We start from the raw sequence: 56746 nt of genomic DNA, 5'->3' as shown, positions 1-56746 counted from the left end.
AGCGGCCGGGTCAGAAGACCACCCGGGTGGTCGGCGTCCGACCCGAGATCGCCTGCCGGAGCCGTTCGGTGAGCGTCCCCGTCAGGATCTCCAGATGGTCGGAGCCGTAGGTCTCCGTCCAGGTCTCGGCCTCGATCTCGTACATGACGCCGACGACGACGGTGCCGCTTCTGACCACGGAGTGGACCTCCTTGGCCGCTTCGCCGTCCTGTTCGTAGGCATGGCTCTCGTCCCCCAGGGCGGGCAGCGCCACGGAGGGCGGCTTGCTCTCCTTCATCTCCCGGTAGAACGACCGGGCGGCGGCGAGATCGGGGAAGCCGATGACGTGGAAGGACGCCACGTTGTCCGTCTTCGGTATCAGGTAGCTGACGGTGCCGCAGACCGACATCCGGGTCGCGACCGGCGGGCAGCCGGTCCCCTGGGCCACTTCGGCGGCGGACTCCACGGTCCAGCCGCCCGGGACGGCGTCGAGACCGGGGAGGATCGACGCCACCAGGTCCCGGTCCTTCAGCACCGCGCGGGGGCGGGCGTCGAACGGCCCGTCCGCGCCGCCGGGCCGGGCCGCCGTGCCGCCGCCCCGGCCGTTGCCGTCGGCCGCGTCGTCCCCGTCGAGGGCCTTCGCGCCGCCGTAGACGGCGAGCACCACGAGTCCCAGTACGCAGACGACCATCGTGAGCAGGGCGCCCGCGCCGCCCCGGGTGGTCGCGATCGTCAGCGGGCCGAGGGAGATCTTTCCGGTCGCGTCACCGGGGACGGTTCCGCCGTGGGTTCCGCCGTGGACGGTTCCAGCGGGGGCCGGTGGCGGGCCGGGCGGCGCGGTGGGCGGCGGCGGTGCCGTCAGCAGGCCGGCCAGCTGCCGTCCGAAGTCCGGCTCCGAGTCGATGACGTCCCGCAGCGCCGTGCGCAGCCGGTCCGCCGCCGCCGGGTCCCGGGGTGATCCGCCGAGGCCGGTGAGGGCGGCCCGGCCGGACTCCGACTGCCCGAGCCGCTCCCGTACCAGCCGGACGACGGGCGGTACCGTCCCCGCGCCGGTCGCGGACCCGGTACCAGTACTTGCGCCGGTCTCCGCGTCCGTACCCGTGCCCGTGCTCGCGGCGACGACGATCGGTACCACCGCCGACAGTAAGCCCGCCGTATCCATCCGGCCCCCTCTTGACGAAGGCCAAGTATGGGGAGTGCCCGGCGCGAACTGAAGGCTCCGGACCCCGGCGGTATCACGGTGCCGTACAGACAACCGCCGCCCGCAGTTCCTGCGGTTGGCTGGAGGTGTTGATCGCGTATACGTCCCAGCCACTCGGCGTCAGACCGCCGGTCGAGACGTAGAGGAAGACCCCGTTGACGACCGCGTCGGCGGTCCCGCCACCGCTGGGCACCCGCCCGGCGGGGCAGATCGCGGAGGCCGAGCCGCGCTGCCCCGGCGGCAGGAGGCTGAACGAGGTGCCGATCGAGATGGAGTGCGGCTTGGTCGAGCAGATCGCGGTCGCGGTGATCCGTGAACCGTCGGTGTCGCGGTTGGTCGCGGCGACCCGCCAGCCGTCGGCCGACGGGGAGGAGTACTGGATGTACGCGGCCGGGCCGGACGACCCCGGCAGGGTCCCCAGACTCATCCCGCCGCCGGTGACCGCCTCGTCGGGCAGACAGGACGACGAGAGGACCCCGGCCACACCGGGATCGACGACGAGGGAAGGCCCGTCCCGCTGGACCACCGGATCGGCCGAGCACACGGCGTAGGCGGTGATGGTGTGGGCGTTGACGGGGTCGGTGTTGACGGCCTCGATCTCCCAGCCGTCGTGGGCGGTCGGGCTCCCGCCGCGCGCCGCCGGATGCGTCATCGTCAGCCGCAGGGCGCTCGCGCTCTCCGGGCTCCGGTTGCCGCCGCCGACGATGTGCGGCGCCGTCGCCGGGCACTGGGCGAAGGAGTGGGCGAAGCTCCCGGCCGGGATCGACACGGTCGGCCCCAGCACCTCGACGTGGAGTGCCGCCCGCGCCCCCGGCGGGCCGGTCTCGGCGGCGGTCGGGGCGGCGGGTGCGGCCGTGCCCAGGGTCAGGGTCAGCAGGGTCGCGGTGGCGATCAGCAGGGGAACGCGGGGCACTCTCATGAAGGCTCCTGGGCGGAGTGGCCGGACGCTACGGCGGCCCGGCACCGTGTCTTCGTACGCCCGGCCGCCGTCCGGTGCCCGCGAGGCGTACGAAGCGGGGCGGGGGCGTACGGACCGGGGGCGCACGGGGTGAGGATGACCGGTGCCGGGGGTGCCGTACCGCCGCCTCACCCGAACGCCCCGGCGGCGGGCCCGGCGCGACCCGAACGGCCCGCGTGGCGTTCAGCTACGGGACTCCGGACCCTCCTTTGTCAGGGATTCGACCGCGCGGGCCAGGCTGTGGCGGCCGTGCCCCTGAGCCACCTGGTCCTCGAAGAGCCGCTGGAGCGGGGCGATCAGCTCGGTGCCCAGACCCTGGGACTCGGTCGCCGTGAGGATGTTCCGCAGGCCCGACGCGTTCATCTCCAGGCTCGACGTCTCCGTCTCGTACGCCCCGGCGTCGATCTCCGCCGCGAACTCCGGCAGCGCGGCCTGGACACCCGTCAGCCAGCGGTTGAGATGACCGGTCAGGTCGACGGCCTTGATCCCCTCCGTACGGGCCAGGGCCATCGCCTGGAAGAAGCCGGAGAAGAGCCCGTACATCCCGCTGAGGATCGCCACGTCGTGGACGGAGGCCAGGCCGGGATCGGCGCCCACGAAGGTCCCCGCGCCCAGCGGTTCGAGCGCCGGGCGGAACTTCCCGTACGCCGCCTCGGTACCGCTGTAGAGGACGAACGCGTCGTCGGTGCCGATGGTCCGCGGTACGGCGTACACCGCGCCCACCAGATAGTCGGCGCCGTACTCCTCGACCACGGCGGCCAGTTCACGGGCCGGGCCGGGGGTCGCGGTCGTCAGATTCACCACCGTCCGGCCGGGGAGCGCCGGGGCGGCCGAGACCAGGAGGTCCCGCGCGGAGTCCTGGTCGAGTACGGCCACGACGACCAGTTCGGCCGAGGCGACGGCCTCCGCCGGGGAGTCGGCTCGTACGGCACCCCGGGCGACGAGCGCGTCCGCCTTCGCGGCGGTCCGGTTCCATACGGTCGTCGGATGCCCGGCGGCGAGAAAGGCCCCGGCGAGGGCCTGGCCGAGATTGCCTAGCCCGATGACGGAGACGGACACGGGGGCGGGAGCGGTGCCGGGGGCGGGCACGGTGGCGGGGGCGGCGGGGCGCTGCTGAGCGTCCATGGTTCGGATCCCTTCGAGGAGTTCGGTGTCGGCGTTACCGTCATCGTGTCCGGGGGCGCTGTCGGTTCACTGCCGGTCCGCTGCCGGTATCACGCGGCCCCGGTGTGGCGCGGGTCATGGCGCGGGACGCCGTGCCACTGATGGGGTGTCCCGATGCGCGCCGCCACCACCACGTCACCGGTCATCGCCGCCGTCCTCGCCGGGGCCGTGCTTCTCACCGCCTGCGAATCCGACGTCCGCGCGCGGCAGGGGGACGACTGCCGGACCGAAGCCACGCCGTCGACCGGAACCGGTACCGGTCCCGGGTCCGGGACGGGCACGGGGGGCGAGTCCGGGGCGCGGGTCGTCGCCACGACGGGCCTCGGCCCCGTCCCGGAGGAGTGCCGGGGCCGGGAGCGTACGGTCGAGTTCGAAGTCACCAACGCGAAGCCGGAGCCGTACACGTACACCGTCGTACTCGCCGTCGTCGACATCTCCTCCGGGCGGGAACTCGTCCGGGAGCCGGTGACCGTGGGCTCCGTCCAGGCGGGCGGGACCGTCCGCCGCACCTTCGACGCCGCCGCCGTCCCGGAGGCCGTACCGAACCGGACCCGGGCCGAGATCCGTACGGTCCGGTCCGTCCCCGCCGACGAGGTCGGCTCACCGCCCGGCGGCTGTCCCCCGTCCGGGGTCCGGATCGCCGCCGACCAGGGGAACGCGGCGATGGGCCTGCGGGACGTCGGCGTCACGCTCACCAACTGCGGCACCCGCCCCTACGCCCTGAACGGCCACCCCGGACTCACCCCGCTGGACGAGGACCACCGTCCGCTCGACGGCGTCCGGATCCTGCCGGGCGGCGGTGACATCGCCCTGGTCACCGGCTTCGACGCGGCGCCCGAGCCGCTGACGCTGAAGCCGGGCGAGTCCGCGACGACCGCTCTGATGTGGCGCAACACCCATACCGGTCACGGGGCGGCGGCGAACGCGCCGTACGTCCGGCTGGTCCCGAAGCCGGGCGCGCCCCCGGTGACCCTGATCCCCGAACTGGACCTGGGGACCACGGGCAAGCTCGGGGTCGGCGCGTGGAAACGGCGGCAGGAGAACCGATGACGCTCGATATCGCCCGGATACTGCCCGAGTTGGCGCCGCTGGCCCGCCGGACCACGGCCCTGCGCCCGAAGCGGGGCGCCCCGACACCGTACGACAGCTCCCTCGGCGGCCCGCCGCTGTGGCCCGGGGACACCCCGTGGCCCGTCTGCGACCGGCCGGACCACCACAACTGGGACGACTCCGTACCGCCGGGACCGGTCCCCATGGTCCCGGTGCTCCAGCTCTTCGCCCGGGACGTTCCCGGACTGCCCTTCCCGGACGGTACGGATGTCCTCCAGCTCCTCTGGTGCGCCCTGTTGCACCCCGACGAGCCGTCGGAGTCGGTGCGTCCCGTACTCCACTGGCGTACGGAGTCGGCGATCGCGCCGTCCGGGACCCCCGGGGATGTGCCGCGCCCGGCCGAAGGGGAGTACGATCCGGACTTCCTGCCCGACGCGTGCGTCCTCGCGCCGGTGGAGTGTGTCGACTATCCGCACCGGGATCTGCCGGAGGAGTTGGTTCCGCTGGTACTGCGGGCCGAGGAGGAGTTCGGCTTCTTCCTGTCGGAGTTCGGCGTACTGGAGTCCAAGGTCGGCGGCTACCCCGCGTGGACCCAGCCCCCGGACTGGCCGTACTGCGCCGCCGGACACCGGATGGATCATCTGCTGAGCGTCACGGGCGACGAGGAGCTGCGGATGGACATGGGGGACGCCGGGGGCGTCTATCTCTTCGTCTGTACCGAGTGTCCGGGGATGCCGTACGCGTCGCGGTACGACTGCCACTGAAGAGCGCCGCCGGGTCGCTGGCGTAAAACGCTTGTATGACCGGTGAGTTGACGGTTCGGCGGGCGGGCTCCCGGCGGGTGCGGCAACTACAGTGGAGGGGTGACCGCTTCCCCGGAAGACCTTCAGCGCCGGATCCGCGAAACCGACCGGGAGGCCGCCGTCCAGCGCCTCCAGGAGGCGTACGCCGAAGGGCAGCTCACCCACGAGGAGATGGACCAGCGGCTGGACGGGGTGCTGACGGCGACGACCCGGGGCGATCTCGACGCGGTGCTCGCGGTCCTCCCGCCGGAGGAGCCCGGCACGGTCGCCGAGATCGGCGCGGCGGGCGGCCGGATCCGCCGGACCGGCGCCTGGAATGTACCGAGGACGCTGAAGGTGTCATCGGCGTTCGGCCGGGTGCGGCTTGATCTCTCCCGGGCGGTCATCGATCACCCGGTGATCGACATCGAACTCCAGGTGGGCACCGGGCGGGCCCGGATCACGGTCCCGCGCGACGCGGTCGTGGAACTCGACGGACTCACCACGGGCTGGAAGGACGTCCGCTACAAGCCGCGCGCGACGAAGGGCAAGGGCCCCACGATCCGGATCACGGGCGCGATGGGCATGGGCCGTCTGAAGATCCGCCACGCGCTCCGCTGAGGGGCCCCGGGCGTCCTGACGGGCCCGTCAGCGGCCGGGTCACCTTGAACGGCCGGGTCCTCCGCGCCGGGGTTCAGTTGCCGCAGCCCCCGCAGCCGCTCCCGCAGGAGCCCCCGTCGTTGGCATCGGCCCAGCCGCTGAGGTCGCCGTCGTTCGGGCCGCCGTCCGCCGATTCCGGTTTCCGGCGGGGCGGGGTGGGCGGTACGGGCTTCGACGCCCCCTTGAGAAGTGCGAGGCGATGCGCGACCGGCACACCGGCCAGCGCCTCGTCCGCCCGAGCCCGGCAGTAGCGGTTGAAACCGCGCCAGCGACGGGAGTACTCACCGGGCCAGACCAGGAGGGCGGACCAGAGGAGCAGCGCCCAGATCGGCCAGATGGCCAGTAGCCATGTCGCGGAATCGTCGTTCAGGAAGGGAACGGGCTCATCGGTGACCAGGCCCTGGACGACCATCCCCACGCAGATGACGGCGACCGCGATGGTGATCACACCTTGGCAGGGTTCGGCGAACCAGCGGACCTGAGGCTTCCGTTCCTCGACCAGCTCACGGTAGGCCGCGAAACGCCGCTTCTTGCGAACCTGGTGGAGAGTGGCCCGTCCCGACTCTCGTTGCCTGAGTCCGGTCAGGAGCGCGGCGAGTACCGGATCCGACGGCTCGGGCGCCCCCGGTACGGCGGTGATCCCACCGTCGTCCGCGACGGTGATCGCCCCTTGGCGGACCAGCAGAAGCAGGGCTGTCATGGTGGCGGTGAACTCACCGTCCGCCTGCCGTGACGCCTCGACCGGTCCGATGCCCTCCCTTTTGACGCGCCGGATGACGGCACGGTCCGAGCGCCCTCGGAGCCAGCAGAACGGTCCGAGCGCGACATGGACCGCCGCGTACCCCAGCAGCCACCAGAGCACGAAGTGCCCATCGTCGATTCCCCACCCCATGGCCGCCCCCCGGCAGTCGTCTGGCGGCTATGTGCCCCCCGCGCGGCCCGGCCATGCCCGTGGAACCGGATGTCCCGGCCACGGGTCGGCCTAGGACCGGGTGGCGGTCGCGCAGTCGTCGCCGTCGCCGTTCGCGATCGGCCGGCTGCGGTCGTACGGATCTATTCGCTGCCCCCCGTCGGCGGGCCGGGCGTCAGCCGTGCCGAAGGGCGGTGTGAAGTAGCCGGTGGGTTCCCCGCAGCCGCCGTTGGTCATGTCCAGCGCGTACGAGACGAGGGACATCGTGCCCGGCTCGGTGGTGACCCGGGACGGATCGTCCCAGCTCATCACCAGCACCCGCCGGACGATGGTACGGATGACCTCGGCGTCGGGGTCGCCCTCGGCCGCCGCCGGGGTGACCGGATAGACGAAGGTGACATCGGCCGTCACCTCCACCGCGCCCCGCTTCCCCTCCCGGAAGTCGAGCCGGCCACGGGTCTTCACGGCATCGCCGACCAACTGGGCCTGTCCCGGACGGAAGCGGCTGAACAGGAGTAGCGGATCGGTTTCGGCGGTGGGCTTCGCGGCCGGGGACAGGGCCGTACGAAGGTACTGCTGGACGTCCTTCTGGTGCGGGTTCAGCAACGCGATCGCCCCGGCGGGCCGTTCGCCCCGCAGGACCCGGGAGTCGAGCCCGGAGGCGACCAGGAAGTCCCGGCTCTGCCGCAGGGCGCGGTCCACCCGCGCGGCGTCCATCCAGCCGGTCGCCCGGGCGGCCGGGACGGTGATCCCGGCGGCGCCGTCGGCCCAGCGGGCGGCGGGCGACCCCCGGAACGGGTCGTCGAGGGTGCCCCGGAGCCCGGACGCGGCGCCGGGCGCGCCGGTCGGAGCGCCCGACTCGGCGGCCAGCGGAGTCCGGTCGTCCTGCCCACCGCCCCCGCCGAACAGGTCGGTGACCTGCTGCGGGAAGATCGCCACAGCGAGCAGGGCGAGGGTGACCACGACCCCGATCACGTACCAGACGGTCCGCTTCCCGGCCCGCGGACCCGTCCGGGACCCGTCGCGGAACGCGGACGACCCGGCGGGGGAGTACGTACGCCAGCCCGGCGGGGGCTCCGGATTCTCCCGCAGCCGCCGGGTGACCTCACGGGCCCGGGCGGACGGCTCGACGGGGGCGTCGGCCGCCGTACCCTCCACGGACTCGCGGAGGAACCGGTCCCACTCGTCGTCGGAGACGGACGAACCGTCATGCCCTTCCCGTCCCCCCGCACCGCTCACGCCGCCGCACTCCCCGTTGTCGTCCGAACGCTCAAGATTCGTACGGATGATCCCATGAGGGTCCGACAGTCGCCGTATCGGCGGGAGGCGACCGGACGCCCCGGTGGCCGAATCGACAGGCCACCGCTCCGTACGTACGGACTCACGGCGCCCGTCCTCAGGGCCGGATCGTGAGCCCCTGGGCCGTGCCCTCCACGACTTCCACATAGGCCCGGGCCACATCGGCGGCGGGCGTACCGGCCGAACCGTCCATGCCCAGGCCCTCCAGGGTCTCCCGGATCCACCCAGGGGCGACGACATTGATCCGCAGCCCGCGCGGCAGTTCGGCGGCGGCGTTCCGGACGAAGCCCTCCAGACCGGCGTTGACCAGCGCGCCGAGGGACCCCTGGGCCAGCGGCGAGACGAACGTCCCCCCGGTCAGGGTGACGGACCCGCCGTCCCGCAGCCGCGCCACGGCCCGCCGGGCGAGAGCGGCCTGCCCGAACAACTTGGCCCGCGCGCCCGCCTCGAACTCCTCGTCGGTGACGCTCCCCAACTCCACGAGCGGCCCGCTCGCGGCACAGCACACCACGGCGTCCAGCGCGCCGACCGCGTCGAAGACGCCGTCCAGCGTGCCGGGATCGGCCAGGTCGGCCTTCAACTCCCCACCGCGCGAGGCCGCGACGACCTCGTGCCCGGCGGCGCCCAGGGCGGCGGCCACGGCCGCACCTATCGTTCCCGTCGCTCCGATCACCAGTACCTTCATACGGCGGATCATGTCAGCGCCGCCCCGGTACGCCGTTGAAGTTCCCGATATCCCGCTGTCTCGCTATCCCGCCTTCTCCCCGGCGGAACCCGACCGAAGGAGCCCCACTGTGCCGACGAACGTCGTGATCGCCCAGACCACCGTGGAGGACGAGACCCAGGCGACGGCCCTGGCCCGGGGCGCGGTCGAGTCCCGCCTCGCGGCCTGCGCCCATATCGATCCCCCGCTCCGGGCGGTCTACCGCTGGCTGGGCGAGCTCCAGGACGGACGCGAGTGGCGCGTCTCGTACAAGACGACCCGCGACCGCCTCCCGGCCCTCGCGGCCTGGGTCGCCGCCGAGCATCCGTACGACGTCCCGGAATGGATCGTCCTGCCGGTGGAGTCCGGCTCGGACGCGTATCTGGAGTGGGTCGCGGCGGAGGTTTTGCCGGAAGGGCAGTGACGCGTATCCGCGCCGCCGGAGCGCCTGTCCGCCTCAGCGCGCCGGGTTCGGCACGTTCGACGGCTGCCAATCCCGCCTGAGCAGCCCGTAGATCCAGGAGTCGGACACCACGCCGTTCACGACGCAGTCCTCCCGCAGCGTTCCTTCCCGGACGAAGCCGAGCTTCTCCAGCACCCGGCCGGACGCGGCGTTGCGGGTATCGGCCTCCGCCTGCACCCGGTTGAGGTCGAGCGCGTCGAACGCCCAGGTCAGCACGGCGTGGGCGGCTTCAGTCGCATAGCCGTGGCCCCACGCCGACTTGTCGAGGACGTATCCCAACGACGCGCTGCGGAACTCCGGGTTCCACGAGGTCAGCCCGCACCAGCCGACGAAGGCCCCGTCGGACACCCGGTCGATGGCCACCCGCGCGCCCGACCCTTCATCCTGGATCCTCCCGCACGTGGCGATGAAGCGGCCGGACCGAGCCGGGTCGGTCCACGGCGGGGAGTCCCAGTAGCGCATCACGTCGGTGTCGCTGTGCAGTGCGTACAGGTGGTCGGCGTCGGCGTCGGTGAAGGGGCGCAGCCGCAGGCGCGCGGTGTCGAGTGAGGGAGTGGCCAGAGTCATGTGGACCATCTTGCGTCCGGACGGGGCTGGTGGGACACCGGTTATCCGCCCCCGGCCGGCCCGGCGGTTACGGGTGGGTACGGACGATCCGGGGGACGCCCGGCGCCCCGCGCGGCTACCGTGACCGGAGGGCCCCGAGGGATGGAGCTGCGCCATGCTGGAAGAACCCGAGGAGATCGGCCGCCGCGTCCGGCGGGCCCGGCTGTGGCTGGGGATGCCCCAGGCCGACCTCGCCGCCGCGCTCGGGCGGACTCAGGGCTGGGTGTCCAAGGTCGAACGGGGCCAGATCGAACTGGACCGTGTCGGGCTGCTCAACCAGCTCGCCGCCGAACTCCACGTCCATCCGAACGATCTGATCGGACGGCCGTACAACAACTCGCCCGAGGAGAACCGCTGGCAGATCGCGGCCTCCGCGATCCTGCGGGAGCTGCGCCGCTACGATCTCGCGCCGGTCTTCGACGGCACACCCCGGTCCGCGCGGGAGCTGTGGCGGGAGGCCACGAGACTGCACCGGCTGCGGGACGCCGCGCAGAACGTGGCGATCCTGCGGGTGCTGCCGGATCTGTTCCGGGAGGCGAGGGCGCTGGCGGAGGTCTCCACGGGCCGCGAGCGCGAGGACGCGTACGCGATCTACGCGGTCTGCTGCAAGTTCGCCCATACCGCCGCTCACGCTCTGGGCCATCCCGAGCTGGTCGCCATGGCCTGCGATCGCGCGGCCTGGTCGGCTCGGCTGTCCGGTGACCGCGTACTGCCCGCCGTAGCGGACTGGATGCGGGTCTGGGACATGTGGGCCACCGCTGACTGGGACGACGCGCTCGCCCTCTCGGACCGGGCGCTCGACGGCATCCAGGACGCCTACGAAGGCGGGGAGCCACTGGCGGTACGGGCCTGGGGCTCGGTGCAACTACGCGCCGCCGTCTCGGCGGCCCGCGCCGGGCGGGCGGCCGAGGCCGGGGACCGGATCGAACTCGCCCGGGAGGCCGCCGACCGGCTGGGAACCGTACCCGTGCACGACCGCCATTCGCTCACCTTCTCGGCGGGCAACGTCCGGATCCACGCCATCAACGTCGCCCTGGAGCTGGGACACCACGGCCGGGCCCTGGCCATAGACCGCGACACCGCCCCCGACCTGCTCGCCGCCCTCCCCGGCTCCCGCCGAGGCCACCACCATATGGACCTGGCTCGTGCCTGGCTCTGGGACGGCAACCGCGACAAGGCCCTGGCGCAGTTGGAGACCGCCGAACGGCTCGCGCCCCAGCTCGTACGGAATCATCCCGTCGCCCGCTCGACGCTGCGCAGTCTCGTCTGCGCGGAGCGGATGTCGACCCGCGAGAAGCTGCGGTTGATGTCGAACCGGTTCCATCTCGACGCTTGAGGCGGTATTCCGCCCATTCATATCCGGCTGCCGTCCCGCTCCTAACGTCGGGAACATGACTCGACGAGCCTCTGCCCGGCCTCGGTCTCCCGGCAAGGAGATCAAGGCCGATGGCCTCTTCGCACCACGACTCGGCGACCTCGCCCTGGACATCGGGAAGGGCGGCCGGGTCGGTGTCGTGACCGCGTTACCCGGTGACAGCAGGAAGACGTACGAACTCTGTTCGCCCGACGGTGTCAGCACATGGTCGTCGTCGCGCGACGGGACATCGCTGCATCCCATCCCGCCCGCGACCGCCGAAACCGTGGCCCGGACGGTGGCCGCGCCCTCCTGCCGGATCTGCGGCACACCCGACGACACCCGGCGCGTCGCGTCCGTCCCCACCCCCTCCGGTGGGGACCGCCCCGTCTACGGATGCCCCGTGCACGCGGAGACGCTGCGGCAGGCCGTGGAGACGACGCTCCGCGCGGCGGAGGCGTTGACGCGGGTCATGCGCGGAGGCGCCTCGTGAGCACCCCGCCACCCAGGGTCGAGCAGTGTGTGTTGTGCGGGCGGGACGTGGAGGCCACCGAGGAGAACGAGGTCTTCGACGGGTTCTCCGCCTCCGGGTGCAGGCCGTCGCTGTACGCGCACCGGGACTGTGACGGGCCCGCTCCGGCTGCCGCGCCCCGAAGCGGCGGCGGCGGACGATGAGACCGGTCCCGGTCCGGTTGACCCCACGCCGGGCCGGGGCCCCTAACCCCGAAGGAGTTGACGCGACCGTGCGCCGACTGAGTGCCATGATCGCCCGGTGGCTGCCGGGCACCGGGCGGCATGCCCGGGTCCTGACCGCCGGGCCGCCGCCCGTCAGTCCGTGGGCGCTGTCCCTGCGCGGGCCCACTCAGGACGACGCGCGGGAGTTCTTCGCGCGGCAGGCCGCGAGCCCGGTGCCGACCCGGTTTCTGCATCACAAGCGGCGGACGCTCTACATCGCCGCCCACGGGCTCGACCTGCGGCGGCTGGGGCTGCTGCCCGAGCCGCCGCCCGCGCGGGCCGAGGTCTGCTGTGTCTGCGGGCGTACGACGGCCGTGCCCGTGGAGATACGTGACGTACGCGGCCCGGACGGCCGCCCGCACACCCTCTACGCCTGCCCCCACCACATCGACGCCCGGCTCACCGGACCCGGATCCGACGAGCATCCGTACGGACTGTCGGCCTAGTCCGTGTCTTCACGGCAGCAGCATCACCGCGTGCCGGTCCGCCTCCGGCCGGGGGTACGCCTCGCCGACCGTGCGGTAGCCCCAGGAACGGTAGGCGGCCAGGGCCGGGCCGTTGTCGGTGTGCACATTCAGCATCACCCGCTCGGAGGTGATCCCGTCGAGCAGCGCGTCGTGCAGCCGCCGTCCGGTGCCGCGCCCGCGCCAGGGGGCCCGTACCGCCAGCTCCATCAGGCCGAAGGTGCGCCGCCCGTCCTCGCGGCGGGTCGCGGCGTCGACGGGTTCGGTGAGCCGGTCCCACCAGTCCGTGTCCGGCGGTACGGGATGGCCGTACGCCATGCCCACGGGCTCCCCGGTCCCGGTGCGTGCCAGTGCCGCCCGGAAGCCCGGCCGCCGGGTCTGCTCGCCGAACCGGCGGAACGCGGCCCGGACGTCGTCGTCGGTCTCGTGGTACGGCGGTTCCGCGAACGCCTCGGCGTAGATCAGCCGGAACGCGTCCTCGGCCAGGGCCGCGGCCGGGCCGTCGAGCCGTACGACGGTGATGGTGTGCTCGGTCATTCCGTCCCCTCCCCATTTCCCCCCGTGCGGACATGATCGCCCGCCGTAGGCCCGGCGCTCCAGGGGCGACGACCTACGCTGGGCGTATGCGTTACGGGGTGCTGGGGCCGCTCGTCGTCCGGGGTGGGGACGGGGAGGCCGTCGCCGTGGCCGGGGCGCGGGTACGGATGTTGCTGGCGCGGCTGCTGGTGGAGCCGGGACGGGCGGTGGGTGAGGACCGGCTCGTGGCGGATCTGTGGGGCGACGACGAGCCGCCCGAGCATCCGCGCAACGCCCTCCAGGGGCAGGTGTCCCGGCTGCGGGCCGCCCTGGAGCGGGCCGTGGGGCCCGGGGGGCGGGGGCTGGTCGTCCGGGACGCCGCCGGGTACCGGCTGCTGGTCGCGGCGGGTGAGGCCGATACCGCGAACTTCCGCGAACTGCTGCGACGGGCCCGGGCCGAGAACGATCCGGGGGTACGGGAGCGGCTGCTGACCGACGCCTTGGAGCTGTGGCGCGGGGACGCCTTCGCCGGGTACGCGGACCAGCTCTGGGCCGTCGCCGCCGCGCGGCGGCTGGAGGAGGAGCGGCTGACGGCCGTGGAGGAGCGGCTGGCGCTCCGGGCCGATGCGGGCGGCGGGGTCGTCGCCGAGGTGGCGGCCCTGGTCGCCGCGCACCCCCTGCGGGAGGGGCTGCGCGTGCTCCAGTTGCGGGCCCTGTACCGGGCCGGGCGGCAGACCGACGCCCTCGCCGCGTACGAGGAGTACCGGCGGCGGCTGGACGAGGAGCTGGGGCTGCTGCCGGGGCCCGAACTCGACGCACTCCAGCGGGCGATCCTCCGGCACGATCCCGGGCTGGTGGCGGGAGGCGGACCGGTTGCCGGGGGCGGCGGTAAAGACGACGCCCTCACGGCCTCCGACGCCCCTGCGGTCTCCGCCGCCCTCGTCGGCGGGCTGCCCGCGCCCGTCGCCCGGCTCGTCGGCCGCGACGCGCTGGTCGCCGAGGTCACCGGACTGCTGGCGGATTCGCGGCTGGTGACCCTCACCGGGCCCGGCGGTGTCGGCAAGACCCGGCTCGCCCTGGAGGTGGGGCACGCCGTACGGGCCGGGTTCCCCGGCGGCGCCCGGCTCGTGGAGCTGGCGGGCGTCGGGGCCGGGGGCGGCGCCGACGCCGTCACCTCGGCCGTCACCCGGGCCCTCGGGCTGCGGGAGTCGACCGTCGACGGACTCTCCCACGCCCTGAGCGACCGCCGCGTCCTGCTCGTCCTCGACAACTGCGAGCACCTGGTGGAGCCGGTCGCCGTCGTCGTCGCCGCCCTGCTGCCCGCCGCACCCGGGCTGACCGTCCTCGCCACCAGCCAAGAAGCCCTCGGGGTCGCGGGCGAGGCGACCCGTACCGTCGAACCGCTGCCGGAGGCCGACGCCGTACGCCTCTTCCTGGCCCGGGCCGCCCTCCCCGCCCCCGACGCCGGGACGCTCACCGCCGTCGCCGCCCTCTGCCGGGGCCTCGACGGCATCCCCCTCGCCCTCGAACTCGCCGCAGCCCGCGCCCGTACCCTCGGCGTCCACGGGCTGCTGGCCCGGCTCGACGACCGGTTCACCGTACTGAGCGGACTGCGCGGACTGCCCGCCCGGCAGCGCACCCTGCGGGCCGTCGTGGACTGGAGCTGGGAGCTGCTGACCGACCCCGAACGGCGCGTCCTGCGACGGCTCTCCGGCCAGGCCGAAGGGCTCGGCCCGGACGCCGCGCGAGCCGTCTGCACCGGCCCCGGCGTGCCCCCGGAGGACGTACCCGAACTGCTGGAACGCCTGGTCGACCGGTCCCTCGTGGTCCTCGCGGACCGGGCTGACGGGCCCGTGTACCGGCTGCTGGAGTCCGTACGGCAGTACGCCCGCGAGCGGCTGTACGACGCCGGGGACGACGAGGCCGACGGCGTACGGCGACGGCATCTCGTCCACCACACGGACCTCGCGCTGCGCACTGCACCCCTGCTCCACGGCGCCGGGCAGCCCCGGGCCCTGGCGGTCCTGGACGGCGCGGACGCCGAACTCCGGCTCGCCCTGGAACACGTACTCGCCGACGGCGACACCGATCGCGCCCTGCGGACCGTCGACGCCCTCGCCTGGTACTGGGTGCTGCGGGGGCGGCCCGTGGAGGCGCGCGACCGGCTCGACCGGGCCCTCGCGCTGCCCGGCGGAAGCCCCGCCGGCCGCGCCAGGGCCCTGGTGTGGCGGACCGGGGTGGCCCTGATGGCGGGCGACGTCGACGGCGGCGCCGACCGGATCCGGGCCGCCCTCGCGCCCTATACGACGGGCGAGGCCGACGATCCCCACGGCCGGGCCCGCGCCCTGTGGTTCCTCGGCGCCGCCCAACTCGGCGCCGGGGACACCGGTACCGGGGAGGAACTCCTCGACCGGGCCGTGGCCGCGTACACCGCCCTGGGCGACGGCGATGGCGATGGCGACGGCGGTGACGGGTCCGCGGCGCGGTGGGGGACGGCCGCCGCGCTGAGCGTACGGGCCCGGCACGCCATCGCCCGGGGCGATCTGGCCGCCGCCCGCGCGGACGGGGAGCGCGCCGCCCGGATCTTCACCGACTCCGGCGACTCCTGGGGCCGGTTGCAGACCGTCTTCCCGCTCGCCACCCTCCACGAGATCGCCGGTGACTACGACCGCGCCGCCGCCCTCCACCACGACGGCCTCGCCCTCGCCGAACGGCTCGGCCTCGGCGTCGAGGCCGCCAAACGCCGGACCGGCCTCGGCCGGCTGGCCCTCCTCACCGGCGACCACGAAACCGCCCGCGACCACCACGCAAGCGCCCTGCGCATCGCCCGGGAGCAGAACTTCCGCTCCGGCGAGGCCGACGCCCGCCTCGGACTCGCCCTCGGGGCCCGCAGGACCGGGGAGTACGACACGGCCGAAACCCATCTGCGGGCACTGCTCACCTGGTTCGAGGACGCCGCCTACGGGCCCGGCCGCGCCCTGGTCCTGGCCGAGCTGGGGTTCGTCGCCGAGGAACGCGGCGACGCGGAGTCGGCGTACCTCCGCCATCGCGACGGGCTCACGGCCGCCCGCGAACTGGGCGACCCCCGGGCCGTGGCGCTGGCCCTCGAAGGGCTCGCGGGGGCGCACGGCCTGGGCGGCGATCCGGAGCGGGCCGCCGTGCTGCTGGGCGCCGCCGCCGCCGCGCGGGAGTCGGTGGGCGCCCCGCTGCCCGCCGCCGAACGCCGCGATGTGGACCGGGTGTCCGCCGCCGCCCGGACGGCCCTCGGGGAGTCCGCGTACACGGTCGCCTACGGGAGGGGCACGGCCCTGGTCGCGGCGGGGACGGACGGGCCGGGCGGGACGGACGAGGCATCCGGGATGGACCGGGCGGCGGCGTACGCGGTCGTCCGCACCGGTCGGGGTGGCGCGCCGGCTTCCGGGCTCACAGCCCCCGCTTCCGGGCTCACAGCTCCCGTTGGAACTCCAGCGACCGGTGAGTGAATCGGTAGCCCAGCCGATCGTTGACCCGGCGCATGGCGTGGTTCGTCCCGGCCGTGTCGGTGACCAGACCGGGCGTGCGGGGCGCCGCTGACCGGGCGTGGCGGATCGACGCCGCCTTCATCCACAGGGCAAGACCGCGTCCCCGGTGCTCGGGCAGAACGCCCGTACCGTAATGGATCCCGTCCCCTTGGTTGTTGTCACCCGGCAGGACGAGTTCGGTGAATCCGGCGATCGAACCGTCGGAGACGTCGATCGCGGCGACCGTGTGCAGCAGCTCGCCGCGATCCTCGATCCGCCGGGCCACCGTGCGGACCCGTTCCTCGTCCCAGACGAGGGTCCCGAGGTCGGCGTCCTCCGTCGGCATGTCGTCCATGGCGCGGCGGGCGGCCGTGAACGTGGCCGCCAGGGCGTCCGGGACAGTGCCGGACCACGACGTCAGCCGGTAGCCGGGGGGTGCTCCGGCGACGATTCGGGCGAGCGCCGCCGGGTCCGCGTCGGCGAGCGGCAGCCGGGAGTGGAGCAGGGTGAGGGCGGCCCGGAAGCCCCGGGCGGCCAGGAAGGCGGCGCCCGGCGAGCCCGCGTCCGCCCCGGCGAGTACGGAGCTGCGGCCGTCCGCGCGGGCGGCGGCCAGGGCGTGGTCCAGGAGGCGCGTACCGGTACCGCGTCGGCGGCCGGCGGGTTCGACCTCGATCCGGAGTTCGGCGATCCGGCGTCGGCCGGGGTCGGGGAAGAGCCGTAGGGACGCCGTACCGCGAGGGGTTCCGTCGGCGCCGGTGGCCACCAGGGTCAGCCGGTCGTCATCGGGGGCGCCGGTGTCCGGCGGGGCGATCCGAAGCGAGTCGGCGGCGGCGTACGGGGTGGGTGGGAACGACAAGGGGGCTCCGTCGAGTAGTGGAGGAGAGGGCGGCGGCAGGGGATTCGGGCGTGTTGCCCCACTGAGTGTTCGTACGCATCTGCCGTACACCTCCTCGTCGACGGAACCGGCCCGGTGGAAGGACGCCCGGGCGGCGTGGGGACGGTACCGCCCGAGGGGCGGGCGCGCATCGGGATTTATCGGCGGCGCCCCAGGGCCGGGGCGGAGCGGGGCGGCGGCAAAATCGTTGGTGGAGAGCCGGGCCGGATCGGCACGGTGGAGTCCATGTCATCCGAACCCGCCGCACCCGGCGACACATCCCGGATATCCGCCCTGTCCCGACGGGCCGCCCCGCCTGCGACCGCCGGGCCGCCGTCCGGGACCGCCGGGCCGCCCGTCGCGGCGGGGGCGCCGCCCGGGACCGCCGGGGCGCCGCCCGGGCTCTGGCGGGACCGTGACTTCCGGGCGTTCTTCACCTCCGTCACCCTCAGTCTGCTCTCCACCAATGTCAGCTATATCGCGCTGCCCCTGATCGCGGTCCTCGCCCTCGACGCCGGACCGGGCCAGGTCGGGCTGCTGGCCACCCTCGGCACGGTCGCGTTCCTGCTGATCGGACTGCCCGCGGGCGCCTGGCTCGACCGGCTCGACCATCGCCTGGTGATGGTCTGCGCCGAGCTGACCCGGGCCGCGGTCTTCCTCTCCGTACCACTGGCCTGGGCGCTGGACGCGCTCACCCTCTGGCAGCTGTACGCGGTGGCGCTGATCGGCGGTTGCGCGATGGTCTTCTTCGACGTGGGGACGCAGAGCGTACTGCCGGGTCTGGTGGGGCCCGAGCGGCTGATCCGGGCCAATACGGCGGTGGTCACCCTTCACGCGGCAGGACAGGTCACGGGCCGGGGCGCGGGCGGTCTGGCGATCTCGGCCATTTCGGCCCCGCTCGCGGCCCTGGCCACGGGGTTTCTCCATCTGGCGTCGGCGCTGCGGCTCGTCACCCTCAAGAACTTGTCCGGTGGGAAGAAGTCCGGGGCTCCTTCGGGGACGCGGTCCGGGAAGCGGTCCGGCGGTGGGCCGTCCGGTGCCGACTCCGCCGGTACGGCGCCGGGCGCGGCCCGCGATACGGCGCCGGGCGCCCCGGCACCGAAGCGGCCGGGGCTCGCGGCCGAGATCGGGGAGGGGCTGCGGCACGTCCTGGGCCGCCCCGAACTGCGGGCGCTGGTCGTCATCGGGATGCTGACCAATCTCGGCGCGCAGCTGGTGATGGCCCTGATGCCGGTGCTGTTCACCCAGGAGTTGGGGATGTCGGCCGGGGTGCTGGGGCTGTTCTGGTCGGTGGCCGGGATCGGGGTCCTCCTCGGCGCCCGGCTGGCCCGGCCGCTGGGGGAGCGGTTCGGCTACGGGCGGACGATCGCCTGGTCCGGTCTGGTGTGCTCCCCGGCGGCCCTGCTGATCCCGCTGATCGACCGGGGCTGGTGGCTGGGTCTGGCGGCCTTCGGCTTGATGGTGGAGTGCGTCCGGGCCGGAATCTTCAATGTCCTCGGGGTCACCCTGCGGCAGAGCATGACCCCCGATCAGCTGCTCGGCCGGATGAACGCCACGTTCCGGTTCCTCTTCTTCGGGGCGCTGGCGGTGGGCGCGGGCCTGGCGGGGCTGATCGGACAGCTCGTGGACGTTCGCGCGGCGCTGTGGGCGGGTGCCGTGAGTGTGACGCTGGTCGCCCTGCCGGCGTTCATCGGGCTGCGGCGCGGCGCGTGGTGGCGGGGCGGCCCGCCGGTGAGCCGTACGGAACCGGCCGGACCGGCCGCCCCGACGGCCTCCGCCGACCGCGCGGGACCCGTCGCCGTGGCCGACCGCGCGGAACCGGCCGACCGCGCCGAACCGGTCGAACCGTCCCGACCGGCCGCCCCGGCCGACCGCGCCGAATCGGCCGAACCGTCCGGCCCGGCGGTATCACGGGATTAAACCCCGGTCGCACATGTTGTCGACTACATGCCCACTTCACAGCCACCCATCGGAGAGCCCGCCCCGCGCTCGTATCCTCGAACCATGACAGAAGACCAGGTCGGGCGGCCCACCGCCAACGCCATGCGCCGCGCCCTCAAGCGCGCCCGGGACGGAGTCGCGCTCGATGTCACCGAGGCGGCGGTGCTGCTCCAGGCGCGCGGCGACGACCTGGCCGACCTGTGCGCGTCGGCGGGCCGGGTCCGGGACGCGGGCCTCGCGGCGGCGGGCCGCCCCGGGGTCATCACATACTCCAAGAGCGTCTTCATCCCCCTGACCCGCCTCTGCCGGGACAAGTGCCATTACTGCACCTTCGTGACCGTCCCCGGCAAGCTCCGCCGGGACGGCCACGGCATGTTCATGTCGCCGGACGAGGTGCTCGCCGTCGCCCGGCGCGGGGCCGAACTGGGGGTCAAGGAAGCCCTCATCACCCTCGGCGACAAGCCGGAGGACCGCTGGCCGGAGGCCCGGCAGTGGCTGGAGGCCGAGGGGTACGACTCCACGATCGACTACGTCCGGGCGATGTCGATCCGGATCCTGGAGGAGACGGGACTGCTGCCCCATCTCAATCCGGGCGTCATGAGCTGGACCGACTTCCAGAAGCTGAAGCCCGTCGCCCCCTCCATGGGCATGATGCTGGAGACGACGGCGACCCGGCTGTGGAGCGAGCCCGGCGGGCCGCATCACGGCTCGCCCGACAAGGAGCCCGCCGTGCGGCTGCGGGTGCTGGAGGACGCGGGCCGCAGCTCCGTGCCGTTCACCAGCGGGCTGCTGATCGGGATCGGCGAGACCTATGAGGAGCGGGCCGAGTCCCTGTTCGCCCTCCGCCGGATCTCCCGCGCCTATCACGGCATCCAGGAGCTCATCCTGCAGAACTTCCGCGCCAAGCCGGACACCGCGATGCGCGGAATGCCGGACGCGGAGCTGGACGAGCTGGTCGCCACGGTCGCCGTCGCCCGGCACATCATGGGCCCGGACGCCTGCCTCCAGGCCCCGCCCAACCTGGTGGACGGCGAGTTCGCCCGGCTGATCGCGGCCGGAATCGACGACTGGGGCGGGGTCTCCCCGCTCACCATCGACCATGTGAACCCGGAACGGCCCTGGCCGAGGATCGACGCCCTCGCCGAGCAGTCCGCCGCCGCCGGGTTCCGGCTGGCGGAACGCCTCTGCGTCTATCCCGAGTTCGTCCGGCGCGGCGAACCCTGGCTGGACCCCCGGCTGATGCCCCATGTCGACGCCCTGGCCGACCCGGCGACCGGACTGGCCCGGCCGGACGCCCGCCCGGCCGGACTGCCCTGGCAGGAGCCCGACGAGAGCTTCACGGCGACCGCCAGCGGCCGGACCGACCTGCACCGCACCATCGACACCGAGGGCCGCACCGGCGACCGCCGCGACGACTTCGACGAGGTCTACGGGGACTGGGAGGCGCTGCGCGAGGCCGCCGCGCCCGGCATGGTCCCCGAGCGGATCGACACCGACGTCCGGGAGGCGCTGCGGACCGCCGACGACGACCCGACCCGGCTCACGGACGCCGAGGCCCTCGCCCTGCTGCACGCGGACGGCCCGGCGCTGGACGCGCTCACCCGGATCGCCGACGAGCTCCGCCGCTCCGTCGTCGGCGACGACGTCACCTATGTCGTCACCCGGAACATCAACTTCACCAATGTCTGCTACACCGGCTGCCGGTTCTGCGCCTTCGCCCAGCGCCGTACGGACGCCGACGCCTACACCCTCTCCCTCGACCAGGTCGCCGACCGGGCCGCGCAGGCATGGGACGTGGGCGCGGTCGAGGTGTGCATGCAGGGCGGCATCCATCCCGACCTCCCGGGCACGGCCTACTTCGACATCGCCCGCGCCGTGAAGGAACGCGTCCCCGGGATGCATGTCCACGCCTTCTCGCCGATGGAGGTCGTCAACGGCGCGTCCCGGACCGGGATGTCGATCGAGGACTGGCTGACGGCGGCCAAGGAGGCGGGCCTCGACTCCGTACCGGGGACGGCCGCGGAGATCCTCGACGACGAGGTCCGGTGGATCCTCACCAAGGGCAAGCTGCCCGCCGCGACCTGGATCGAGGTGATCTCCACCGCGCACCGGCTGGGCATCCGCTCCTCGTCCACGATGATGTACGGCCATGTCGACCAGCCCCGGCACTGGCTGGGCCATCTGCGGACCCTGGCCCGGATCCAGCAGGAGACCGGCGGCTTCACCGAGTTCGTCACCCTGCCGTTCATCCACACCAACGCGCCGGTCTATCTGGCCGGGATCGCCCGCCCCGGCCCCACGGTCCGGGACAACCGCGCGGTGACCGCGATGGCCCGGCTGCTGCTCCACCCGCATATCACCAACATCCAGACGAGTTGGGTCAAACTGGGTGCGGAGGGCGCGGCGGAGATGCTCCGCTCCGGCGCCAACGACCTGGGCGGGACCCTGATGGAGGAGACCATCTCCCGGATGGCGGGCTCGCGTTACGGCTCGTACCGCTCGATCAAGGACCTGGTCGCGATCGCGGAGCTGGCGGGCCGCCCCGCGAAGCCGAGGACGACGCTCTACGGCGAGGTGCCGGAGGAGCGGATCCGTACGGCGGAGGGCTCGGACGGGCACCTGCCGAAGCTGCTGCCGCTGGCGGCCGAGTGAGCGGATAGCCGCCCTCGGCGGTACGTACGGCCGGGGGTGCCCGGGCTCCCGGTCTTCCGGGCCCGGCCCGCTTCCGGCTCGTGCCGCCCGGGTCCGGCCTCCGCCCGGCGGGGCCCGGCACCTCGGTGGAGTCCGGCCTCCGCCCGGCGGAGCCCGGCGCCTCAGCGGAGTCCGGCGAAGAACACCCCCAGGTCCGCCGCGAGTACGTCCGGCGCCTGCATGGCGATGAAGTGATGGGTCTCGGGGTTGTCCAGCGGCCAGTGGACGATCGTGTTCTCCCGCTCCGCCAGCCGGCGGATCGCGCCCGCCCCGCTGTAGACCCCGGTCGGGACCGCCTTCTGCCCCTTCGGCCAGCCGAAGTCCGTGGAGTCGTACATCGGCCAGGACGAGGAGCCGAAGGTGCCGGTGAACCAGTACAGGCTCACATTGTCCAGGAAGAGATCGCGGTCGATCGCCTCCTCCAGCGGCTTCCCCGACGAGTTGAACTCCCGGAACTTCTGAACCATCCAGGCCAGCGCCGCGACCGGCGAGTCCTGCCAGCCGTAGGCGAAGGTCTGCGGCGCCGCGCGCAGCAGGGCGTGGTGGTCCACCCCGTTCATCCACTCCGCCGACGACAGTTCGGCGAAGACCGCCCGCTCCTCCTCCGTCAGCTCCGGGACGTCCTCCGCCGTGGGGAAACCGAGTCCGCCCAGCACATAGACGCCGATCACGGACTCCGGGGCGGCCACCGCGACCCGGGGCGCGATATAGGCGCCGAGGTCGCCGCCCTCGACGCCGTACCGCCGGTAGCCCAGCCGGGCCATCAGCTCCGCCCACATCCCGGCGACCCGGTCCGTGGTCCAGCCCGTGGTGCTCGGCGGCGCGGAGTAGCCGAAGCCGGGAGCGGACGGTACGACGACATGGAACGCCCGGTCCGGATCGCCGCCGTGGGCGCGGGGATCGGTCAGCGGACCGATCAACTCGGCGAACTCCACGAACGAGTTCGGCCAGCCGTGGGTCAGCAGCAGCGGTACGGCGTCCGGCTCCGCCGACCTGATGTGCAGAAAGTGGATGTCCTGACCGTCGATCTCGGTCATGAACTGCGGGAAGGCGTTCAGCCGGGCCTCCCGCAGACGCCAGTCGTAGCCGTCCCGCCAGTACTCGGCCAGCTCCCGGAGCAGACCGACGGGGACGCCCCGGTCGCCGTCCGCCTCGCCCGGCAGCGGGGCGGCCCAGCGGGTCCGGGCCAGCCGGTCGCGCAGATCGTCCAGTTCGGCCCGCGGAACGTCGATCCGGAACGGCCGGATTGCCTCGTTCCCGGCCGACTCCGACTCCGACTCCGCCGTCGCCGCCGTGCCGCGGTCCTTGCTCATGGCTTCTCCTTCTGCGCCGTACGGTCCACCGGATCGCCGTGGGGTTCCCGGCGACCGGTACGACCGTAGGAGCCGTATAGGCCAAATCACGTCCTAGACGGGACGGGGCCGGGGGTTGTCCACAGCCCCTGACGCCGTTCGGGCCCGGCTGGAACACTGAGGCGCATGAGCGGCGGGTCGCGACGGCGGGGCACGGGCACGGGAATCGGGCGGGACGGGACGGCGGGGGAGGTGCGGCGGGTGCGCGAGGACGGATCGGTGGAACTGGTGGGCAGGGAGCGGGAGCTGCGGCTCTTCGACGACCGGTGGCACGGCGACGCCGCCGCCGGCCGGCACCGCACCCTGTTCCATCTGCACGGCGTCGCGGGCGTCGGAAAGTCGTCCCTGCTCCGCCGGTTCGCCACGGCCGCGCGGGAACGGGACGCGCTCACCGCCGTCCTGGACGACTCGGCGACCGGGGTGCCCGAGGCCCTGGCCGGGATCTGCGCCCAGTTCGCCGCCCGTGGCGCCCCGCTGAAGGCCCTGGAAAGACTGCTGGAGACCTATCGCCAACGGCGGTACGAGGCCGAGGCCGCCGCCCTCCCAACCGAACCCGGTCCCGGCGCCCCGCCCGAGGCACCCGGCGTGCCCGGCGGCCCGCAGCCGTCCCCCGGGCTGGTCACCGCCGCGCAGATCGGCGTCGTCGGCCTGGGGACCGTACTGCCGGTCGCCGGAATCCTCGACCCCGTACGCCTCGCGTCGAACGCGGGAGAGCTGCGGTCCGTACTCAGCCGCCGGTTCGGCAAACCGGAGGACGTCCAGCTCGTCCTCGACCCGCCCGGGGCCCTCAGCCCCGTCTTCACCGCCGAACTGGCCCGGGTAGCCGCCCGGGGCCGCCGGATCGCCCTCTTCTTCGACACCTACGAGCGCACCGGCCCGTTCCTGGACCCGTGGCTGCGCAGACTCGTCGCCGAGGAGCGTTACGGGCCGCTGCCCGACGGGACCGTGATCACCACCTCCGGCCAGCGCGCCCCCGACCCCGCCGTCTGGGCCGACCACGCCGGGCTCGTCACCGACGTCCCCCTCTCCCCCTTCACCGAAGCCGAGGCGAGGCTGCTGCTCACGGCGAAGCGGGTGGTCGACGAGGACGTGGTACGGGACGTGCTGCGGCTCTCCGGCGGACTGCCCGTCCTGGTCTCCATGCTCGCCGAGAACGCGGGACGGCCCGACGGCGTGCCCGACCCCAGCGCCACCGCCGTCGAACGGTTCCTGCGCGGGGAGACCGACCCCGACCGGCGGGCCGCCGCCCTCCGGGGCGCGCTGCCCCGCCGCCTCAACGAGGACATACTGCTCGTCGCCACCGGCCGCGACCCCGAAGGACCGGACGCCGACACCGCCGACTTCGCCGCCCCGTACGGGTTCGACACCGCCGGGGAGGCGTCGGCCGCCGGACTCTTCGACTGGCTCGGCCGCCAGCCCTTCGTCAGCCACCGCGACGGCCACGCCCGCTACCACGACGTCGTCCGCGACCCCATGCTCCGGCTCCAGCGCACCCGTTCCCCCCGGCGCTGGCGGACCGCCCACACCCGGCTCGCCGACGCCTTCGCCGCCTGGGCGGCGGAGGAGGTGTACGGGGAGGTGCCCGACGGCCCCCGGACCGGCGACGCCCCCGACACCGGCCCCGACGAAGGACTGTGGGCCGTCGACGCCTGGCGGTCCGCCCGGATCGAGGAGACGTACCACCGGCTCTGCGCCCGGCCGCGTACGGCGCTCCCCGCCGCCCTGCGGGACGGCGTACTCGCCGCCGAGGAGTCCGTCACCTGCGCCCGCCGCTGGGCCGGGGCCGTCGCCGACGCGGGCGCCGACACCGACGACGCGGCCCTGCGCGAACTCGGCGCGCACTGCCTGGCCGCCGTCGAGGACGAATCCCGGCTGGCCGTCGCCCTGATCGGGGTGATACTCGGCCGGGCCGAGACCGACGACACCACCCGCCGCCGCGCCCTCCTCGTCCGCGCCGACGACCACCGGGGACTCGGCCACCACGACGAGGCCCTCGCGGACTACCGGCTCGCCATCGCCCTCGGCGACGACTCGCCCCGCACCCGCCACGAACTGGGCGAGACCTATCGGGTCGGCGGACGGTACGAGGAAGCCCTCGCCGAATACGCCCGGGTCCTGGCCCACGACCCGGACACGATCCCCACCATCGCCAGCGCCGCCTACGCCCACTACAAACTGGGCCGCCACGACGAGGCGCTGACCGGCTTCGACCGGGCCGTCGCAGCCCGCCCCCGCTATACCTGGGCGCTGCGGATGCGCGCCGAGGTCCGCAACGCCCTCGGCGACCGCGAAGGCGCCCTCGCCGATGTCACCACCGCCCACGACATCTCCCCCGGGGCGCCGTGGGCCGTCGGTGCCCTGGCCGAACAACTCCGCCGACTCGGCCGCCACGAGGAGGCCGTGACCCACTTCGACCGGGCGATCGAACTCGACCCCGACTACGCCTGGGCGTACGGCAGCCGGGCCATGTCCCACCGCGCCCTCGGCGACACCGCGCGGGCCCTCGCCGACCTCGACGGCGCCGTCGCCGTCAAACCCCGCTACACCTGGGCGCTGCTGCGCCGGGCCGAGATCCACTACGAACAGGGCGACACGGACCGGGCCCTGGCCGATCTCGACCGGGCCCTCGACCTCAGCCCCCAGTACGTCGGAGCCCTCCTCCTCCGCGCCGAAATACACCGCGAACAGGGCGATACGGACCGGGCGCTGGCCGATCTCGACCGGGCCGTCGCGACCGGGCACGCCGAAACCGCGACCCTGGCGCGCCGGGCCCGCCTCCATCTGGAGCGGGACGATCCGGCCGGGGCGCTCGGCGACATACGACGGCTCATCGGCCTCGGGGACACCGCCGGGGCCTGGGCCGTACTGGCCGATCCGGCGCTGGACGCAATACCGGAAGCACGCGCCCTCGTCCATGGGCTCACGGGAGCGGACAGGGGCTCAGGGGCGTAAGGGCGGAGGCCCCGGCGGCTCCCGGCCCGCTCGTTCGATTACAGTGCTTCGCCGGGCGGCCCGTCACGGAACCGCCCCATCCGGACAGGTCGAGGGCGACGTCGAAGGGGACGCGAGGTGAGTGCGGTGGCCACAGGCGTCTGGGGGCGTGCTGAGCAGCAGGATTTCCGGTCCCGGGTACGCGGCGCCCTCCTCGGCGCCGCCATCGGGGACGCCCTCGGCGCGGGCGTCGCCCGGCTCGGCACCGACGAGATCCGTGCCGCGCACGGCCCCGACGGGGTCACCGACCTGGTCCCCGCGCACGGCCGCCGGGGCGCCGTCACCGCCGTGACGCAGCTGACCCTCTTCACCGTCGACGGACTGATCCGTGCCCAAGTACGCCGGGACACCGGCGCCTGGCATCCACCGACCGACGTCCACCGCGCCTACCTCCGCTGGGCCGCCACCCAGCGGGACTGGGGCCCCGACGAACGCCGCGCGGACAACGGCTGGCTGGCGTGCGAGGAATGGCTCTACGTCCGCCGCGACCCGGACAAGGCCAGCCTCCTCGGCCTCGGCGACCAGCTCATGGGCACCCTCGACGCCCCCAAGAACCCCACCGCCGACGACGCCGGGGCGCTGGCCCGCTCGGCGCCGTTCGGGCTGCTCGTGGGCTGGGAGCCGCAACTGGTCTGCCAACTCGCCGTGGAGTGCGCGGCCCAGACCCACGGCCACCCCGTCGGCTATCTCGCGGCCGGCGCGTACGCGGTGATCGTGCACGGCCTGGCGCGCGGCGAGACCCTGGACTCATCGGTCGAACGGGCGGCGGCCCAGATCGTGCCCCGCCCCGGGCACGAGCCCGTCACGGAAGCGCTGACGGCCGCGCTGGGCGCCGTACGCCAGGGCGTTCCCGGCCCCGAACGGGTCGCGGCGCTCGGCGACGGCCGGCGGGCGGACGGCGCGCTGGCGATCGCGCTCTACTGCGCGCTGGTCGCCGAGGACATCCGGCACGGACTGCGCCTCGCGGCCGACCACGACGGCCCGTCCCAGGCCACGGCGGCCCTCACGGGCGCGCTCCTGGGCGCCCTGCACGGCGAGACGGCCCTCCCCCCGGCGTGGCTCGCCGAACTGGAGGGCCGCCCGACGGTGCTCGAACTGGCCGACGACTTCGCGATGGAGATGACACAGGGCCCGGCGCTCCACGGCCCCACGTCCGCCTCCCCGGCCTGGCTCACCCGCTACCCCCGAGCCTGACCCCTCCGGGGCGGCCAGGGGACCTTTTGGGGCGCGGGTGCCCCCGGCCACCGCCGGGCGGCGGGCCGCATAGATCCCCGGGCCGCCGGGACGCGTACGGCTCCCGTACGCGGGATCCGGTCCGCGGACTGTGGTGGGCCGGTCGCGCAGTTCCCCGCGCCCCTAAGAACCCTCTTCTGAACGCTCTTGCGGGGTCACGGCAATCTTCGGGAGAGTGCCGTGATCCGGCAGCTGGAGCGTCAGCGGCCCCACCACGCGGTGGAGGTGTCGCGGAGGGTGTTCGTACCGCAGTGGACCTCCCCGCTGCCCAGGTGGTACGGGTAGTAGTCGTCGATGTACGAGACCTTCATGCCCGCCTGCGCGTACGCCGCCGTCACCGCCTCCGTGAAGATGTCCTTCCCGTCGACGACCGGACCCCACTGCTTCGGCGCCAGGTAGCGGTCGTTCCCCAGCACCACACCATTGATCGCGCCGGGTATCCACGCGCTCGTCGGCTCGGGAGCCGCCGCAGCCGAGCTGCGGCCGGACGCGGTGCCGGACTTCTTCGGCGACTTGCCGAGGATGTCCAGGAACGTGGTGGACGCGCCCGTACGGGCCAGCCGGGGGCTGTCCGCTGCGGAGACCCCGGGCCACTTGCTCGCCCGGCTGTACAGCGCCGGGACCTTGATGATCTCGGCGTCCGTGACACCCGTCTCGCGCTTCAGGATCGCCACGTTCTCCGCGATCTTCCGCGCCGCCAGGGCGTTGTCCTCGCGGTGCTGCGCCGAGGCCAGCGTCTGGTCGATGGTGTCCTTGGGCACGGGGAACGTGCCCGCCGGACGGGAGAACAGCCGCTTGGCGCCGTGACCGGCCGCCTTCGCGTCCCGCAGCAGCTTCAGACCGCCCTCGGGGTCGGCCACCGCCATCCGCCAGCCGCGAGGCGTGTCGGCGGGCAGGAACTGGACGAACTCGTCGACATGTCCGACGTGCAGCCAGCCGGTGTCCAGCAGCAGCGGGTCCTGAAGGCCCTGCGAGGCCAGCATGGTCCGCAGCGACTTGGCGGGCTTCTCGCCGGTCGCCGGGAACTGGCCCTGGATGATCCGCCCGGCCGGGTACGACTTCCCGTTGTGGGCGTGCGGCGGAATGGTCTCCAGGTTGCCCATGGAGTCCAGGGTGCCGCCGGAGTCGGTCCCGTAGGCGAGCTGGACGCCGCCGACCCCGGGCCCGCGGAGCTTGGTGAAGACCTCGCGGCCCGCGTCACGCCACTCCTGGACGGACCGGATCATGATCCGGATCGACTGGCTCTTCCCGCCGGGGCCGGTCATGCCGACATAGCCGGGCTCGAAGAAGTCCTGGGCCCAGACGTCGTTGAACTCGCCGCCGGTGAAGGTGCGGGGGGCGGGCAGGTTGGCCGCCTTGGCGTGCTCGGTCAGGTCGGCGACGAACTTCTGCTGCGCCTTGGCGCCGGGGTCGGTGCCCTTGACCTTGGTGACGAGCAGTTCCTGGGCGCGCTGCGCGTGGTGGTGCGTCAGCAGCGGCGCGACCCGGAGGGTGACGTCGTCGCTGGTGGTACGGCCATCGGCGGTGACGGTCAGCCGGACCACGGCCCGGCCGTCCCAGACGGCCCGGTCGCGGATGATGTCGCGGCCCTCGATGCCCAGTTCGACACCGGCCCGCAGTTCGGCGGCGGTGAGCTTCTGTCCGGGCAGGACGAGGCTCCACTTGCCGTTCCGCTTGATGTGCAGCCGGGTCTTGGTGAGTCCGGTGAGCACCTCGACCCGGCCGGTCGCGTTCGAGGCCAGTTCGGGCAGCGGCACGGTACGCAGCCTGGCCAGGTCCGCCGCGTCCTCGGCCCCGTTGACGACGGCGTCCTGAGCGTCGTTGCAGCTCGCGAGCCGGGCGTCGGAGAGGGGCTTGCCGAGGGGGCTGGTGGCCTTGCAGCGCTTGGAGTCGTCGTCGAGGTTGGGCAGGAAGACCGCGCCGCGCGCGGTGGTCCAGGTGTCCTCGCCCGCCGTGTCGGTGGTTCCGGTCAGATCCACCGTGCCGTCGCGGTCGACGTCGGCACGGAGATCGGCGGTCGGCGGACCCGCCGCGTGTACGGGCGCCGACACGGTGCCCGTGGTCAGCAGAACAGTGGCCGCGGACACGACGAGCGCTGCGCGTCTGCGGTGGATGATGCGCACGGGGGTTCCCTTCGTGGTGAATCGTCGGTCGCCACAAAAGATGCCCGAAAGCGCGTTTGAGTTGCCGGTTGTTTCATTTCACGCCGAAAGAGGGCGCGTTTCGTCCGCTTCGTATCTTTAAGGGCGCGGTACGTCCCGCCCCGGGCCGGGATCCGGTACGGCCCCGGCGTGCTCCGGAGGCGTACCGTACGCACCCGGCACCCTCGGCGGCGGACCGGGCGCGGCGGCGGACTCGGTCGAACCGGCGAGCCCGAGACCGGCGGTGGCGACCACCGCGGCGACGACGGCGAGCAGACGTTTCACGGACGATTCCCCCTTGTCGAACCCCGTCGGGCCCCGATGGACCCCGCCGGTTCCCCGTATGCGGAGGGCAGGGCGGCGATCACCCGCCGCCGTACGATGCGCTCCGCAGCGCCGCCGGTCCCGTTCCCCCCGGACTCGCGGCGCCACCGCCAGTCTGGGCGGCGGCCGGGCGCCCTCTCAACGGCCCCGGTCGTCCCGGACATGTCCCGGATGGTCCACCCCCGCCGCCCCGCCCGTACGCAACCCGTCCCCGGGCCTGTGGACAACCCGGCTCGGCCTGACCCGAGTTGGCTAGCATCGCGCCATGGATGCCACAGCCGTCACCGTCCGGATCGCCTCAGGTGTCCTCGCGCCCCTCGTCAGAAAGCTGTTCGTGCCGGGTGTCGCGGGGGCCGGGCTCGTCGACGCGCCCGTACGGATGGCACGGCTGGTCTCCTTCACCGGCGAGCAGTCCGGGCTCGGCGAGCGGAATCTGCGCGCCCTGGCGACCGTTCTGGTCGACCGGGCCGTCGAGGAGCGCGGCCCGCACGAGGCGATGCCGCATTTCGTCCGGGTCCAGCTCACCGAGGCGCTGACCGTCGCCCTCCACAGCCTCGGCGATCTCGACATGGACGACGTCCAGGCCGTCCGGCTCGGCCCGGAGGGGCTGGCCGCCCGGCTGACCCGGCCCTCGGCCATGGCCGAGGAGACCGAGGCGTACTTCGACCCCCTCCTCGAAACCGCCTGCCTCCATATCGTCAACTTCTTCACCACCCGCTCCGGCTTCGTCGCCCGCACCCTGGTCGAGCAGACCCGGGCCGTGGAGCGGCTGATCGCGACCATCGATCTGCTGGTCGAGCGGATCCCGTCCCGGCTCGCCGAGGACACCCGCTTCGAGGAGCAGTACGCCCGCCACATCCAGCGGAAGTACGGCGAGCTGACGATCTACGGCCTCGACCTCAACCACGCCCGGGAATGGCCGCTGGACGCCGCGTACATCTCCCTGGAGGCGACCGTCCCCGGTCTTGACGCCCTGCCCGTGCCGCTGCCCGCCGAGCGGGCCCTCTCCGGCCGGGACCGGGTCCTGCTGCGCGGACCGGCCGGCTCCGGGAAGACGACCCTGGTGCAGTGGCTGGCGGTCGCCACCGCCCGGCAGGACTTCGGCGAACTCGGCGGACGGCTGAGCCAGCTCGTCGGCCGGGTGCCGTTCGTGCTGCCGCTGCGCCGGGTGATGCGCGACGGTGAGCCGCCGACCCCGGACGCCTTTCTGCACTCCGTCCGCAGTACGGTCGCGGGCGGCCAGCCGCCCGGCTGGGCGGACCGGGTGCTGCGGGCCGGCCGGGCCCTCCTCCTGGTCGACGGCATCGACGAGATCCCCCGGCGGGAGCGGGAGACCACCCGCCGCTGGCTGCGCGAGCTGATGGCCGAGTTCCCGGCGAACCTCTGGCTGGTCACCACCCGCCCGTCGTCCGTCGGCGACGGCTGGCTCACCGGCGAACGGTTCGCCGAGCTGACGCTCTCCGCGATGCGGCGGACCGAGGTGGAGCGCTTCGTCCGCCGCTGGCACACCGCCGCCGGAGCCGGGGACGACCGGGCCGACGCTCTGATCGACGCCATCCACACCAATGACGACCTGGGCAGGCTCGCGGTCAATCCGCTGATGTGCGGACTGCTCTGTGCCCTCTACCGGGAGCGGCGCGGCTATCTCCCGCAGGGCCGGAAGGAGTTGTACGAGGCGGCGCTGCGGATGCTGCTGGAGCGGCGTGACGTGGAGCGCGGCGTACTCACCGAGAACGAGCTGCGGTTCTCCACCGACACCAGCATCGTCCTGCTCCAGAAGCTGGCCCACTGGATGATCCGCAACAACCGCTCGGAGATGTCCCACGAGGACGCCCTGGGCCAGCTGGAGCGGACCCTGAGCCATATGAGCCATGTCCGGGAGACCCCGGAGCGGGTGCTGCGGCATCTGATCGAGCGCTCCGGGCTGCTGCGGGAACCGGCCGTCGGACGACTCGACTTCGTCCACCGCACCTTCCAGGACTATCTGGCCGCCAAAGCTCTGGTCGACGAGGGCGACTTCCCCCTGCTGCTGGACAACGCCCTCAACGACCAGTGGGAGGACGTCGTCCGGATGGCGGTGGCGCTGGCCAGACCCGCCGAGCGGCGCCGGATCATCGAGGGCATGCTGGCCGGTGCCGTCGTCAAGCCCGGCGTCCGCTCCCGTGGGATACGGGCGCCGCTGCTCGCCGCCTCCTGTCTCGACCAGGCCGTGGAGATCTCCCCGGACGTCGAGCAGGCGGTGCGGGGCCTGGTGTCGGAGCTGCTGCCGCCGTCCAGTACGACCCTCGCCCGGATGCTCGCCGAGGTCGAGGGATCGCTTGTTCCCCGGATGCTGCCCGGCCCCGAAGGGCTCACCGACGACCAGGCCATGCATGTGGTGACGACGGCGACCCTGATCGGTACGGATCCGGCGCTCTCGGTCCTGGTCCGCTACCGGAACCATCCGGCCTGGCAGGTCCGGCGGCAGCTGGCCTGGTCCTGGGACCGGTTCGACACCGAGCGGTACGCCCGGGAGATCATCGCCCATCTCGACCCGCACAAGCTGTACTACACGGCCCGTGGTGTGGATCATCTGAAGGCGCTGAAGGAGCTGGGCGGCCGGGCCCGGATCCAGATCGCCGGGCCCTACCACCCGGACGATCTGGTGGACCATCTCGACCCCGGGCAGCTGACCCATCTCTGGCTGCGGGAGGGCTATCTCCATCTGGGCCGGCGCTGGCTCGACGCCTTCCCCCGGCTGCGGATCCTGGTCCTCCCCAAGGGGGACGATCTGCTGCCGACGGCGCTGCCCTCGGACCTCACGGTGCTGCACGGCCCGGACGCCGATTTCTTCCGCCCGGAGGCCACCCCGCTTCCCGCGCCGCGCGCGGAAAGGGCCGAGCCCCCTCGGCCGGGACGGCGGACCAGTCGAGAGGGCTCTTGAGCACGGCGACGCGCGGGTCGCCGGGGGACGCGGCGGGGATCAGCCCGCCGTCAGCGCACCCCGGCCGACCTCGGTGACGAACACATTCCACGCGTCGGGGACGAACGTGATCCGGGCACCGGCGGGGACCTTGGAGTCCCGGACGGCGATCTCCGCCACGACGGGGGACTTCACCTCGACGCAGGCGCCGTTGCCCCCGGAGTACGACGACTTGGTCCAGGTGTCGGTGGCGCCCTGAATGATGGCCATTTTGGCTCCCGCTTCAGCAGTTCCGGCAAGTAAGGGACCGAGCACCTCACGCGCCCGGGAAGCGGTGCCTCCCGGCCCTCCGTTGACGTTTGTTGGTGCTTTGTTGGTGAATCGTTGACGTCTTCGACGCTACTCGCCGGAACAGGACCACGGGGCACGCATTCACCCGGTCGGATGGCATCTGCCATCCGACCCTTCCGTGATGCGGTGAGGGGCGCTATCTTTCCGCCCCTCCCGATGCGGGTGCCGAATTTCCCGCCCGAACGGGCGGGAACTCGGCGTCATTCAGCCGTGCGGTCGTGCGGTCGTGCGGCCGTTTACCGGGATGGCCGTCACAGCTGACGCGCGTACTGCTTGGCCATGTCCTCGATGAACGTACGGGACTGCTCGGCGCCCAGTGCCTGCGCCCGCAGATGCTCGTACATCACGATGTACTTCTGGACGTCCGGCCCCTTCTCCAGATACAGATCGCTGGTGACGCCCTCGATATAGACGACGCTGGAGTCCGCCGCGTCGGGGAACTCCAGGATCGCGTACTGGCCGTTGATCCCCGGATGCGCGCCCATGTCGAACGGCAGTACCTGCACCGTCACATGCGGCAGCTGACCCATCTCGATCAGATACTCCAACTGCTCCCGCATCACCAGCGGACTGCCGATCACCCGGCGCAGCACCGCCTCGTCGATCACCGCCCAGAGCCGCAGCGGCTGATCGGTGTCGCGGACCCTCTCCTTGCGGCGCATCCGGACGTTGACCCGTTTGTCGACCTCCACCTGACTGTTCTCCGGGGCCGCGCCCGCGACCACCGCCTCCGCGTACGGCCTGGTCTGGAGCAGACCCGGCACGATCTGCGGCTCGTACACCCGCAGATTGGCGGCATCGGTCTCCAGACCGATGTACACGCTGTACGGGATGTCGCCGAACGCGTGCCACCAGCCCTGCTGGCGGGAGTCCTTCGCCATCTGCATCAGCGATTCGACGACCCGGTGGTCCTCCACCTCGTACACCCCGCAGAGATCGCGGACGTCGCGCTGACTGATCGAGCGGCGGCCGTTCTCCAGACGGCTGATCTTCGACTGCGAGACGAGGAGACGGTCGGCCACCTCCTCCGCCGTCATCCCTCTGTGTTCCCGGAGCCGGCGCAACTCCTGGCCCAAACGGCGGCGCCTGACGGTGGGATTGACGTTGGATGCCATGGAACAGCACCTCCGACTGAAAGTAGCCGAGCGTATCTACTGCTCAGCAGATTGCCACCTGTGACGGGGTGTGCGGGGGGAATTGGCCACACGCATACCCGGTGCGATAAAAGCGCGTCCGGCCCCGGAGCGGCGAATGGGGTCCGTATCCGGGCAGCGGAAAGCACGGGACGGCCGTCGGCGCGTCCCGCGCTTCCCCGCGCGGCTGCCGTACCGGCGGTCCGGGATCCGGCGGACCCCGTCACGGCGGTGCGTACGCGTACGCGGGTGCCGCCGCGCGGTGTCCTGATCCACCGCGCGGACGGCGAAGAGCGATCTCCGGGCGCCCGCCCTGAATGCGGGCACCGGTGGTACTGCTGCCGCACGGCAGCCCTGCGGCGCCGTACGACGGTCGCGTGCGACACGGAGTCACCAGCGGACCCGGACCGCCCCGAGGCGGCCCTTACCCGGGTGGGTCAGTGCGCGACGGCCCGGGCCATACCGGAACGGCGCTGCGGCATCGCGACGCTCGCGTTCTGCCGACCGCCGCCGCCCGCCGCGCCCGGCGCGCGCCGCGGTTGCGCCGCCGCACCGTTCTGGACGTCCATCACGGCATGCGCCACGAGACCGCCCATCGGGTCGTGCCGGATCAGATCCCGCAACCGGGACCGAGACGAACGGCCCTCGTTACCGGGGTAGAGATGCTTGCCCAGACCCACCGCGTGGGCCAGCGCGGCCAGGGCCGCGGTCCGTGGATCCGGTGGTACGCCGGTCCGGATCGCGCTGTCCAGCCGGGCTCTGATGTCTCGGCTGATCGCCGTGTCCGTCGCCTGGTAGCGAGTTGTCGGCAGTACGCCGCACATCTGACCGGCGACGGCGTGAACCATGCCGCACCGCTCCAGATGTGCGAGATAGATCTGACGCAGCCCCAGCCGGGGCCCGCCGATCCAGTGGACCGCCCGGACCGGACTGCCGCGGCGTCGCAGCAACTCCAGTGCGGAGTCCAGTGTCGGATCTCCTGTCGGCCGTGGCATCACCACGGCGATACGATCCCCGTCTGGGGCTATCCGTCCCGCCAGAGCCAGCTCTACTAGCTGCGCTCCGGCAAGGCCGAGGTCGAGTGACTGCGGCTGCGCTGTGGTACCCGTGGTCGGGTCCAGAGCGAGCAGCAGCAACTCCTCCGGAAGTGTTCTGCGGCTCCTGCCCATCCATGCCTCCCCGCGTGGATGAATGACAGGGTGACCCCTCTCACATTGGTCTGTCGAGAGCGCCTGAGTGCTTTGTACGGGAACCGATAGGTATGTCGTTCTCGTCTAGGGGCGGGGGACGTGTTCTCACACTGGACACTGAGAGATGGTTCGGACAACACGGGCCCCGGCTGGGCGTAGCGTACCGGCCGCCTGTATTTCTGAAGGATCTTCCGCCGGATCACCGGATCACCCGCAGGACCGTCCCCGGACGTCCCGGGCGGACCGGGTCGTGTCCGGCGGCGGCACGATCGACGTTCATGGTTCATCGAGGAGGCACGGTGGCGGGCGAGTCCCCCGACAAGTCGGAGCAGCGGAAGTCGTCGGGGGCGACGACCCCGGGTGAGCGTGACCCTCGGCTCGCCATGTCGGCCGCCCGTGTGGACCAGCCGACGGCGGTCTTCACCCTGCCGCCCGAGCCGGTCTCCGGCGAAGAGGCCGACGCAGCCGAGGCCGACGCAGCCGAGGCCGACGCGACCGAGGCCGATGCGACCGAGGACGCCGGAAACGCCGAAGACGCAGTGCGGGGCGCGGGTGACAACGACCGCGCGGACGAGGCGGTTGACGCCACGGACGACGGTGTGGACGACGGCGATGTCGTTCACGACGCGGACAAGACGGTTGACGCGGCCGACGCCGACGGCGCGGATGACGCGAGTGACGGGGAGCGCGAGGACGACACAGGCGCCGACAACGACGCCGACAGCAATGACGACGCCACCGCCGACGACGCGGCTCGGGTGGTCGACGCGGAGGCGGAGGCCGTGGAGGCCGGGCGCCGTGCTCTCGCCGCCGGGTCGGACCATCCGACGTCGGAGGTGACCGCGGTCGTCCCGGAACCGCGCCTGAGCGCCCCTGAGGCGCCCCCGCGCGCTCCGGATGCGCCCCCGGCCCCCGAGGGCGCTTCCGGGGCCCCTGAGGCCGTCGAGAGCGCCCGGAGCGCCGCTCCTGCGGCCACCGAGGGTCGTGACGACACCGATTCCGCCGAGGACGCCCCCGAGAGCGACACCGAAAAGGGCGCGGAGGGCGGCAAGTCCGGCACCGCGACGGGTGCGATAGCGGGCGGCGACACGACGGACGCCACCGACGCCACCCATGACGAAGACGCTGAGGACGCCGAGGACGCCGAGGACGCCGAGCCCGAGGCCGCCGTCGAGAGCGATCACGACAGCAAGTCCGGCGAAGACGACGGCGACAACGGCGACAACGACGCCGATGACGACGAAGCCGATAACGCCGATAACACGAACAATAAGGACGCCGACGCCGAGGCCGAAGAGAGCGAGGGCAAGGACGAGGAGTCCGGGCCCGGCGCCGGTGCGAAGGGCGGGGCCGCCCCCCGTACCGACGAGAAGCTGGACACTCCGACCGGCGTCTTCACCCCGCAGGCCAAGCGGACCGGGGCCGTCCCCGCGCCCGCCGTGGACAGCCCGACGACGGCCCTGAAGCTGCCGCCCGCGCCGCGCCGCGAGCCCGATTCGGCCCCGGCCGAGGAGAAGAAGGGCAAGAGCGAGGGCGACGGGGACAAGAGCGCCGAGGGCGGCAAGAAGGCCAGCACCTTCGTACCGCTGCGGAGCGCCGACCCGGAGCCCGAGGCCCCCGCCGCAGCCGCGACCGCAGCGCCGAAGACTCCGGCGCCGAAGAGCCCTGCGCCGAAAACCCCGGCGGCGGCCCCCGCGAAGGCCCCGGCGGAGCCGCCCGCCGGGCTTGCCGCACCCGCCGCGCTGGTCGACGCCGAGCGGACCCGGCAGCAGCCCGTACCGCCGCTGCCGCCGATGGACCTGCTCGCCGAGCTGACGAACACGCCGCCCACCCCGATGCGGACGGTGGCCCGCCGGTTCAAGATCTGGACCCCGGTGGTGGTGCTGCTCGCCCTGATCGGAGCGGTGGCCCAGATACTCCGCCCGCTCCCGGCCCCGGCGCTCGAACTCTCGGCCAAGCCCACCTTCACCTTCAAGGGCGCCAAGCTCACCCTGCCCTTCCCGACCGACGGCCAGGGCGCCGTCGCCGTCGAGGGCGTCGGCACGATCGGGACGTACGGCCCGCAGGGCGTCGCCCCGACCGCGAGCGTCGCCAAGGCCATGACGGCGTACGTCATCCTCCGCGACCGGCCGCTCAAGGAGGGCGAGGACGGTCCGAGGATCACCATCGACGCCCAGGCGGCCCGGGAGTCCGGCAACTGGGAGGACGAGTCCGTCGCGAAGGTCTCCGAGGGCCAGAAGTACACCCTGAAGCAGCTCCTCCAGCTGACGATGATCAAGTCGGGCAACAACACCGCCCGGCTGCTCGCCCGCTGGAACGCGGGTTCCGAGGCCGCGTTCGTCAAGAAGATGAACGACGCCGCGAAGCAGCTCGGGATGCGCGACACCGTCTACACCGACCCCAGCGGCTTCAAGAAGACCACCGTCTCCACCCCCGCCGACCAGCTCAAGCTGGCCGAGGCCGTGATGAACAACAAGGTGCTGCGGGAGATCACCAACACCACGAACGTGGACATCCCCGGCAGTGAGTCCATTCGCAACGGCAACGACCGGGCGCTGCTGCTCGACGGCGTCGACGGCATCAAGACGGGCTCCTCCACCCCGGCGGGCGGCAATCTGCTCTGGTCGTTCGTGAAGGAGATCGACGGTACGTACTACCGGATCAACGGTGTCGCGATGAACGCCCGCGACGGTGACTCGCCGTACCAGAAGACCCAGAAGGCGATCGACTACAGCATCAAGATGATCGAGTCGACCCGGGAGGGGATGGTCGGGGCCACGGTCGTCAAGAAGGGGCAGGCCGTCGGCTATCTCGACAACGGTCTCGGCGGCCGGGTGCCGGTGGTCGCGACCCGCGATCTGAAGGCGATCGGCTGGGGCGGTCTGGAGATCAAGCTGGATCTCTCGATGCGCAAGGGCGAGCTGCCGCGCTCCGGGAACGCGGGCGATGTGATCGGCGAGCTGTCGGTTCTGTCGGGCCCGGCGAAGGAGACCGTCCCGGTCGCGCTCCGGGAGAACCTGGCCGAGCCCGGGTTCGGCGACAAGCTGACCCGGCTGGGCTGATCCGACGGGCCGCCCGGGCTGATCCGGCGGGCCGACCCGGCTCGGCCGCGGGCCGGCCCGTCCGGGCCCGCGACGGCGCGAGCGGAGGAGTGGGGGCGTCCCGGTTTCCGGGGCGCCCCCGCGTCGGCTTCCCCGGGCCCGGGATCGGTACGTACCATCTGACGTCGCCCGGGACCCGGGGCCGGGACGCCCCGGGGCAACCCCGGTCGCCCCGTCCGGCGTCCTTGATGGGAGCCGACCCGTCTCGGGTAACGTCGGTACACCGACCTCAGCGGCATCTGCCGTACCGCCGTCACCGGCGCCGTCGGGCCCGGCGACACCGCACCACCGGGATCCGCCCGAGCACCGCACCGAAGAAACCGACCGCACCGACACCGCCGACCAGCGACAGACGGGGAGAGCCGCAGTGACCACCGCAGAGCCGGTCAGGACGGACGGCGTCGGCCCCGGTGCGAAACCCCGAATACGGTCGTCGGCGACGGACGGCACCGGCTCCCCGGACCCCGACGGCTTCCCCGGCTCCCCGGACCCCCGCCCCGGCCGGTTCCGGAGCGCGACCGCCGACGTCTGGGACCGGCTCACCCGCCGTCCGGTGATCGTCACCACCGTGGTCGCCGCCATAGGGCATCTGATCTGGTTCTTCTTCTTCGCCAACACGGGCGGTGACCTGGCCGCCCAGGACGCCTGGGCCGAGTTCGTCGGCCGGCACCCCGAGTCCGCGTACAACCTGGCCTGGTACGGCGGGATGCACCCGGTCTCGTACAGCGTCGTCTCGCCCTATCTGATGTCCCTGATCGGCGTCCGGTCAACGATGATCGTCGCCGGTACGGTCTCCGCCGCGCTCACGGCGCTCGTCCTGGTCCGGGTCCGAGCCGTCCGCAATCCGCTGCCGTGCGCGCTGGCCGCCGTCTTCGCCTTCCTCTGCAACGCGCTCTCCGGCCGGGTCACCTTCGGCCTCGGCATGATGTTCGCGATCGGCGCCGTGGCCGCCGTCTTCTGCTGGCCGTACCGCTGGCGCACCAAGCGCTGGGCGAAGGCCGCCGTCGCCGCGCCGCTGGCCGGACTGGCCACCGCGTCCAGCCCGGTCGCCGGACTCTTCCTCGGCGTCGTCGCCGCCGCCCTCTTCCTCAACAAGCGGCGGCCGGGCGCCTTCGCCATCGGGCTGCCGCCGGTCGCCGTCGTCGGCCTGTCGTCCTGGCTCTTCCCGTTCTCCGGCACCCAGCCGATGTCGCTGGGCACGGTCTCGCTGCCGTTCATCTTCTCGGTCCTGGTCTACGTCCTGGTCCCGAAGGAGTGGCGCACGGTCCGGACCGCGTCCGTGGTCTACGGCCTGGGGACGATACTGACCTGGTTCATCGACTCGCAGATCGGCTCGAACGTCACCCGGCTCGCGATGCTCTTCGCGGGGGTGACCCTGCTGGCCGCCCTGCCGTACGCGGTCCCCCGCTCGCGCCGCTGGTACGCGCTGCTGGTCGCCTTCGCCGGGCTCAACTTCTGGATCGGCTTCAAGGGGGTTGACGACGTCGTCAGGACCGCGCCCACCGCCTCCTGGAACTTCGAGCTGGCGCCCCTTGTGGACAAGCTGGACGACCTCGACGCCGAACGGGGCCGGGTGGAGGTCGTGCCCGCCCGCAGCCACCGCGAGGCGTCGGCGCTCGCGCCGTACGTCAATCTGGCCCGCGGCTGGAACCGCCAGGCCGACATGGAGCGCAACCCCCTCTTCTACGACGAGGAGAAGACCCTCACCGCCGCCGACTACCGCGCCTGGCTCGACCGGATGGCCGTGCACTACGTGGTGCTGCCCGAGGGCAGGCCCGATGTCGGCGCCGAGCAGGAGAAGGAGCTGGTCGAGGGCGGCCTGCCGTATCTGAAGCGGGTCTGGGGCGACTCCAACTGGCAGATCTTCGCCGTGAACGACCCCGTACCGCTCGCCGCCGCCCCGGCGAAGGTGGAGCACGCGGGCGCCAACCAGCTCCGGATCACCGTCGAACAGCCCGGCCGGGTACTGATCCGGGTCCCCTACTCGCCCTGGCTCAGCCTCGTGGACGAGAAGGGGAAGCGGGTCAAGGGCCCGCAGGAGACCCAGGAGTCCAAGGACCGCGAGGACGGCGAACCGAAGACGTTCGACAACCCCAACGGCTGTCTGATCAAGATCGAGGAGAACCTCGACGGCGACGAGTGGACCGAGCTGGTCGCCCCCGAGGCGGGCACCTACCGGCTCGCGGGCCGCTACTCGCTGCCGCGCGGTACGCCCTGCCCGGACGAACTGCGGTAGTGCCGTACCGGGCGTCGTGGGCCGGTGCGCCTTTCCCGGTACAGCGCTAGCCGTGAAGCGGCCGGGGCCGTGGCGGTGGCCGGACCGATGAGTTCCGGCGCCGTACGCGGTCAGGACCCGTAGGGCGCGGACGCGCCCGGCGGGAACATCAGGAGGCCCACCCATGACAGCCACCAACGGCAACATCACCGGACTCGGTGTCGTCCTCGGCGGTACGGACCCCGAGCGGCTCATCGCGTGGTACCGGGCCGCGCTGGAGCCGCTGGGTGCCCGCTGGGAAGAGCATCTGCTCGTCGTCGGACCGGGGGCGATCATCGGATTCGACCGCCGCGACGACGTCGCAGACCGGGCCGCGGAACCCGGCAGGCAGCTGATCAACATCACGGTCCGCGATATCCGCGCCGCCGAGAAGCACCTCGATACCCTGGGCGTGACCTGGGTACGGCCGGTCGAGGAGGCCGGCGGCGGCTGGCTGTTCTCGACCATCACCGACCCGGACGGCAACTACCTCCAGATCCTCCAGGGCCCCGGGACGCCCTGAGCCGGATCGGTGGCGGCCGGGGGGCGTGCGCCGGAGGTGACGGGGATCGGTGTATGAGGAATCCGACCGCGTTCTGTGAAGACCCTCACGCGGGAGTGCGCCCGTACTGCATAGTGTCCGCCATGCAGCTCAGGGCGAAGGGCCGTCACCGTGCGGGGGACGGCATATGGCTGGACGACGACACCCCGCTCTCCCCACTCTCCCGGGTCGGCCGGGGACTGCTCGGAACGGGAGTGGCGCTCGCCCTCACCGCGGGCGTGACGACCACGGTACTGCTCGCCGTCGACGACGGTGAGAGCAGCCGCGAGACCGACCGGATCGCGGGCTCGACCGATCTCGATCTGAGCGACCCCGCCGGGCCGGACGGGGCCGAGGAGACCCCGCCCGCCACCGGCCCCTCACCCACCCCGGAGGCATCGCGGGGCGGCGCCCCCGATCCGGCGCGTACGACCCCGGGCGCACGCCGGGTGGCGGCCCCGGCGGCGGTCCCCGCGGGGCATACGGACACCACCCGCGCGCCCCGCCCGGCCGCCGAGGCCCCGCGGACCCAGCCGCCGCCGCGCACCGAACGCCCCACACGGCCCGGCCCGTCCGCCGAACGCCCCTGGGAGCGGATCCCCGGCAAGGGCAAACACGCCAAGCCGGGCTGGGACGACGGCCGCTGGCAGTGGGACGGCGACCGGGATCACGACGACGACGGCGGCGATGACGACGACGAGGCCGGGGACGGCGACGACTGACCCCGCACGGCGGCGCGGCGGTTCGGCAACGCGGTGCCAATGACTCACCCGGCCGGGCGAACCAGCAGGTCATCCGGGGACCGGGCGGGCACAGGCGGCCAACAATCCCTGCCATGACCGAACCCATGAGCCGACGCCGCCTGCTCGGCGCCACCGCCGCGGCCGGAGCCGCCGCCCTCCTCGCCGCCGGAACCGCGGCGGCGGCCACGACCGCCGCCGCCCGGGCCACCGGGCCCGCCGCCCGCCGCGCCCCGGCCCCCGACGGCGTCTATGCCATCGGCAGGCCCGAGGAAGAACTCCTCACCCTGCTGGAGCCCCGCGACAGCGTCGTCGTACTGCACCCCGTCGGGCAGCCCGGCGACCAGGAATGGCAGCTCCGAACGCTCGCCAACGGCAATGTCACCCTCCGGAACCTCCGGCGGAACACCTATGCCGGATACGAGGGAGACCCCCGCCGGGGCCGCTTCGTCGTCGGCACGGACCGGCCCGTCGAATGGTCCCTGCGGCAGAGCGCCGAGCCGTACACCTTCCATGTGGTGGTGCCGGGCGGGCCCGTCGACGGCGCCGAGCTGGCGCTCGACCTGAGCCCGCTGCTGATCTACCCGCCGCGTACGGCGCTGGCCGAACTGCGGCCGTACGACGTACGGCAGGCATGGCGCTTCCACTTCCACGAGTAGGCCGCCCGGAACCCGGCGAAAGGGGGCGGGGCCCGGCGGTCGATGCCGGGCCCCGCCCCCTTCTCCGCCCCTCCGCCCGCCCCGGGCCTGCGCTCACCGCCAGCCCCTGAGCGTGATGTCGGGCCCCTGGTTGAGATGCCGGTCCAGGGCGCTGGCGGTGGTCGGCACGAAATCGTCCGGCAACTCGTCCGTCCCCGCCCACAGCACCTCCGCGTGCTTGTGGGGTTCCCGGTTGCGGAGTTCGCCGGACCATTCGGTGGTGGTGAAGACGACGGTCAGATAGCCGTTGGGGGCCGCCGCACCCCAGGCGCCGTGGACGATGTGCGCCACGGCCAGCGACTCGGGCCGTACGGTCAGCCCCGCCTCCTCGTGCAGTTCGCGTACGGCGGTCTCCGTGATCGGCTCCCCGGGCTCGCTCTTGCCGCCCGGCAGATCCCACATCCCGGGGGCGAACTTGGCGTCCCGGCCGCGCTGGAGCAGGACGATCCGATTGGTGGCCTGGTCGTGGACGATGACGGCGGCGACCAGCACGGTCATGGACGCGAGGGCGGGTGCGAGCGTTTCGGGCTGGTCGGCGGTCTTCGGCTGAGCCACGGTGCCTCTTCCCTTCGTCGGCGATACGGCCCGGACGGCTCCCTGCGCCCCGCCCGGCCCGTTCTGTGCTCCCTCTGCCCCAGAGTTTGCTCCCCGGGCCGGGGCATATGCGTGGAGCGGGGGTTACGTCCGGGGCGCCCGGGTGCGCGAGGCACCGGCGATGCGCCAGGGGGTTTGACCTCAAGCCGAGTCGAGGTTCTACCGTGGCCGGTGATCACGCACGGCAAAACGGGAGGGTGGGGCGATGACGGACTCACGGGACGACGCCGAACTGCTGCGACAGCCGATCGGCTACTGGACCTGGGCCGTGGGCAAGACCGTACTGGCGTACGCGCGGGCCCGGCTGGCGGCGATCGGGGTCACCCAGCCCCAGTGGTGGGTGCTCAACCATGTGGTGGGGTCCGGCGACGGCGTCACCCGGGACGAACTCCTCGCCGCCAACCAGGACAATCTCGATGTCGGGGCCGGGCTCGCCCCGGAGATCGACGTACTGCTGGAGCGGAAGCTCCTCGTCCGGGGCGATGACGACCGGCTCCGGATCACCGACGAGGGCCGCGAACTGCGCGACCGGGCGGCCGGGATCCAGCGGGCCAACCGCGAGAAGGTCACCGAGGGGATCACCGAGGAGGAGTATCTGACCACGGTGAAGGTCCTCCGGCGGATGACCCGCAACGTGGGCGCGGACGTCCCGGACGTCTGACGGGTCCGGGGGGTACGGTGCCGGACCCGGCACCGTACCCCCGTACCTCAGTACGTGAAGGCCACCCCGTGCGTGGCCGCGATACCGCCCGAGGCATGACCGGCGTGGACGTTGACCGGATTGCCGCCGGTGTTCCGCACCTTCAGCGCCAGCCGCACCTCGGAGCAACCGCCGAGCCCGGCCCGGGTCAGATAGAGGGTGTTGGGCGAGGTCTGGTGGTGCTTGGCGTTCGAGATGTGCCACTTCTGCGCGGCGGACGAGACCGGCGCGCCGCAGGTCGTGCCGTCCGGATTCCGGGGTTGCGCCTCGACCCAGGTCTCCACCCGGGAGCCGTCGACACCGGGAATCCCGCCGCCGCAGATCGACGAGCCGGGCACACAGGTCGAGAGCGCCACGTCCTGCACCACGGCGATCCGGTCGGCGCCGGCCGGGGTGAACGTATAGCCCAGGGTCGTCGCGGTCGCCCCCGGCTGGACCACGACGGACGACGCCGCGGGCAGCGTCCAGCGGGCGGTCGCCGGGTACTGCGCCCTGGCCAGTTCGGCGCCCGCCGCCACCCGCATCGTCACCTGGCGGCCACCGGTGATGATGCTGGAGTAGCCGACCACGGAGATCCGGCAGGCGTACCGGCCGTCGGCCGGGGCCGAGAACAGCCAGCGGACCGAGGGCGCGTACGACGTCTCGTCCGGCGGGACGAGGTTCGCCGCCCAGTAGGCCCCGGTTTCCGTACCGGCGGGCAGGGCGGTCCCGTCGGCGAGGCGGCAGTTCACCGCGAAGGTGTTGCCGATGTTCTCACCCTGTACCAGCGGGGTGAGGTTTCCGGCCCTGAGGCCGCGCGACCACAGATACGAGGTCTCGCCCGCCCGGGCGTCGAACTCGATCCGCGTCCCGGGTATCTCCTTGTACTCCGCGGCGTGCCGGGTCACCTGATAGTCGAATACCGGCGAACCGGCGGACACCTGCGATCCGGCCGACGCCGTGGGCGCGGTGGACGTCTGCGCTCCGGCGGAAGCCTGTGCTCCGGCGGACGCCGGGGTGCCGGACCAGACGGCCGAGGCCGACAGGACGACGGCCGCCGTGACGGCCGTGAGGAAACGCCTCATTTATTTTCGCCTCTCGGTGGGGTTCGATGCGCTGGAAGTCGTGCAGGAACGACACGTTCGGTCAGCGAGTTCCATCGGATTCAAGGGGGCGCGGGTGTGGTTCTGGACGTCGACCGACGGCATGGCGGCGGAGGACCGGGCGGACCGGTGCCGTACGGCGGCGGCCCGTACGGCCGTCCCGTACGACCTGAGGATCGGGGCATCCGCCGATTTCGAGGCCGGGGCCGGGCTGCTGGAACTGGGCGGGATCGAGGTGGCCCGCCTCCACTACTCCCGGCTGACCGCCTCGGCCCGGCGGCCCGCCCGGCTGATCCGGGAGAGCGATCCGGAGTGCTATGTCCTGGTGATGGTGGCGAAGGGCGCGGTACGGATCTCGGTCCCGGGCACCGACACCCTGGTCGAGGCGGGCGGAGCCGTACTCCTCGACACCTCCCACCCCCACCGGGCCGATACCGCCGCCCCGGACGGAACGCTCCGGCTGCTGGGCATCCCGCGACCGCTGCTCGCCCTCCCGGCCGACCGGCTCGACGCCACGCTCGGCCAGGGGCTCCCCGCCCGGGACGGCATCGGCGCCGTACTCGGTCAATTCCTCCGCTCGCTCGAAGCACACGCCGACGGCTGCGCCCCCGACGACCCGCCCCGGCTGGCGCGGACCGTCCTCGACCTGGCCACCGGGCTGCTGGCCCACCGGATCGACGCCGGGGACACGCTGACCGCCGAGACCCATGAGGAGATCCTCCGTAGACGGATCGACACCTTCATCGACCGGAATCTGGGCGATCCGGCCCTCACACCCGGCACCATCGCCGCGCATCACCACATCGCCCTCCGCTCCCTCCATCTCCTCTTCCGGTCCGGTGACGAGACCGTGGCGGCGACGATCCGCCGCCGACGGCTGGAGCGCTGCCGCCGTGATCTGACCCGGCCGGAGCTACGGCACCGGTCCATCGCGGCCATCGCGGGCAGCTGGGGCTTCGCCAGCGGGGACGTCTTCGGCCGTTCGTTCCGGACCGCCTACGGCGTCACTCCCCGCGAATTCCGGCATACACACTCCTCCGAGCCGCTGTGCGCGCATCGTCGGACGGGCGTGCGCGCAACGTCGAATTCGGCGGTCCGGGCCCGGGTAGCTTCGATCACGGAACGAAGGGAACCGAGGAATTCCGTGGTAGGTCGCCGGAATTCGATAAACGGTCATTCGTTCGGTCATTCGACAGTGCAGTGTTCCGGCACCAAGAAGGAGGAGACCTGAATGAATATGCGTCGTAAGGCGGCTGTTTTCGTCTCGGCACTGGCCATGGCGGTCGGCAGCGGGGTTCTGACCGCGGCACCGGCGACCGCCGACGTGCCGTGCAGCTCCAACAACCTCTGCCTCTACAAGAGCACCCAGTTCCGGGAGCCCGGACTCACCACGGGCAGTGTCGCCGACTGTCACTGGCTGAAGGACTTCCAGCTCACCTATCCGTCCAACGGCATCATGTCCTACCGGAACAATCTGCCGGTCAAGGCGACGCTCTGGTACTACTACGGCTCCACCTGGACCAACTCCGCCAACTGGAGCGGGCCGCACGCCACGATCGCTCCGGGAGGCTCCTCCGGTGACACCACCGGCGGGAACCCGGCGTTCCACGTCTCGGACAAGGTCTGCACCGGCGACGCCAAGCCCTGGCAGACCTGATCCACCTGTTGGCCGATATGCGCGAGCCGGGCTCCTCGGAGCCCGGCTCGGGTACGAAAGCGACTGCCTATTGCTTCAGTTGAAGGGCAGCGCGTCCTTCTCGGAGGTGTGCCAATTGGTGACGACCGGATTGTCGACCAGGATCTTGCCCACATTCAGCTCGGCCGGGTTCGGGTCCTCGTTGCCGATGGCGACGATGATGCTGGTCAGTTCCTTGCCGTAATTGTCGGAGGTGGTCTTGGGGCTCACCCCGGCATAGGCCCTGGCGTTGCCGCTGAGGGTGATCGGCTTGCCGGGGGAGTGCTGGACGGGCTTCGCCTCTGTGCCGTCGGAGCCGAAGGCCACGGTCGGCAGCTCGCCCGGCAGGGTGCAGGTGATACCCGGCTTCGCCTTGGCCACGACCAGGATGTAACCGCCGCCCTGCGTACGGTTCTTGGTGGACCAGGACAGGTCGTTCGCGCCGCAGACCTGGCCGACCGGGACCCGGGAGCCGTCGCCCGCGTCGGCGCCGGAGCCCATGCCGTCCTTGCCCGTGCCGCCCGTACCGCCCTTGCCCGTCCCCGAACCCGTACCCGTGCCGGTGGTGCCGTCCTTCGCGCCCGAGTCCTTGCCCGTGCCTGCCTCCTGGGCGCCGCCCGTGCCGGTGGACTCGGTGGACGCCTTGCGCGCCGGAGAGGTGGCCGCGGCGTTCTCGGCCTTGTCGCCGCCCTTCGCCTGGGGCTCCGATCCCTGACAGGCCGTCAGCAGCAGTGCGCCGCTCATGAGGACGGCGGAGGCGAAGATGGTCTTGCGACGGTGGCCGGTCATGGGATCCCCCTGGTGTGTCGGTGGTCGAAGCGCCGGGGCGGCTGGGGCACCTCTGCGCTGGTTCGATCACTATGAGGGCGCCTTGAGCGGCGGGGATGCGCGCGTCCTCGTTCCCGGACGACGCCGTCACAGCCCGGTGACATGATCACGAGGCGGATACCGGGGTGTTCCCCCGGCCGTGGCGGCCGGGGGAAACCCCCTGCTCGAAGCGGTGCGGGTCAGCGTCGCGGATCGAGCAGATAGCGGTCGATCAGGCCCTTCGGGTCCCCGGGGATGCCCGTGGTGTAGAGCCAGTGGCCCACCACGTCGAAGGTCTTCAGGGTGGCCCGGGGGAAGGAGTGCGCCATCCGGCGGGCGCCCGGCAGGGGTGTGGCCAGGTCATGGGTGGCGTTGACCACCAGGATGGGGGGCGGGGTGCCGGTGGCGCGGGCCGGTACGGGCTTCGGCGGCAGCGGGGACCCCTGGCAGGCCAGGACGAAGCTCAGCGACTGGGATTCGTAACGGACGTACGGTGCCGCCTTCGCGACCCGGTCCCGGATCGCCCGGTACTCCGCGAAGTCCCTGATCCGGTAGTCCTCGTCCCGGCAGAGCACCAGCCGGAGCGCCGTCTCGTGGGCGCCGCCGCCGAGCCAGTGGACCTCACCGGTGCCGGAGTGCAGGGCGGCCAACTGCTGGGCCACGGAAGCGGGATCGGCGCCGAGTACGTCGCCGAGGAAGTCGGAGAGCCGGTCGGGGGAGACCTTCTTCGCCGTGGGGCCGTTCGGGCCGGGTTCGCGGAGGGTGCCCGCGTCGGCGCGGGCGAACAGCTCCTCCGCGACCGTGGTGACCTTCTTGTTCTTGATCGCGCAGGTCGCCGCGTTCATGGCGCACCAGGACGAGACCCGCTTCAGTGTGTTGTTCAGCGTCACGGCGGCGTCGGTGAGATACCGCTCGGGCCCCGGCTGCCCGGGGTCCATCGCGCTGTCGAGGGCCAGGGCGCGCAGCCGGTCGGGGAAGATCCGGGCGTAGCGCTCACCGATCAGGGTGCCGTACGAGTGCCCCAGGAAGCTGATCTTCCGTTCGCCCAGGGCGGCCCGGATCGCGTCCATGTCGCGGGCCGTCGCCTCGGCGTCCATGTTCTTCGCCAGCGGGCCCGTACGCCGGACGCAGTCGGCGACGAACCGGGCGTTGGCGGTACGTACCCGCTCGAACTCGGTCGCGGTGGCGGGCCGGGCGGGGGCCCCGGCGAGCGGTGTCTCGTCGCACTCGACACCCCGGCTGCGGGCGATACCGCGTGGATCGAAGGCCACGATGTCGAACCGGGCGCGCATCTCGGGGGTGTAACCCTGGTACGGATCGGTGGGGTTGAGCGCGTCGTCGGCGCCGGGCGCCCCGGGGCCGCCCGGGTTGGACATCAGGACGCCGATCCGCCGCTTCGGGTCGGTGGCCTTGTGGCGGGCGACGAAGAGACCCGTCTTCGGGCCGTTCGGGTTCGCCCAGTCGGCCGGGACCTCGATCGTCGCGCACTCGGACGCCGGGTCGGGATAGGGCGGATCGACATGGGGGCACGGCCCCCACTGGACGCGCTGGGCGGTCGTACCGCGCGGTTCGGGCGCGGCGGTCGCCGCCCCGGGCGCGGCGAGGGTCGCGGAGGCGGCGAGGGCCAGCAGGGCGGCGGTTCCCCGTCGTCTCCGGGCAGAGTCGGTGGTCATGAGCGTCACTGTCGTCCGCCCGCATGGTGGCGCCGCCACCGGCGGATGGCGGGAACGTAACGAGCACCCCGCCGGGCGGCTCACCGGGTGGCCGGGTGGTTCACCGGCCGGGGAGAGGTGCCAGCGGAAACGTCACGGGATATCCACCGGGCTCCGGGGCGCCGCCGGGTATCTTCGGATGATCACGACGCTACGGGGAGGACGGGACGCCATGGGCCCGGCTGGCGGAGTACGCGCCATACGCGGGGTGTTGGGTCCCGTGGCCCTCGCGCTGGTGCTCGCCGCCGTGCTGGTGGTCTCGGCGAAGGACCGGATACTCCAGGCCGTCGACGGTCCGTTTCTGAACGTCGTGGACGACTGCGAGGGGACCGACGCGCTGGTACGGGAGATCGACGCCCTGCCGGTCTTCGCCGGTCCGCCGCCGGGGACCCGGCCGCAGCGGGGGTACGAGGCGCCCGGCGGTGGCACGGGCTGTCTGGACGACAGCGGCGAGGAACTCGTCTTCGGCAGCAATGTCCTGGTGCTGGTGGGGGAGAAGCGGGCCGTGGCCGATCATCTGCGGGCCGCCGCCGAGGCGGACGGCTGGACCCCCGGCCCGGTGACCGGCGGAGACGACGATGAGCGCGACCCCTCGGACCTGTGCTTCCAGAAGCGGCTCACCGGGGGCCGGGCGGTGTTCCAGGTGTGGTTCGAGCCCCGGGAGAAGTCCCTGACGGTCGAGGTCTTCTCGCTGCTGGACGGTACGCCGAACAAGTGCTGACAGGCCGCCGCCGTACGGCGGAGGGGCGGCCCCGGTCCCGGCTCCCGGCGGCGCCCGTGGGCACCGCCGGGCGAACTCCGTTACGGGACCGGCCGACTCCCCCCGCTCGCGTAAGGGGACCTGGTGGACGGTTCCGGGCTCCGACCCCGTCGTCGGATCCGTCGTCGGCACCTGGTCCGCCGACGTCTTCGTCGGTACGGCCGCCGTGGTCGCCCGGTCATCGGCCGACGTCGTCGTCGGCCGGACCGGGGCCGCCGGGGCCTTCGGGCCGGTGGGAGCGGCCTGGCCGGTCTCCGTGGTCTCTGCGGTCTGTGTGGTCTGTGCGGTCTCGGTGATTTCCGCGGGCTGTGGTCCGGGTCGTGGGGGATATGAGGGATCGGAGGGTTGTTCAGGGGCGTGGGGGTGGACGGGCCGGGGGGTGCGCCGAAGCGGCCCCGGAAGGTCCGCCGGACGCGGCGGTCACCGCGCGGCGCCGCACGGGCGCGCGGATCGACGCGAACGGGTCACCCGGTCACGCCAGGGCCGCCGCCCCCGAGCGCAGCGCCCTCTCCGTCGAGTCGTCGAGCGGGTAGAACAGCTCGACACCCAGCTCGGAGAGGGTCACATCGGCCGGCGCCCCGAACGTGGTCATCGTGCTGAAGAGCGCCAGCTCCCCCCGGGGCGTCCGGAGCCGCAGCGGTACCTCCACCGGGCTCGGCGTCCAGGGCCGCGGCGGTACGGCCGCCCAGTCCTCGTCGCCCGTGCCCTCGGGCCGCGGATAGGCCGAGATCTCTTCGTAGAGATCCTCCAGCCGGGGGTCCCCGGTGGCCACCACCTGTCTGCGCAGTGCCGCGAGGGTCAGTTCGCGTACCTCCTCCAGATTGACCAGCCTCGGCGCCAGTCCGTTGGGATGCAGGATCAGCCGGAACACGTTCGGCCGGGGGTGCATCAGCGTCGGCGAGACGACGTCGGTGAGCATCGACAGGGACCGGTTGCCCGCGAGCACGTTCCACACCCGGTCCACGACGACCGCCGGATACGGCTCGTGCGCCGTCAGCAGCCGGTTGAGAGCGGCCCGTACGGACGCCATATCGGCGTCCTGAAGGCTGCTCTCGCGGTAGGCGGGCGCGTAGTCGGCGGAGAGCAGCAGGGCGTTCCGCTCCCGCAGGGGGATGTCCATCGCCTCGCAGAGCCGCAGCAGCAGGCCGCGACTGGGCATGGCACGGCCCGTCTCCACACAGGAGAGATGGCGCGCCGACGAGTCGGCGCGCAGGGCCAGATCGAGCTGGCTGAGCCGGCGGCGGCGCCGCCAGTCCCGTAGTAGGGGTCCTATCCTTACTTGTGGCGTGGCCTCCATAAACGCAGGTTAATCGGGTCACGGTCACACAGGCCATGACCCACGGGTCATTGAGTCCTTACCCACGTGATGCAACGGTGTGGCACCCCGGAACGAGCCGTCAGGAGGCCGCGATGACCGCTGTGAGCACCGTGTCAGGCACCACCCGTCCGACCGGATTCCCGGGTTTCTCCCTCTTCCGGATCGTCGTCCTCAGCGATGCGTGCAGTACCGCCGTCTTCGGTCTGGCCCTGCTCGGCGGGGCGCTGTTCGCGGACGAGCCGCTGGGACTGCCGACCGCCTGGGCGGTCTCCTTCGGCGCGGCGATGCTGGTGGGCGCCCTGATTCTCGCGGTGATAGGCACCCGGCCCCGGATCGTCCCGGCCCTCTCCACCACGACCTGGGCCCTCAACAGCCTCTGCGCACTGGGGCTGTTGGTGCTGGTGGTGACGGACGTGATGCCGCTGACGACGGTCGGGAAGGTGGTCATGCTGGCGGGTGTCGCCATCGTGGCGTCGTTCGCGTCGATGCAGTACGTGGGCCATCGCCTGGAGCACCGTACGGCCCGCGACGCCTGAATCACGACGGACACGACGCGGCTACGGCACGAACGAGGCGCCCGGCCCCGGAACCCCGGGAACGGGCGCCTCACTTCACGCGGTCGGCCGTAGGCCCTACAGGACCCCGTGCCGGATCAGGACCGCCACGGTGCCCGCCGCCCCCGCCACCACCCACAGCAGCAGCAGGATCGGGATCCGCAGCCGGACGAAGGCCGCGTCCCATACGGAGGCGTCGCCCGACCGGACCGAGGAGCGCACCATCAGCGCGCGTCCCAGGGCGAAGGCGAGACCGCCCAGCGGAGTGGCCCACCACGGTCCCGCGAAGAGGAGGACCGCGATCGCCGCGTACGGCAGATGCGAGGGTACGAAGGTCCGCAGACCCGTACCCATCTCGAAGCCGAACTGGAGCGCTCCGCTGCCGTCCGTGCGGACGACGATGTCACTGGGGACCAGCCGGGCGTTCTGCGGCATCCGGAACGGCAGCAGCCCCACCTCGATACCGAGGAGGACCACGACCGCGACCAGCAGCGCGCCGGTCCGTACCGCGTCGGGCGCGAACGTCTGCGTCAGCGCCGCCGGGAGCAGCAGAAGCAGCCCGGTGGCGAAGCCGCCGAAGAACAGGCCCCGCGTGAAGTACTGCACATTCTTTGTTCCCCGCCAGACCGGCGAGGTCAGCAGACCCGCTGAGTTGTGGCTTCAAACGGAGCCGGAGAGGGAGTAGCCCGCCAGTACGGCCACCGCGCAGGCGGCGATCGCGGCGAGCACTCCGTGCGAGGCGGCGGGGGTCCAGACGGCCCCGGCCGCGGCGACGGCCGTGAGGAGCAGGCCGATCGCCCCGGCGACGAGCGCGGAGGCTCCGGGGGTACTGGGGCGCCGTGAGACGGAGGTGGAGTCGAGCGCCATTCATGTCCTTCGGGGTCCTGGGGCGGGGGCCGTCCGGCCGCCGCGCGCCCGTGCGTGCGTACGTGCGCGCGGCGGCCGATGACCTGCTGCCGGTGACCTGCTGCCGGTGACCGCCGGCCCGCGGCTGTCCGCCGGTGGCCGACGGGCCGTGGGTCAGCCGCTCTTGCAGCTCGTGGTGAAGCGGGTCCGCGAGCCCTCCAGCTTGATGTCCTCGAAGTAGCCGTCCCAGCAGTGCACGGTCCGGCCGTTCGCCATCCGCCAGTACCAGCCCGCGTATCCGCCGCAGGCCGCCTCCCAGTTGTATTTGCGGGTCCAGTACTGGTGGGTCTCGGTGTCGGTGCGGTGGTAGCCGTCGGAGGCGCAGTACGTGGAGCTGATGTACTGGCGGCCCCAACACGGTGTGTCGCCAGGCACGTCGACGCTCATGCAGTGCGCCGGGTGGCGCGACGTACGGCTGAAGGCGTAGGCGGAGCCGCCGCCGACCCAGCTCAGCCCGGTGACGGCCAGCGTCGCGGCGCCCGCCATCGTGGTCCGCAGGAACGTACGGCGCTGGAAGCCGCCGGTCTTCGCGGGACGCGGCGTCTCCGGGACGGCCGAGGTGGAGCGGATGTCGCCCGAGGTGGGGGTGACGGTCACCTCGGGAATGGACTGGAGGAAGGCATTGCTCATCACGCGACTCCCGTCGTGAGGGTGGAGGTGGTGGACGGCCGGATGGTGCCGCCGGTGTACTCCTCGGTGAGGGCGGCCAGGGATTCCGCCGAACCCACGGGCTCCGCCGACAGCATCGCGCCGTCCGCGTCGAGGACCAGCAGGGCGGGCTGGTACGCCAGCAGCAGCGGCGAGGAGAGCCCCGGGCCCGGCAGGATCTCCCCGGCGCCGGAGCCGTTCCAGCGGCCCGAGTTGTCGATGTCGATCAGGACCGTACGGTGCCCCGCGCCGCCGAGTTCGCGCCGCAGCCCCGACCAGGCGGGGGCGACCTCCTCACAGGTGGGGCAGGTGGAGGAGAGGACCAGGGCGAAGGTGCGGTGCGCCGCGTCCGGGGCGGCCAGGTCCGGCCACTGGCGGCCGCCCTCGTCGGGCGCGGCCGAGCCGCCGCCCGCCTCCAGCGCGCGGATCTTGGTGACGAGCCCGGCGTAGCCGAAGACCAGGAACGCGATCGCGGTCCAGGCGAGGACGAGAAGGGCCCACAGCAGGCTCTGCACCCGTCACGCCCCCCAGCGGACGTCGAGCGACTTGAGCAGCTCCTCCTGGTCGGCGCCGGAGACGCCGATGTCGGCGGAGGCGTCGTCGTCCACCAGGCAGACCGCCTTGGGTCCGGCGTGCAGATACTTGCGGCCCCGGGTGACGCCCGCGATGCCCATGGTCTTCACCCAGACCTGGCCCTTCTCCACGGTCTTCCCGCTGCTCTCCGGGACGAGGGCGGTAGCGTCCTCGGCGGGGTAGATGGTGACCGAGCCGCCCGAGGTGAACTTGACCCCGTACATGCTCCAGGTCTTCAGGTCCCGGCTGCGGGGCGTGACGACGAGCCCGGCCCTGGTGTCGGAGAGGGTGAGCCGGTCCAGGACCTGCGTCACCGCGCCCGCGTCCACCTTGCTGCCGGAGAACTCCATGATCAGACAGTGGTGGGGGCCGGTCCAGATGCCCTGCCAGCCGCTGCCGTCGGCGTTGGTGAGGAGCTGGAGCGGACGGCCGTCGTAGGTGACCTGCTGGACGACCCGGGACTTGTGGACCTCGATCAGCCCGGCCGGGTAGCCGCGGTCGGTGATGCTGACGCCGACGCCCAGGGACGGGCCGGTGAGGCGGAAGTGCCAGAACCAGTCCGCCTGCACGGAACGGGCGCGGCAGGCGAAGGACACCCAGCGCCCGTTGGGCGCCAGTGCCTTCGCGGTCTGCGTCGTGGCCTGCATGAGACCTCCAGGACTCGGTGGTGGATGTACGGCCTGCGGGCGGGCGGGCCGCGTCCCGTGCCGCCGACGGACACGACGGGGCCGTCGACAGGCGGGGAGGCTCGCCCGGAAGACACCGTAGAAACCCCTTCTGTCCGGCTTCTGGCTGATCACTGGCCGCACACTGCGGAGGAGTTGCGATGTGCGTTGCGTGGCGCTGGCGTGCGGCTCCTGCGGAACTTCCGTGGCGCTGGGCCGGATCTGGCCGCCGGATGGGCTGTCCCTGGCCGGCGGCCGACGGGTGTCTGACCCTGCCCTTACAGCCCGCTCACACCCCTCTGACGTGCGCGTTTTCCATGTTTGCGTTCGTTGACAGACCAGAGCCCGGCTTGGAAGATCTTGTCCGGAGGTGTCCGCCGGCCGGTGCCGGTCCCGGTCTTCAAAACCGGTGGACGTTGTCCCTTACGCGTCAGCGGGTTCGACTCCCGTCCACCTCCGTCCCAGCCGTTCGTCCGCATACCGCCGCCTGCGGCCCGGGTCCGCGTCAGGAGTGACATGAGGAAGTCCGGCGCCCCCGGGCGCATACCGTCGGTCCGGGAGATCATGGAGGATCCGCGGCTGCGGTCCGCGGTCGCCGCCCTCGGTACGGCGGAGGTCCGCGAGGCCGCCCGCGGCATCCAGCGGACATTACGGGACGCGAACGTTCCGGATACCGGATCGGGGCCGCGGACGGGATCGCGTACCGGATCGCGTACGGCCGCCGGAGACCCGCCGGGGCCCGCGCCCCGTACCGCCGCCGAGGTGATCGACGAGACGATCGCCGAGGCCGTCGCCCGGCTGCCGCCCGCGCCCACCCGCCACCGCCGGGTGGTCAACGCCACCGGTGTCCTGGTCCATACGAACCTCGGCCGGGCCCCGCTCTCCCGGGCCGCCGTCGACGCGGTCGCCCATCTCGCGGCCTGCTCCGACCTGGAACTCGACCTCGGCGCCAACCGGCGCGGAGCGCGCGGCCGGGGCGCCCTCGACGCGCTGCGGGCCGCCGTCCCGGCCGCCGGTGACGTCCATGTCGTCAACAACAACGCCGCCGCGCTCGTCCTCGCCGCCACCGCCCTCGCGGGCCCGGGCCGGGAGATCGTGGTCAGCCGGGGCGAACTCGTCGAGATCGGCGACGGGTTCCGGCTGCCGGAGCTGCTGGAGAGCACCGGAGCGCGACTCAGGGAAGTTGGTACGACCAATCGAACCACGGTCGACGACTACGCCCGCGCCATCACCGACGACACCGCCTTCCTGCTCCAGGTCCACCCCTCCAACTTCCTGATGACCGGCTATGTCAGTACGCCGCCGGTCGCCGCGCTCGCCGCCCTCGGCCGCCCCCTCGTGGTCGACATCGGCTCCGGACTCCTCGCCCCGCATCCACTGCTCCCCGACGAGCCCGACGCCACCACGGCCATCGCCCACGGCGCCGCCCTGGTCACCGCGAGCGGCGACAAACTACTCGGCGGACCCCAGGCGGGGCTCCTGCTGGGCGACGCCGGACTCGTCGCCCGGCTCCGCCGCCACCCCCTCGCCCGCGCCCTGCGGACCGGGAAGCTGACCCTGGCCGCCCTGGAGGCCACCCTGCGCGGCCCCGCGACCCCGCTGGCGACCGCCCTGACCCGGCCGCTGCCCGAACTCGCCGCCCGCGCCGACGCGCTGGCCCGGCGGCTGCGGGCGGCCGGGGTCGACGCCGGGACCGGCGCGTCGGATTCGGTCGTCGGCGGCGGCGGCGCGCCCGGTGTCACCCTGCCGTCCGCCGCGCTCACCGTTCCGGCGGGCCTGGCGCCCCTGCTCCGGACCGGCACGACCCCCGTCCTGGCCCGGGTCCACCAGGACCGGGCCCTGCTCGATCTGCGCTCGGTCCCGGACGAGGACGACGAGACGGTGGCGGCGGCGGTGCTCGCGGCCTGGGGGCGGTACGCGGACGGCGGCCCGGTTCCAGTCGGCGCGGCCG

49 protein-coding genes, 1 tRNA gene and 1 pseudogene are annotated in these 56746 nt (G+C 72.9%); 26 read left to right on the top strand and 25 right to left on the bottom strand.

What is annotated here, in order from left to right; genetic code table 11:
* Positions 1–10: 10 nt before the first annotated feature.
* The 3 genes from AB0G74_RS04135 to AB0G74_RS04125 all read right to left on the bottom strand — a co-directional run bounded on the left by AB0G74_RS04135 (position 11) and on the right by AB0G74_RS04125 (position 3263).
* Entirely contained in the window at positions 11–1141 is a 1131-nt protein-coding gene (locus AB0G74_RS04135; RefSeq protein ID WP_361140406.1) for a hypothetical protein, read from the bottom strand.
* Positions 1142–1214: 73 nt separating this feature from the next.
* Positions 1215–2099 carry a hypothetical protein gene (locus tag AB0G74_RS04130; protein ID WP_361140403.1) on the bottom strand — a complete coding sequence of 295 codons (885 nt, stop codon included), beginning with the start codon at positions 2097–2099 and terminating at the stop codon, positions 1215–1217.
* A gap of 222 nt (positions 2100–2321) precedes the next feature.
* Positions 2322–3263 carry an NAD(P)-binding domain-containing protein gene (locus AB0G74_RS04125; protein WP_361140400.1) on the bottom strand — a complete coding sequence of 314 codons (942 nt, stop codon included), beginning with the start codon at positions 3261–3263 and terminating at the stop codon, positions 2322–2324.
* 153 nt (positions 3264–3416) lie between these two features.
* Between AB0G74_RS04125 and AB0G74_RS04120 the strand changes: the two genes are divergently transcribed.
* From AB0G74_RS04120 to AB0G74_RS04110, 3 genes are all read left to right on the top strand, one after another.
* The gene (locus AB0G74_RS04120) at positions 3417–4352 is read left to right on the top strand and encodes a DUF4232 domain-containing protein (protein WP_361140397.1); all 936 of its coding nucleotides are present in this window, start codon (positions 3417–3419) and stop codon (positions 4350–4352) included.
* Positions 4349–5116: a hypothetical protein gene (locus AB0G74_RS04115; protein WP_361140394.1), complete on the top strand. Its 768-nt coding sequence runs from the start codon at positions 4349–4351 to the stop codon at positions 5114–5116. Before AB0G74_RS04120 ends, AB0G74_RS04115 begins: the two co-directional genes overlap by 4 nt.
* Before the next feature lie 99 nt (positions 5117–5215).
* A complete protein-coding gene (locus tag AB0G74_RS04110; protein WP_361140392.1) occupies positions 5216–5755 on the top strand; it encodes a DUF1707 domain-containing protein in 540 nt (179 codons plus the stop codon).
* 73 nt (positions 5756–5828) lie between these two features.
* On the opposite strand, the gene AB0G74_RS04105 is transcribed toward AB0G74_RS04110, so the two are convergent.
* The 3 genes from AB0G74_RS04105 to AB0G74_RS04095 all read right to left on the bottom strand — a co-directional run bounded on the left by AB0G74_RS04105 (position 5829) and on the right by AB0G74_RS04095 (position 8688).
* Positions 5829–6686: a hypothetical protein gene (locus AB0G74_RS04105; RefSeq protein ID WP_361140389.1), complete on the bottom strand. Its 858-nt coding sequence runs from the start codon at positions 6684–6686 to the stop codon at positions 5829–5831.
* Positions 6687–6776: 90 nt separating this feature from the next.
* The gene (locus AB0G74_RS04100) at positions 6777–7943 is read right to left on the bottom strand and encodes a hypothetical protein (RefSeq protein ID WP_361140387.1); all 1167 of its coding nucleotides are present in this window, start codon (positions 7941–7943) and stop codon (positions 6777–6779) included.
* A 157-nt stretch (positions 7944–8100) separates the two neighbouring features.
* Positions 8101–8688 carry a short chain dehydrogenase gene (locus AB0G74_RS04095; RefSeq protein WP_361140384.1) on the bottom strand — a complete coding sequence of 196 codons (588 nt, stop codon included), beginning with the start codon at positions 8686–8688 and terminating at the stop codon, positions 8101–8103.
* 109 nt (positions 8689–8797) lie between these two features.
* On the opposite strand from AB0G74_RS04095, the gene cutA reads away from it, so the two are divergent.
* Positions 8798–9130: a divalent-cation tolerance protein CutA gene (gene cutA / locus AB0G74_RS04090; protein WP_361140381.1), complete on the top strand. Its 333-nt coding sequence runs from the start codon at positions 8798–8800 to the stop codon at positions 9128–9130.
* A 33-nt stretch (positions 9131–9163) separates the two neighbouring features.
* Here cutA and AB0G74_RS04085 read toward each other — a convergent pair whose 3' ends face one another.
* A complete protein-coding gene (locus AB0G74_RS04085; protein ID WP_361140378.1) occupies positions 9164–9736 on the bottom strand; it encodes a GNAT family protein in 573 nt (190 codons plus the stop codon).
* A gap of 154 nt (positions 9737–9890) precedes the next feature.
* Here AB0G74_RS04085 and AB0G74_RS04080 point away from each other — a divergent pair, with 154 nt between their 5' ends.
* The 4 genes from AB0G74_RS04080 (at position 9891) to AB0G74_RS04065 (ending at position 12310) form a co-directional block, all read left to right on the top strand.
* Positions 9891–11111: a helix-turn-helix transcriptional regulator gene (locus AB0G74_RS04080; protein WP_361140375.1), complete on the top strand. Its 1221-nt coding sequence runs from the start codon at positions 9891–9893 to the stop codon at positions 11109–11111.
* Between the two features lie 55 nt (positions 11112–11166).
* Positions 11167–11622 carry a hypothetical protein gene (locus AB0G74_RS04075; RefSeq protein WP_361140372.1) on the top strand — a complete coding sequence of 152 codons (456 nt, stop codon included), beginning with the start codon at positions 11167–11169 and terminating at the stop codon, positions 11620–11622.
* Positions 11619–11804 carry a hypothetical protein gene (locus AB0G74_RS04070; protein WP_361140369.1) on the top strand — a complete coding sequence of 62 codons (186 nt, stop codon included), beginning with the start codon at positions 11619–11621 and terminating at the stop codon, positions 11802–11804. The genes AB0G74_RS04075 and AB0G74_RS04070 overlap by 4 nt, the downstream gene beginning before the upstream one ends.
* A gap of 68 nt (positions 11805–11872) precedes the next feature.
* A complete protein-coding gene (locus tag AB0G74_RS04065; protein ID WP_361140366.1) occupies positions 11873–12310 on the top strand; it encodes a hypothetical protein in 438 nt (145 codons plus the stop codon).
* A 9-nt stretch (positions 12311–12319) separates the two neighbouring features.
* On the opposite strand, the gene AB0G74_RS04060 is transcribed toward AB0G74_RS04065, so the two are convergent.
* A complete protein-coding gene (locus AB0G74_RS04060) occupies positions 12320–12865 on the bottom strand; it encodes a GNAT family N-acetyltransferase (protein WP_361140363.1) in 546 nt (181 codons plus the stop codon).
* Between the two features lie 86 nt (positions 12866–12951).
* Between AB0G74_RS04060 and AB0G74_RS04055 the strand changes: the two genes are divergently transcribed.
* Positions 12952–16326: a BTAD domain-containing putative transcriptional regulator gene (locus AB0G74_RS04055; RefSeq protein WP_361140360.1), complete on the top strand. Its 3375-nt coding sequence runs from the start codon at positions 12952–12954 to the stop codon at positions 16324–16326.
* Here AB0G74_RS04055 and AB0G74_RS04050 read toward each other — a convergent pair.
* Positions 16289–17200, bottom strand: coding sequence for a GNAT family N-acetyltransferase (locus AB0G74_RS04050; protein WP_361140358.1), 912 nt, complete (start codon positions 17198–17200; stop codon positions 16289–16291). The genes AB0G74_RS04055 and AB0G74_RS04050 overlap by 38 nt on opposite strands.
* Before the next feature lie 264 nt (positions 17201–17464).
* On the opposite strand from AB0G74_RS04050, the gene AB0G74_RS04045 reads away from it, so the two are divergent.
* Entirely contained in the window at positions 17465–19138 is a 1674-nt protein-coding gene (locus AB0G74_RS04045; RefSeq protein ID WP_361140355.1) for an MFS transporter, read from the top strand.
* A gap of 84 nt (positions 19139–19222) precedes the next feature.
* Positions 19223–21811, top strand: coding sequence for a bifunctional FO biosynthesis protein CofGH (locus AB0G74_RS04040; RefSeq protein ID WP_361140352.1), 2589 nt, complete (start codon positions 19223–19225; stop codon positions 21809–21811).
* A 161-nt stretch (positions 21812–21972) separates the two neighbouring features.
* Here AB0G74_RS04040 and AB0G74_RS04035 read toward each other — a convergent pair whose 3' ends face one another.
* On the bottom strand, positions 21973–23163 hold the full coding sequence (locus AB0G74_RS04035) for an epoxide hydrolase (RefSeq protein WP_361140349.1): 1191 nt from the start codon (positions 23161–23163) through the stop codon (positions 21973–21975).
* Between the two features lie 240 nt (positions 23164–23403).
* Here AB0G74_RS04035 and AB0G74_RS04030 point away from each other — a divergent pair, with 240 nt between their 5' ends.
* On the top strand, positions 23404–26154 hold the full coding sequence (locus tag AB0G74_RS04030; RefSeq protein WP_361140346.1) for a tetratricopeptide repeat protein: 2751 nt from the start codon (positions 23404–23406) through the stop codon (positions 26152–26154).
* Positions 26155–26271: 117 nt separating this feature from the next.
* Positions 26272–27387 carry an ADP-ribosylglycohydrolase family protein gene (locus AB0G74_RS04025; protein ID WP_361140343.1) on the top strand — a complete coding sequence of 372 codons (1116 nt, stop codon included), beginning with the start codon at positions 26272–26274 and terminating at the stop codon, positions 27385–27387.
* Positions 27388–27626: 239 nt separating this feature from the next.
* Here the strand turns inward: AB0G74_RS04025 and AB0G74_RS04020 are convergent, their stop codons facing one another.
* Together AB0G74_RS04020 and AB0G74_RS04015 are read right to left on the bottom strand one after the other, a co-directional pair.
* The gene (locus tag AB0G74_RS04020; RefSeq protein ID WP_361140340.1) at positions 27627–29549 is read right to left on the bottom strand and encodes a protein-arginine deiminase domain-containing protein; all 1923 of its coding nucleotides are present in this window, start codon (positions 29547–29549) and stop codon (positions 27627–27629) included.
* A 117-nt stretch (positions 29550–29666) separates the two neighbouring features.
* The gene (locus AB0G74_RS04015) at positions 29667–29852 is read right to left on the bottom strand and encodes a hypothetical protein (RefSeq protein WP_361140337.1); all 186 of its coding nucleotides are present in this window, start codon (positions 29850–29852) and stop codon (positions 29667–29669) included.
* A gap of 304 nt (positions 29853–30156) precedes the next feature.
* On the opposite strand from AB0G74_RS04015, the gene AB0G74_RS04010 reads away from it, so the two are divergent.
* Positions 30157–32814, top strand: a complete 2658-nt coding sequence (locus AB0G74_RS04010; protein WP_361140334.1) for an NACHT domain-containing protein — start codon at positions 30157–30159, stop codon at positions 32812–32814.
* A 39-nt stretch (positions 32815–32853) separates the two neighbouring features.
* Here the strand turns inward: AB0G74_RS04010 and AB0G74_RS04005 are convergent, their stop codons facing one another.
* From AB0G74_RS04005 to AB0G74_RS03995, 3 genes are all read right to left on the bottom strand, one after another.
* Entirely contained in the window at positions 32854–33063 is a 210-nt protein-coding gene (locus AB0G74_RS04005; protein ID WP_361140331.1) for a DUF397 domain-containing protein, read from the bottom strand.
* A 332-nt stretch (positions 33064–33395) separates the two neighbouring features.
* Positions 33396–34259 carry a helix-turn-helix transcriptional regulator gene (locus AB0G74_RS04000; protein ID WP_358825631.1) on the bottom strand — a complete coding sequence of 288 codons (864 nt, stop codon included), beginning with the start codon at positions 34257–34259 and terminating at the stop codon, positions 33396–33398.
* A 455-nt stretch (positions 34260–34714) separates the two neighbouring features.
* A complete protein-coding gene (locus tag AB0G74_RS03995) occupies positions 34715–35446 on the bottom strand; it encodes a GPP34 family phosphoprotein (RefSeq protein ID WP_358825630.1) in 732 nt (243 codons plus the stop codon).
* Positions 35447–35745: 299 nt separating this feature from the next.
* Here AB0G74_RS03995 and AB0G74_RS03990 point away from each other — a divergent pair, with 299 nt between their 5' ends.
* The 5 genes from AB0G74_RS03990 to AB0G74_RS03970 all read left to right on the top strand — a co-directional run bounded on the left by AB0G74_RS03990 (position 35746) and on the right by AB0G74_RS03970 (position 42762).
* Positions 35746–38529 (top strand): serine hydrolase, encoded by a 2784-nt coding sequence (locus tag AB0G74_RS03990; RefSeq protein WP_361140327.1) that lies wholly within the window; start codon positions 35746–35748, stop codon positions 38527–38529.
* Between the two features lie 592 nt (positions 38530–39121).
* A complete protein-coding gene (locus AB0G74_RS03985) occupies positions 39122–40804 on the top strand; it encodes an MFS transporter (RefSeq protein ID WP_361140456.1) in 1683 nt (560 codons plus the stop codon).
* A 163-nt stretch (positions 40805–40967) separates the two neighbouring features.
* A complete protein-coding gene (locus AB0G74_RS03980; protein WP_361140324.1) occupies positions 40968–41345 on the top strand; it encodes a VOC family protein in 378 nt (125 codons plus the stop codon).
* Positions 41346–41467: 122 nt separating this feature from the next.
* Positions 41468–42085, top strand: a complete 618-nt coding sequence (locus tag AB0G74_RS03975; protein WP_361140321.1) for a hypothetical protein — start codon at positions 41468–41470, stop codon at positions 42083–42085.
* Between the two features lie 113 nt (positions 42086–42198).
* Entirely contained in the window at positions 42199–42762 is a 564-nt protein-coding gene (locus AB0G74_RS03970; RefSeq protein WP_361140318.1) for a hypothetical protein, read from the top strand.
* 93 nt (positions 42763–42855) lie between these two features.
* On the opposite strand, the gene AB0G74_RS03965 is transcribed toward AB0G74_RS03970, so the two are convergent.
* A complete protein-coding gene (locus tag AB0G74_RS03965; RefSeq protein ID WP_361140315.1) occupies positions 42856–43356 on the bottom strand; it encodes an NUDIX domain-containing protein in 501 nt (166 codons plus the stop codon).
* Positions 43357–43600: 244 nt separating this feature from the next.
* Here AB0G74_RS03965 and AB0G74_RS03960 point away from each other — a divergent pair, with 244 nt between their 5' ends.
* Positions 43601–44056, top strand: a complete 456-nt coding sequence (locus tag AB0G74_RS03960; RefSeq protein ID WP_361140313.1) for a MarR family winged helix-turn-helix transcriptional regulator — start codon at positions 43601–43603, stop codon at positions 44054–44056.
* 47 nt (positions 44057–44103) lie between these two features.
* Here AB0G74_RS03960 and AB0G74_RS03955 read toward each other — a convergent pair whose 3' ends face one another.
* Positions 44104–45159: a hypothetical protein gene (locus AB0G74_RS03955; protein ID WP_361140311.1), complete on the bottom strand. Its 1056-nt coding sequence runs from the start codon at positions 45157–45159 to the stop codon at positions 44104–44106.
* Positions 45160–45253: 94 nt separating this feature from the next.
* Between AB0G74_RS03955 and AB0G74_RS03950 the strand changes: the two genes are divergently transcribed.
* On the top strand, positions 45254–46408 hold the full coding sequence (locus AB0G74_RS03950; protein ID WP_361140309.1) for a helix-turn-helix domain-containing protein: 1155 nt from the start codon (positions 45254–45256) through the stop codon (positions 46406–46408).
* On the top strand, positions 46409–46834 hold the full coding sequence (locus AB0G74_RS03945; RefSeq protein ID WP_361140306.1) for a peptidase inhibitor: 426 nt from the start codon (positions 46409–46411) through the stop codon (positions 46832–46834). It begins immediately after the preceding gene.
* A 75-nt stretch (positions 46835–46909) separates the two neighbouring features.
* Here the strand turns inward: AB0G74_RS03945 and AB0G74_RS03940 are convergent, their stop codons facing one another.
* Entirely contained in the window at positions 46910–47641 is a 732-nt protein-coding gene (locus AB0G74_RS03940; RefSeq protein WP_361140303.1) for a DUF4232 domain-containing protein, read from the bottom strand.
* A gap of 218 nt (positions 47642–47859) precedes the next feature.
* The gene (locus AB0G74_RS03935) at positions 47860–49332 is read right to left on the bottom strand and encodes an alpha/beta fold hydrolase (protein WP_361140300.1); all 1473 of its coding nucleotides are present in this window, start codon (positions 49330–49332) and stop codon (positions 47860–47862) included.
* Positions 49333–49591: 259 nt separating this feature from the next.
* On the opposite strand from AB0G74_RS03935, the gene AB0G74_RS03930 reads away from it, so the two are divergent.
* Complete coding sequence (locus tag AB0G74_RS03930) at positions 49592–50092, top strand: hypothetical protein (RefSeq protein ID WP_361140297.1); 501 nt, start codon at positions 49592–49594, stop codon at positions 50090–50092.
* A 511-nt stretch (positions 50093–50603) separates the two neighbouring features.
* Here the strand turns inward: AB0G74_RS03930 and AB0G74_RS03925 are convergent.
* Positions 50604–51428, bottom strand: a complete 825-nt coding sequence (locus AB0G74_RS03925; protein ID WP_361140293.1) for a helix-turn-helix transcriptional regulator — start codon at positions 51426–51428, stop codon at positions 50604–50606.
* 113 nt (positions 51429–51541) lie between these two features.
* Here AB0G74_RS03925 and AB0G74_RS03920 point away from each other — a divergent pair, with 113 nt between their 5' ends.
* The gene (locus AB0G74_RS03920; protein WP_361140291.1) at positions 51542–51985 is read left to right on the top strand and encodes a hypothetical protein; all 444 of its coding nucleotides are present in this window, start codon (positions 51542–51544) and stop codon (positions 51983–51985) included.
* A gap of 96 nt (positions 51986–52081) precedes the next feature.
* Here AB0G74_RS03920 and AB0G74_RS03915 read toward each other — a convergent pair whose 3' ends face one another.
* The 5 genes from AB0G74_RS03915 to AB0G74_RS03895 all read right to left on the bottom strand — a co-directional run bounded on the left by AB0G74_RS03915 (position 52082) and on the right by AB0G74_RS03895 (position 54777).
* Entirely contained in the window at positions 52082–52609 is a 528-nt protein-coding gene (locus AB0G74_RS03915) for a hypothetical protein (protein WP_361140288.1), read from the bottom strand.
* Between the two features lie 54 nt (positions 52610–52663).
* Positions 52664–52870 (bottom strand): hypothetical protein, encoded by a 207-nt coding sequence (locus tag AB0G74_RS03910; RefSeq protein ID WP_361140285.1) that lies wholly within the window; start codon positions 52868–52870, stop codon positions 52664–52666.
* 153 nt (positions 52871–53023) lie between these two features.
* Positions 53024–53539 (bottom strand): hypothetical protein, encoded by a 516-nt coding sequence (locus AB0G74_RS03905; protein ID WP_361140282.1) that lies wholly within the window; start codon positions 53537–53539, stop codon positions 53024–53026.
* Entirely contained in the window at positions 53539–54072 is a 534-nt protein-coding gene (locus AB0G74_RS03900; protein ID WP_361140279.1) for a hypothetical protein, read from the bottom strand. The genes AB0G74_RS03905 and AB0G74_RS03900 overlap by 1 nt, the downstream gene beginning before the upstream one ends.
* A gap of 3 nt (positions 54073–54075) precedes the next feature.
* Complete coding sequence (locus tag AB0G74_RS03895) at positions 54076–54777, bottom strand: hypothetical protein (RefSeq protein WP_361140276.1); 702 nt, start codon at positions 54775–54777, stop codon at positions 54076–54078.
* Between the two features lie 384 nt (positions 54778–55161).
* Between AB0G74_RS03895 and AB0G74_RS03890 the strand changes: the two genes are divergently transcribed.
* Positions 55162–55254, top strand: a tRNA-Sec gene (locus tag AB0G74_RS03890).
* Between the two features lie 57 nt (positions 55255–55311).
* A pseudogene (selA, locus tag AB0G74_RS03885) lies at positions 55312–56697 on the top strand (L-seryl-tRNA(Sec) selenium transferase); the annotation flags it as partial.
* Between the last annotated feature and the right edge of the window lie 49 nt (positions 56698–56746).

It is taken from the genome of Streptomyces sp. NPDC020875 (genome assembly GCF_040641415.1).
Classification (GTDB): domain Bacteria; phylum Actinomycetota; class Actinomycetes; order Streptomycetales; family Streptomycetaceae; genus Streptomyces.
This window is presented reverse-complemented; position numbering and strand designations above follow the sequence as displayed.

Bases quoted from the DNA above. Each gene is read 5' to 3' on its own strand.
- AB0G74_RS04135 (WP_361140406.1), bottom strand. From the start codon at position 1,141: ATGGATACGGCGGGCTTACTGTCGGCGGTGGTACCGATCGTCGTCGCC.
- AB0G74_RS04130 (WP_361140403.1), bottom strand. From the start codon at position 2,099: ATGAGAGTGCCCCGCGTTCCCCTGCTGATCGCCACCGCGACCCTGCTG.
- AB0G74_RS04125 (WP_361140400.1), bottom strand. From the start codon at position 3,263: ATGGACGCTCAGCAGCGCCCCGCCGCCCCCGCCACCGTGCCCGCCCCC.
- AB0G74_RS04120 (WP_361140397.1), top strand. From the start codon at position 3,417: ATGCGCGCCGCCACCACCACGTCACCGGTCATCGCCGCCGTCCTCGCC.
- AB0G74_RS04115 (WP_361140394.1), top strand. From the start codon at position 4,349: ATGACGCTCGATATCGCCCGGATACTGCCCGAGTTGGCGCCGCTGGCC.
- AB0G74_RS04105 (WP_361140389.1), bottom strand. From the start codon at position 6,686: ATGGGGTGGGGAATCGACGATGGGCACTTCGTGCTCTGGTGGCTGCTG.
- AB0G74_RS04095 (WP_361140384.1), bottom strand. From the start codon at position 8,688: ATGAAGGTACTGGTGATCGGAGCGACGGGAACGATAGGTGCGGCCGTG.
- AB0G74_RS04085 (WP_361140378.1), bottom strand. From the start codon at position 9,736: ATGACTCTGGCCACTCCCTCACTCGACACCGCGCGCCTGCGGCTGCGC.
- AB0G74_RS04080 (WP_361140375.1), top strand. From the start codon at position 9,891: ATGCTGGAAGAACCCGAGGAGATCGGCCGCCGCGTCCGGCGGGCCCGG.
- AB0G74_RS04075 (WP_361140372.1), top strand. From the start codon at position 11,167: ATGACTCGACGAGCCTCTGCCCGGCCTCGGTCTCCCGGCAAGGAGATC.
- AB0G74_RS04060 (WP_361140363.1), bottom strand. From the start codon at position 12,865: ATGACCGAGCACACCATCACCGTCGTACGGCTCGACGGCCCGGCCGCG.
- AB0G74_RS04055 (WP_361140360.1), top strand. From the start codon at position 12,952: ATGCGTTACGGGGTGCTGGGGCCGCTCGTCGTCCGGGGTGGGGACGGG.
- AB0G74_RS04045 (WP_361140355.1), top strand. From the start codon at position 17,465: ATGTCATCCGAACCCGCCGCACCCGGCGACACATCCCGGATATCCGCC.
- AB0G74_RS04040 (WP_361140352.1), top strand. From the start codon at position 19,223: ATGACAGAAGACCAGGTCGGGCGGCCCACCGCCAACGCCATGCGCCGC.
- AB0G74_RS04035 (WP_361140349.1), bottom strand. From the start codon at position 23,163: ATGAGCAAGGACCGCGGCACGGCGGCGACGGCGGAGTCGGAGTCGGAG.
- AB0G74_RS04010 (WP_361140334.1), top strand. From the start codon at position 30,157: ATGGATGCCACAGCCGTCACCGTCCGGATCGCCTCAGGTGTCCTCGCG.
- AB0G74_RS04005 (WP_361140331.1), bottom strand. From the start codon at position 33,063: ATGGCCATCATTCAGGGCGCCACCGACACCTGGACCAAGTCGTCGTAC.
- AB0G74_RS04000 (WP_358825631.1), bottom strand. From the start codon at position 34,259: ATGGCATCCAACGTCAATCCCACCGTCAGGCGCCGCCGTTTGGGCCAG.
- AB0G74_RS03995 (WP_358825630.1), bottom strand. From the start codon at position 35,446: ATGGGCAGGAGCCGCAGAACACTTCCGGAGGAGTTGCTGCTGCTCGCT.
- AB0G74_RS03990 (WP_361140327.1), top strand. From the start codon at position 35,746: ATGGTTCATCGAGGAGGCACGGTGGCGGGCGAGTCCCCCGACAAGTCG.
- AB0G74_RS03980 (WP_361140324.1), top strand. From the start codon at position 40,968: ATGACAGCCACCAACGGCAACATCACCGGACTCGGTGTCGTCCTCGGC.
- AB0G74_RS03975 (WP_361140321.1), top strand. From the start codon at position 41,468: ATGCAGCTCAGGGCGAAGGGCCGTCACCGTGCGGGGGACGGCATATGG.
- AB0G74_RS03970 (WP_361140318.1), top strand. From the start codon at position 42,199: ATGACCGAACCCATGAGCCGACGCCGCCTGCTCGGCGCCACCGCCGCG.
- AB0G74_RS03960 (WP_361140313.1), top strand. From the start codon at position 43,601: ATGACGGACTCACGGGACGACGCCGAACTGCTGCGACAGCCGATCGGC.
- AB0G74_RS03955 (WP_361140311.1), bottom strand. From the start codon at position 45,159: ATGAGGCGTTTCCTCACGGCCGTCACGGCGGCCGTCGTCCTGTCGGCC.
- AB0G74_RS03945 (WP_361140306.1), top strand. From the start codon at position 46,409: ATGAATATGCGTCGTAAGGCGGCTGTTTTCGTCTCGGCACTGGCCATG.
- AB0G74_RS03940 (WP_361140303.1), bottom strand. From the start codon at position 47,641: ATGACCGGCCACCGTCGCAAGACCATCTTCGCCTCCGCCGTCCTCATG.
- AB0G74_RS03935 (WP_361140300.1), bottom strand. From the start codon at position 49,332: ATGACCACCGACTCTGCCCGGAGACGACGGGGAACCGCCGCCCTGCTG.
- AB0G74_RS03925 (WP_361140293.1), bottom strand. From the start codon at position 51,428: ATGGAGGCCACGCCACAAGTAAGGATAGGACCCCTACTACGGGACTGG.
- AB0G74_RS03920 (WP_361140291.1), top strand. From the start codon at position 51,542: ATGACCGCTGTGAGCACCGTGTCAGGCACCACCCGTCCGACCGGATTC.
- AB0G74_RS03910 (WP_361140285.1), bottom strand. From the start codon at position 52,870: ATGGCGCTCGACTCCACCTCCGTCTCACGGCGCCCCAGTACCCCCGGA.
- AB0G74_RS03905 (WP_361140282.1), bottom strand. From the start codon at position 53,539: ATGAGCAATGCCTTCCTCCAGTCCATTCCCGAGGTGACCGTCACCCCC.
- AB0G74_RS03895 (WP_361140276.1), bottom strand. From the start codon at position 54,777: ATGCAGGCCACGACGCAGACCGCGAAGGCACTGGCGCCCAACGGGCGC.